General features: G+C 60.8%; 51 protein-coding genes, 1 tRNA gene and 2 pseudogenes (1 of these 54 running past the window's edge). 38 read left to right on the forward strand and 16 right to left on the reverse strand.

Annotated features, from left to right (window positions below; all coding sequences use genetic code 11):
• Positions 1 to 108 precede the first annotated feature (108 nt).
• The 3 genes and pseudogenes from ASD95_RS28795 to ASD95_RS18525 form a co-directional block, all read right to left on the reverse strand.
• Positions 109 to 627: pseudogene (locus tag ASD95_RS28795) on the reverse strand (RHS repeat-associated core domain-containing protein); the annotation flags it as partial.
• Between the two features lie 171 nt (positions 628 to 798).
• Positions 799 to 1,128 (reverse strand): hypothetical protein, encoded by a 330-nt coding sequence (locus ASD95_RS18520; RefSeq protein ID WP_056721284.1) that lies wholly within the window; start codon positions 1,126 to 1,128, stop codon positions 799 to 801.
• 171 nt (positions 1,129 to 1,299) lie between these two features.
• A tRNA-Leu gene (locus tag ASD95_RS18525) sits at positions 1,300 to 1,384 on the reverse strand.
• Between the two features lie 108 nt (positions 1,385 to 1,492).
• Here ASD95_RS18525 and queA point away from each other — a divergent pair.
• From queA to ASD95_RS18555, 6 genes are all read left to right on the forward strand, one after another.
• Positions 1,493 to 2,557 (forward strand): tRNA preQ1(34) S-adenosylmethionine ribosyltransferase-isomerase QueA, encoded by a 1,065-nt coding sequence (queA, locus tag ASD95_RS18530; protein ID WP_056721282.1) that lies wholly within the window; start codon positions 1,493 to 1,495, stop codon positions 2,555 to 2,557.
• Between the two features lie 14 nt (positions 2,558 to 2,571).
• The gene (tgt, locus tag ASD95_RS18535; RefSeq protein ID WP_162130301.1) at positions 2,572 to 3,687 is read left to right on the forward strand and encodes a tRNA guanosine(34) transglycosylase Tgt; all 1,116 of its coding nucleotides are present in this window, start codon (positions 2,572 to 2,574) and stop codon (positions 3,685 to 3,687) included.
• Positions 3,688 to 3,730: 43 nt separating this feature from the next.
• Positions 3,731 to 4,069 (forward strand): preprotein translocase subunit YajC, encoded by a 339-nt coding sequence (gene yajC / locus ASD95_RS18540; protein ID WP_007916913.1) that lies wholly within the window; start codon positions 3,731 to 3,733, stop codon positions 4,067 to 4,069.
• 64 nt (positions 4,070 to 4,133) lie between these two features.
• Positions 4,134 to 6,002 (forward strand): protein translocase subunit SecD, encoded by a 1,869-nt coding sequence (gene secD, locus ASD95_RS18545; protein ID WP_056721279.1) that lies wholly within the window; start codon positions 4,134 to 4,136, stop codon positions 6,000 to 6,002.
• Between the two features lie 9 nt (positions 6,003 to 6,011).
• On the forward strand, positions 6,012 to 6,926 hold the full coding sequence (gene secF, locus ASD95_RS18550) for a protein translocase subunit SecF (RefSeq protein WP_056721278.1): 915 nt from the start codon (positions 6,012 to 6,014) through the stop codon (positions 6,924 to 6,926).
• A gap of 121 nt (positions 6,927 to 7,047) precedes the next feature.
• A complete protein-coding gene (locus ASD95_RS18555; RefSeq protein ID WP_056721275.1) occupies positions 7,048 to 7,599 on the forward strand; it encodes a glycine zipper 2TM domain-containing protein in 552 nt (183 codons plus the stop codon).
• A 251-nt stretch (positions 7,600 to 7,850) separates the two neighbouring features.
• Here ASD95_RS18555 and suhB read toward each other — a convergent pair whose 3' ends face one another.
• Complete coding sequence (suhB, locus tag ASD95_RS18560; protein ID WP_008057724.1) at positions 7,851 to 8,669, reverse strand: type III secretion system regulator SuhB; 819 nt, start codon at positions 8,667 to 8,669, stop codon at positions 7,851 to 7,853.
• A 146-nt stretch (positions 8,670 to 8,815) separates the two neighbouring features.
• Between suhB and trmJ the strand changes: the two genes are divergently transcribed.
• The 21 genes from trmJ to ASD95_RS18665 all read left to right on the forward strand — a co-directional run bounded on the left by trmJ (position 8,816) and on the right by ASD95_RS18665 (position 27,715).
• Positions 8,816 to 9,586, forward strand: coding sequence for a tRNA (cytosine(32)/uridine(32)-2'-O)-methyltransferase TrmJ (gene trmJ, locus ASD95_RS18565; protein WP_056721272.1), 771 nt, complete (start codon positions 8,816 to 8,818; stop codon positions 9,584 to 9,586).
• Between the two features lie 2 nt (positions 9,587 to 9,588).
• The gene (gene cysE / locus ASD95_RS18570; RefSeq protein ID WP_056721270.1) at positions 9,589 to 10,362 is read left to right on the forward strand and encodes a serine O-acetyltransferase; all 774 of its coding nucleotides are present in this window, start codon (positions 9,589 to 9,591) and stop codon (positions 10,360 to 10,362) included.
• A gap of 263 nt (positions 10,363 to 10,625) precedes the next feature.
• Positions 10,626 to 11,117, forward strand: a complete 492-nt coding sequence (gene iscR / locus ASD95_RS18575) for a Fe-S cluster assembly transcriptional regulator IscR (protein ID WP_003227911.1) — start codon at positions 10,626 to 10,628, stop codon at positions 11,115 to 11,117.
• 50 nt (positions 11,118 to 11,167) lie between these two features.
• Positions 11,168 to 12,382, forward strand: a complete 1,215-nt coding sequence (locus ASD95_RS18580) for an IscS subfamily cysteine desulfurase (RefSeq protein ID WP_056721268.1) — start codon at positions 11,168 to 11,170, stop codon at positions 12,380 to 12,382.
• Positions 12,383 to 12,464: 82 nt separating this feature from the next.
• On the forward strand, positions 12,465 to 12,851 hold the full coding sequence (gene iscU, locus ASD95_RS18585) for a Fe-S cluster assembly scaffold IscU (protein WP_056721266.1): 387 nt from the start codon (positions 12,465 to 12,467) through the stop codon (positions 12,849 to 12,851).
• Between the two features lie 34 nt (positions 12,852 to 12,885).
• Positions 12,886 to 13,209: an iron-sulfur cluster assembly protein IscA gene (iscA, locus tag ASD95_RS18590; RefSeq protein WP_003227904.1), complete on the forward strand. Its 324-nt coding sequence runs from the start codon at positions 12,886 to 12,888 to the stop codon at positions 13,207 to 13,209.
• Between the two features lie 8 nt (positions 13,210 to 13,217).
• Positions 13,218 to 13,739 (forward strand): co-chaperone HscB, encoded by a 522-nt coding sequence (gene hscB / locus ASD95_RS18595; protein ID WP_046040913.1) that lies wholly within the window; start codon positions 13,218 to 13,220, stop codon positions 13,737 to 13,739.
• Positions 13,740 to 13,790: 51 nt separating this feature from the next.
• Positions 13,791 to 15,653: a Fe-S protein assembly chaperone HscA gene (hscA, locus tag ASD95_RS18600; RefSeq protein ID WP_056721263.1), complete on the forward strand. Its 1,863-nt coding sequence runs from the start codon at positions 13,791 to 13,793 to the stop codon at positions 15,651 to 15,653.
• Between the two features lie 2 nt (positions 15,654 to 15,655).
• Entirely contained in the window at positions 15,656 to 15,997 is a 342-nt protein-coding gene (fdx, locus tag ASD95_RS18605; protein WP_007998670.1) for an ISC system 2Fe-2S type ferredoxin, read from the forward strand.
• Between the two features lie 14 nt (positions 15,998 to 16,011).
• Entirely contained in the window at positions 16,012 to 16,212 is a 201-nt protein-coding gene (gene iscX, locus ASD95_RS18610; protein WP_056721260.1) for a Fe-S cluster assembly protein IscX, read from the forward strand.
• 201 nt (positions 16,213 to 16,413) lie between these two features.
• Complete coding sequence (gene ndk, locus ASD95_RS18615) at positions 16,414 to 16,839, forward strand: nucleoside-diphosphate kinase (protein ID WP_007903599.1); 426 nt, start codon at positions 16,414 to 16,416, stop codon at positions 16,837 to 16,839.
• A 28-nt stretch (positions 16,840 to 16,867) separates the two neighbouring features.
• On the forward strand, positions 16,868 to 18,010 hold the full coding sequence (gene rlmN, locus ASD95_RS18620) for a 23S rRNA (adenine(2503)-C(2))-methyltransferase RlmN (RefSeq protein ID WP_056721259.1): 1,143 nt from the start codon (positions 16,868 to 16,870) through the stop codon (positions 18,008 to 18,010).
• A 16-nt stretch (positions 18,011 to 18,026) separates the two neighbouring features.
• Positions 18,027 to 18,785: a type IV pilus biogenesis/stability protein PilW gene (gene pilW, locus ASD95_RS18625; protein ID WP_056721257.1), complete on the forward strand. Its 759-nt coding sequence runs from the start codon at positions 18,027 to 18,029 to the stop codon at positions 18,783 to 18,785.
• A complete protein-coding gene (locus tag ASD95_RS18630; RefSeq protein ID WP_056721255.1) occupies positions 18,785 to 19,792 on the forward strand; it encodes a RodZ domain-containing protein in 1,008 nt (335 codons plus the stop codon). The genes pilW and ASD95_RS18630 overlap by 1 nt, the downstream gene beginning before the upstream one ends.
• A 3-nt stretch (positions 19,793 to 19,795) precedes the next feature.
• Positions 19,796 to 20,905: a flavodoxin-dependent (E)-4-hydroxy-3-methylbut-2-enyl-diphosphate synthase gene (gene ispG / locus ASD95_RS18635; protein ID WP_003185136.1), complete on the forward strand. Its 1,110-nt coding sequence runs from the start codon at positions 19,796 to 19,798 to the stop codon at positions 20,903 to 20,905.
• A 37-nt stretch (positions 20,906 to 20,942) separates the two neighbouring features.
• Entirely contained in the window at positions 20,943 to 22,232 is a 1,290-nt protein-coding gene (hisS, locus tag ASD95_RS18640) for a histidine--tRNA ligase (RefSeq protein WP_008053247.1), read from the forward strand.
• A 41-nt stretch (positions 22,233 to 22,273) separates the two neighbouring features.
• Entirely contained in the window at positions 22,274 to 22,915 is a 642-nt protein-coding gene (locus ASD95_RS18645; protein WP_008053246.1) for a tetratricopeptide repeat protein, read from the forward strand.
• Complete coding sequence (bamB, locus tag ASD95_RS18650) at positions 22,908 to 24,059, forward strand: outer membrane protein assembly factor BamB (RefSeq protein WP_056721253.1); 1,152 nt, start codon at positions 22,908 to 22,910, stop codon at positions 24,057 to 24,059. The genes ASD95_RS18645 and bamB overlap by 8 nt, the downstream gene beginning before the upstream one ends.
• A 136-nt stretch (positions 24,060 to 24,195) precedes the next feature.
• Positions 24,196 to 25,665 (forward strand): ribosome biogenesis GTPase Der, encoded by a 1,470-nt coding sequence (gene der, locus ASD95_RS18655; protein ID WP_046040936.1) that lies wholly within the window; start codon positions 24,196 to 24,198, stop codon positions 25,663 to 25,665.
• 122 nt (positions 25,666 to 25,787) lie between these two features.
• Positions 25,788 to 26,936 carry a pyridoxal phosphate-dependent aminotransferase gene (locus ASD95_RS18660; RefSeq protein WP_056721252.1) on the forward strand — a complete coding sequence of 383 codons (1,149 nt, stop codon included), beginning with the start codon at positions 25,788 to 25,790 and terminating at the stop codon, positions 26,934 to 26,936.
• Positions 26,924 to 27,715 carry an amidohydrolase gene (locus ASD95_RS18665; RefSeq protein WP_056721250.1) on the forward strand — a complete coding sequence of 264 codons (792 nt, stop codon included), beginning with the start codon at positions 26,924 to 26,926 and terminating at the stop codon, positions 27,713 to 27,715. The genes ASD95_RS18660 and ASD95_RS18665 overlap by 13 nt, the downstream gene beginning before the upstream one ends.
• Positions 27,716 to 27,879: 164 nt before the next feature.
• Here the strand turns inward: ASD95_RS18665 and leuA are convergent, their stop codons facing one another.
• The 3 genes from leuA to xseA all read right to left on the reverse strand — a co-directional run bounded on the left by leuA (position 27,880) and on the right by xseA (position 32,216).
• Positions 27,880 to 29,559 (reverse strand): 2-isopropylmalate synthase, encoded by a 1,680-nt coding sequence (gene leuA / locus ASD95_RS18670; protein ID WP_056721248.1) that lies wholly within the window; start codon positions 29,557 to 29,559, stop codon positions 27,880 to 27,882.
• Between the two features lie 452 nt (positions 29,560 to 30,011).
• Positions 30,012 to 30,833: a M23 family metallopeptidase gene (locus ASD95_RS18675; protein WP_056721246.1), complete on the reverse strand. Its 822-nt coding sequence runs from the start codon at positions 30,831 to 30,833 to the stop codon at positions 30,012 to 30,014.
• 3 nt (positions 30,834 to 30,836) lie between these two features.
• Entirely contained in the window at positions 30,837 to 32,216 is a 1,380-nt protein-coding gene (gene xseA, locus ASD95_RS18680; RefSeq protein WP_056721244.1) for an exodeoxyribonuclease VII large subunit, read from the reverse strand.
• Positions 32,217 to 32,401: 185 nt separating this feature from the next.
• On the opposite strand from xseA, the gene ASD95_RS18685 reads away from it, so the two are divergent.
• Positions 32,402 to 33,169, forward strand: coding sequence for a sulfite exporter TauE/SafE family protein (locus ASD95_RS18685; protein ID WP_056721242.1), 768 nt, complete (start codon positions 32,402 to 32,404; stop codon positions 33,167 to 33,169).
• A gap of 42 nt (positions 33,170 to 33,211) precedes the next feature.
• Here the strand turns inward: ASD95_RS18685 and ASD95_RS18690 are convergent, their stop codons facing one another.
• Genes ASD95_RS18690 through ASD95_RS18700 form a run of 3 tightly spaced genes read right to left on the reverse strand, consistent with a single transcriptional unit; the run spans position 33,212 to position 35,607 of the window.
• Positions 33,212 to 33,619, reverse strand: a complete 408-nt coding sequence (locus tag ASD95_RS18690) for a hypothetical protein (RefSeq protein WP_056721240.1) — start codon at positions 33,617 to 33,619, stop codon at positions 33,212 to 33,214.
• Between the two features lie 8 nt (positions 33,620 to 33,627).
• On the reverse strand, positions 33,628 to 34,056 hold the full coding sequence (locus ASD95_RS18695; RefSeq protein ID WP_056721239.1) for a DNA polymerase III subunit chi: 429 nt from the start codon (positions 34,054 to 34,056) through the stop codon (positions 33,628 to 33,630).
• Between the two features lie 60 nt (positions 34,057 to 34,116).
• Positions 34,117 to 35,607, reverse strand: coding sequence for a leucyl aminopeptidase (locus tag ASD95_RS18700; protein WP_056722283.1), 1,491 nt, complete (start codon positions 35,605 to 35,607; stop codon positions 34,117 to 34,119).
• Between the two features lie 308 nt (positions 35,608 to 35,915).
• On the opposite strand from ASD95_RS18700, the gene lptF reads away from it, so the two are divergent.
• The 8 genes from lptF to pdxJ all read left to right on the forward strand — a co-directional run bounded on the left by lptF (position 35,916) and on the right by pdxJ (position 44,340).
• Positions 35,916 to 37,034 (forward strand): LPS export ABC transporter permease LptF, encoded by a 1,119-nt coding sequence (lptF, locus tag ASD95_RS18705; RefSeq protein ID WP_056721237.1) that lies wholly within the window; start codon positions 35,916 to 35,918, stop codon positions 37,032 to 37,034.
• Positions 37,027 to 38,088 carry an LPS export ABC transporter permease LptG gene (lptG, locus tag ASD95_RS18710; protein WP_056721235.1) on the forward strand — a complete coding sequence of 354 codons (1,062 nt, stop codon included), beginning with the start codon at positions 37,027 to 37,029 and terminating at the stop codon, positions 38,086 to 38,088. Before lptF ends, lptG begins: the two co-directional genes overlap by 8 nt.
• A gap of 171 nt (positions 38,089 to 38,259) precedes the next feature.
• Positions 38,260 to 40,059, forward strand: coding sequence for a translation elongation factor 4 (gene lepA, locus ASD95_RS18715; protein WP_008053223.1), 1,800 nt, complete (start codon positions 38,260 to 38,262; stop codon positions 40,057 to 40,059).
• Positions 40,060 to 40,064: 5 nt separating this feature from the next.
• Entirely contained in the window at positions 40,065 to 40,919 is an 855-nt protein-coding gene (lepB, locus tag ASD95_RS18720; RefSeq protein ID WP_056721233.1) for a signal peptidase I, read from the forward strand.
• 183 nt (positions 40,920 to 41,102) lie between these two features.
• Positions 41,103 to 41,792: a ribonuclease III gene (rnc, locus tag ASD95_RS18725; protein ID WP_008053221.1), complete on the forward strand. Its 690-nt coding sequence runs from the start codon at positions 41,103 to 41,105 to the stop codon at positions 41,790 to 41,792.
• Positions 41,785 to 42,687, forward strand: a complete 903-nt coding sequence (gene era, locus ASD95_RS18730) for a GTPase Era (RefSeq protein WP_007973959.1) — start codon at positions 41,785 to 41,787, stop codon at positions 42,685 to 42,687. The genes rnc and era overlap by 8 nt, the downstream gene beginning before the upstream one ends.
• A 172-nt stretch (positions 42,688 to 42,859) precedes the next feature.
• The gene (recO, locus tag ASD95_RS18735) at positions 42,860 to 43,543 is read left to right on the forward strand and encodes a DNA repair protein RecO (RefSeq protein WP_056721231.1); all 684 of its coding nucleotides are present in this window, start codon (positions 42,860 to 42,862) and stop codon (positions 43,541 to 43,543) included.
• 50 nt (positions 43,544 to 43,593) lie between these two features.
• The gene (gene pdxJ, locus ASD95_RS18740) at positions 43,594 to 44,340 is read left to right on the forward strand and encodes a pyridoxine 5'-phosphate synthase (protein WP_056721229.1); all 747 of its coding nucleotides are present in this window, start codon (positions 43,594 to 43,596) and stop codon (positions 44,338 to 44,340) included.
• 85 nt (positions 44,341 to 44,425) lie between these two features.
• Here the strand turns inward: pdxJ and mltF are convergent.
• Positions 44,426 to 45,886, reverse strand: a pseudogene (mltF, locus tag ASD95_RS18745) (membrane-bound lytic murein transglycosylase MltF).
• A gap of 285 nt (positions 45,887 to 46,171) precedes the next feature.
• Here mltF and purL point away from each other — a divergent pair.
• On the forward strand, positions 46,172 to 50,068 hold the full coding sequence (gene purL, locus ASD95_RS18750) for a phosphoribosylformylglycinamidine synthase (RefSeq protein WP_056721224.1): 3,897 nt from the start codon (positions 46,172 to 46,174) through the stop codon (positions 50,066 to 50,068).
• Positions 50,069 to 50,088: 20 nt separating this feature from the next.
• Positions 50,089 to 50,400 carry a Nif3-like dinuclear metal center hexameric protein gene (locus tag ASD95_RS18755; protein ID WP_056721222.1) on the forward strand — a complete coding sequence of 104 codons (312 nt, stop codon included), beginning with the start codon at positions 50,089 to 50,091 and terminating at the stop codon, positions 50,398 to 50,400.
• 95 nt (positions 50,401 to 50,495) lie between these two features.
• On the opposite strand, the gene nagE is transcribed toward ASD95_RS18755, so the two are convergent.
• The 5 genes from nagE to ASD95_RS18780 form a co-directional block, all read right to left on the reverse strand.
• Entirely contained in the window at positions 50,496 to 52,211 is a 1,716-nt protein-coding gene (gene nagE, locus ASD95_RS18760; RefSeq protein WP_056721220.1) for an N-acetylglucosamine-specific PTS transporter subunit IIBC, read from the reverse strand.
• 41 nt (positions 52,212 to 52,252) lie between these two features.
• A complete protein-coding gene (ptsP, locus tag ASD95_RS18765; RefSeq protein WP_056721218.1) occupies positions 52,253 to 54,769 on the reverse strand; it encodes a phosphoenolpyruvate--protein phosphotransferase in 2,517 nt (838 codons plus the stop codon).
• Between the two features lie 145 nt (positions 54,770 to 54,914).
• Positions 54,915 to 55,937: an SIS domain-containing protein gene (locus ASD95_RS18770; RefSeq protein WP_156385694.1), complete on the reverse strand. Its 1,023-nt coding sequence runs from the start codon at positions 55,935 to 55,937 to the stop codon at positions 54,915 to 54,917.
• Entirely contained in the window at positions 55,918 to 57,024 is a 1,107-nt protein-coding gene (gene nagA / locus ASD95_RS18775; protein WP_056721211.1) for an N-acetylglucosamine-6-phosphate deacetylase, read from the reverse strand. The genes ASD95_RS18770 and nagA overlap by 20 nt, the downstream gene beginning before the upstream one ends.
• Positions 57,025 to 57,073: 49 nt before the next feature.
• On the reverse strand, positions 57,074 to 57,671 hold the 3' portion of the coding sequence (locus ASD95_RS18780) for a GntR family transcriptional regulator (protein ID WP_056721209.1). Its footprint extends 134 nt past the window's final position; 598 of the gene's 732 nt are visible here — the last part of the coding sequence; its start codon lies beyond the right edge, outside the window; the stop codon is at positions 57,074 to 57,076.

Consider the following 57,671-nt stretch of genomic DNA (forward strand, 5'->3'; position numbering starts at 1 on the left):
GCGGTTGCCGACGCAGCGGGCGAGCGAGATCGAGCAACTGCTGCCCCATCAGTGGATGCCTGCCTGATCTGTGCAAGGTGTGTTCGCTGGCCGCTTACACTGCATCAGCAGTGGCTTATGGCCTGTTGGGTCTCTGCTATTGATTGGGTCACCCAATACATAAGCGTAAGAATTCAAACCGCCTCTGCCAAATGGACTAAAACTATCCGGGCTGTTAAAGCGCATCAACACTGGATTAAACGCTCGATATCCGTTCCCCAACAAATAATGCCCAGTCAGCGGATCCGGTCGCTCGCCATTAAAGCCAAGCAGGCTGAGTAGCCCACTTGTAGAGGGGCTGTGACCGTAGGGCGAATAGGCGATAGATTGTGGGTGATGATTGGTCTTGGTTGTCTGCAATATCGAGCGCTGTTGATCGTTGGCCAGAAGTGTGGTGTGGTGCACATCACCGTCAGTTTGCTGTTGCGCCAACAACTGGTCGCCGTGTTGGACGATGGAATAGCTTATCTTCCCCTGTATCTCTGTGCTCAGGCGGTTTTTGCAGTAGAAACGCTGGTGCTCTTGCTCGCCTGGCATCATGTTACCGACCAGCCGGTCGAGAGCATCATAATGATAATGGCACAGCAGAGTTCCTTATTGGGCTGTCATGGGATGAACACCTCGGAAATCCTAAGTGAAGGAGTTCAGTATTGAATGACTAGCGAGATTGGGGTACTAGCAGAACTGATAGATCTACTGCGCAAGTAGCAGGTTAGGCAACTGCAATTCGAGATGTCTCGACAGCGGATGATGGTCATCTCATTGGATATCTTTCAGATAATCCTTGAGCGCAACGAGCGGGGCATCAAGCAGTTCAATCGTCTGGCTACTGGAAAATTCAGCTGCGAGTCTCTGCAACTCCCGCCCCAACGGCTTATCCACACCCCCAATGGCCTCCAGCGCTAACCCCACACACTCATCCACCTTCAACTGAATCGTCTCAACATCCCCCCGCCGCACCAGCAGCTCAAACACATCCCGCTGATAGTCACCCATGACCAGATCGTCACGCAAAATCGGGCTTGAATCTTCCGATTCATAAGCCAGTTTGAGGGAGAAAAGGGCGACGGTTTCAAGGTGCAATTCCATGGGGGGAATCCTTGTGAAATGTTCTTCCGGCGAGGAGGGCAGAAGAGAAGCGAGATCAAAAGATCGCAGCCTTCGGCAGCTCCTACAGGTCGGCGCGTTTGTCGGTGGGGTGTCAGGTGCTTTTCTGCAGGCGAAAAAAAAGGCCTTGCAAAGCAAGACCTTTCTTAATTTTGGTGCCCCGAGGGAGACTCGAACTCCCACTCCTTTCGAAAACGGATTTTGAATCCGCCGCGTCTACCAATTCCGCCATCAGGGCTCAATGGCGGCGAAGTATAGAGATGAGATAACCGCTGGTCAATCAGGTACATGGAGAATTTTTGATATTTCCGCTAGACTTCCCGGCCCTGCTAGACGACACCCCATCATGCGCGTTGCTGACTTTACTTTCGAGCTCCCTGATTCGCTGATCGCCCGCCATCCGCTGGCCGAGCGGCGCAATAGTCGCCTGTTGACCCTGGATGGGGTCAGCGGCGCCCTGGCACACCGTCAATTCACTGATTTGCTGGAGCATTTGCGCCCCGGCGATTTGATGGTGTTCAACAATACCCGGGTGATTCCGGCGCGGCTGTTTGGCCAGAAGGCTTCCGGCGGCAAGCTGGAAATCCTGGTGGAGCGGGTGCTCGACAGTCATCGTGTGCTGGCCCATGTGCGTTCCAGCAAGTCGCCCAAGCCGGGGTCGAAGATCCTCATCGACGGCGGTGGCGAGGCCGAGATGTTGGCGCGTCATGACGCGTTGTTCGAGTTGGGCTTTGCCGAAGAGGTGTTGCCGCTGCTCGACCGTGTGGGGCATATGCCGCTGCCTCCTTATATAGACCGCCCGGATGAAGGCGCCGACCGTGAGCGTTACCAGACCGTCTACGCCGAGCGTTTGGGCGCGGTGGCGGCGCCGACGGCGGGGCTGCATTTCGATCAGGTGCTGATGGAGGCGATTGCCGCCAAGGGCGTCGAGACTGCGTTCGTGACCTTGCACGTCGGCGCTGGCACGTTCCAGCCGGTGCGCGTGGAGAAGCTCGAAGATCACCACATGCACAGCGAATGGCTGGAAGTCGGCCAGGACGTGGTCGATGCCGTTGCCGCCTGCCGCGCTCGCGGTGGTCGTGTGGTGGCGGTGGGGACCACCAGTGTGCGCTCCCTGGAAAGCGCCGCCCGCGATGGCGTGCTCAAGCCGTTCAGCGGCGATACAGACATTTTCATTTACCCTGGCCGGCCGTTTCATGTGGTCGATGCCTTGGTCACCAATTTCCATTTGCCCGAATCCACGTTGTTGATGCTGGTTTCGGCGTTCGCCGGTTATCCCGAAACCATGGCTGCCTACAAGGCCGCCGTGGACAACGGTTACCGCTTTTTCAGCTACGGTGATGCGATGTTCATCACGCGTAATCCTGCGCCGACTGCCCCTAAAGAATCGGGCCCAGAGGAAACAGTATGAGTCGCACCTGTCGTATGTCTTTCGAGCTGCTGGCCACTGATGGCAAGGCTCGTCGCGGTCGTTTGACCTTCCCGCGCGGTACCGTCGAGACCCCGGCCTTCATGCCGGTGGGCACCTACGGCACGGTCAAGGGCATGCTGCCACGGGATATCGAGGCGACTGGCGCTGAAATCATTCTGGGCAACACCTTCCACCTGTGGCTGCGCCCGGGCACGGAAGTGATCAAGAAGCACGGCGACCTGCACGATTTCATGCAGTGGAAAGGCCCGATCCTGACTGACTCCGGCGGTTTCCAGGTGTTCAGCCTGGGCGCCATGCGCAAGATCAAGGAGGAGGGCGTGACCTTCGCTTCCCCGGTCGACGGCGCCAAGGTGTTCATGGGCCCGGAAGAGTCGATGCAGGTCCAGCGTGACCTGGGCTCCGACATCGTGATGATTTTCGACGAATGCACGCCGTACCCGGCGGACGAAGACGTCGCCCGTATCTCCATGGAATTGTCCCTGCGTTGGGCCAAGCGTTCCAAAGAAGCCCATGGCGACAACACGGCGGCGCTGTTCGGCATCGTGCAGGGCGGCATGCACCAGGACCTGCGCATGCGCTCCCTGGAAGGCCTCGACAAGATCGGCTTCGACGGCCTGGCCATTGGCGGCCTGTCGGTGGGCGAGCCGAAGCACGAGATGATCAAGGTGCTGGATTACCTGCCGGGCATGATGCCGGCTGACAAACCTCGTTACCTTATGGGCGTTGGCAAACCGGAAGACTTGGTTGAGGGTGTGCGCCGCGGTGTGGACATGTTCGATTGCGTGATGCCAACCCGTAATGCCCGCAATGGGCATCTGTTCATTGATACCGGCGTGCTGAAGATCCGTAACGCGTTCCATCGCCATGATGATTCGCCGCTCGATCCGACCTGCGATTGCTATACCTGCCAGAACTTCTCCCGCGCTTATCTGCATCACCTGGACAAGTGCGGCGAAATGCTGGGAAGCATGCTCAATACCATCCATAACTTGCGTCATTATCAAGTGCTTATGGCTGGTTTGCGCGAGGCTATTCAACAGGGTACATTGGCCGCCTTTGTCGATGCCTTCTACGCCAAACGCGGGTTACCTGTTCCGCCTTTGGACTGAGTTTTCTGACCCCAAGATTCAACATTTGCAACTGGAGTGCTAAATGAGCTTTTTTATCTCTAATGCCATGGCTGACGCCGCTGCACCTGCTGCTGCCGGCCCAATGGGCGGCGGTTTCGAGTGGATTTTCCTGGTCGGTTTCCTGGTCATCTTCTACCTGATGATCTGGCGTCCACAGGCCAAGCGCGCCAAAGAGCAGAAGAATCTGCTGAGCAGCCTGCAGAAAGGCGACGAAGTTGTGACCACCGGCGGCATCGCCGGCAAGATCACTAAAGTTGCAGACGATTTCGTTGTTCTGGAAGTTTCCGACACCGTCGAAATGAAATTCCAGAAAGGCGCCATCGCTGCCACGCTGCCAAAAGGCACGCTCAAAGCGATCTAAGTTTCAACTTCATATTCAATCGACGGGGCGCGCAAGGCGCCCCGCGTCATAAACGGGCGGCGTGATGCTGAACAAATATCCTCTGTGGAAATACATTCTGATCCTGGCGGTGCTGGCGGTCGGTCTGATTTATTCCGCTCCCAATCTTTATCCTGATGACCCGGCCATTCAGGTCAGCGGTGCAAGCACTGCACTGCAAGTCAATCAGGCTGATCTGGATCGTGTGAGCGCTGCGCTCAAGGAATCCGGGATCAACGTCAAGGCTGCCACCCTGGCTGCCAACGGCAAGGGCGGCCTGATTCGCCTGACCAAGGCTGAAGACCAACTGCCGGCCAAGGACGTTGTCCGCAAGGCGTTGGGTGATGACTACGTCGTTGCATTGAACCTGGCACAAACCACACCGCAATGGCTGCGCAGCCTCGCCGCGCACCCGATGAAGCTGGGTCTGGACTTGTCCGGTGGTGTGCACTTCCTGCTGGAAGTGGACATGGACAAAGCCCTCGACGCACGCCTGAAAGTCTACGAAGGCGACGTCAAGAGCCTGCTGCGCAAAGAAAAACTGCGTTATCGCAGCCTGCCGCAACTCGATGGTGCCATTCAGCTGGGCTTCTCTGATGAAGCGACCCGCGAACAGGCCCGTTCGATCATTCGCAAGAACTTCAACGATTTCGACATTGTTCCGGCCGACCTCAATGGCCAACCGGTGCTGCGTCTGGCGATGACCCCGGCCAAGCTGGCGGAAATCCGCGAATACTCCATCAAGCAGAACTTGACCACGGTACGTAACCGCGTCAACGAGCTGGGTGTTGCCGAGCCGATCGTCCAGCGTCAGGGCGCCAACCGCATCGTGGTTGAGCTGCCAGGCGTGCAGGACACCGCCGAAGCCAAGCGTATCCTCGGCAAGACGGCCAACCTCGAGTTCCGCCTGGCCGCTGAGCCTGGCGCTTCGAAAGCCACTTCCGAATCCTTCGAGTTCCGCGAGGGCAACCGTCCTCCTGCGCTGATCGAGCGTGGCCTGATCATCACCGGTGACCAGGTCACCGACGCCAAGGCTGGCTTCGGCGAGCACGGCACCCCGGAAGTGAACATTCGTCTGGACGGTCACGGCGGCGAGCTGATGAGCCGTGCGACCCGTTCGAACGTCGGTCGCAGCATGGCGGTGATCTTCATCGAGCAGCGTCCGGTTACCACCTACACCAAGCAGATGGTCAACGGCGTCGAGAAAGACGTGGCGGTCCAGAGCTTCAAGGAAGAGAAGAAGATCATCAGCCTGGCGACCATCCAGTCGCCGCTGGGTGCTCAGTTCCGCATCACTGGCCTGAACGGCCAGGGCGAGTCGTCCGAACTGGCGCTGCTGCTGCGTGCCGGTGGTCTGGCTGCTCCGATGTACTTCGCTGAAGAACGCACCATCGGCCCGAGCCTGGGTGCCGACAACATCACCAAGGGTATCGATGCATCGCTGTGGGGCATGCTGTTCGTCTCGCTGTTCATCATGGCCATCTACCGCTTCTTCGGCCTCATCGCCACCGTCGCACTGGCGGTGAACATGGTGATGCTGCTGGCCCTGATGTCGCTGCTGGGTGCAACGCTGACCCTGCCGGGTATTGCCGGTATCGTGTTGACCATGGGTATGGCGGTCGACGCCAACGTGCTGATCTTCTCGCGGATCCGTGAAGAGATCGCCGCCGGCATGACCGTGCAGCGCGCAATCAACGAAGGCTTCGGCCGGGCATTCACCGCGATTCTCGACGCCAACCTGACAACACTGTTGGTCGGCGGCATCCTCTTTGCCATGGGCACAGGTCCCGTCAAGGGCTTCGCAGTGACCATGTCCCTCGGGATCTTTACCTCGATGTTCACGGCCATCATGGTGACCCGCGCGATGGTCAACCTGATCTTCGGCGGTCGTGACTTCAAGAAGTTGTGGATTTAAGGGGCTGCCATGTTACGTACAATCAACTTCATGGGCGTTCGCAACTTTGCGTTCGGCGTCACATTGTTCCTTACCGCACTGGCGTTGTTCAGTGTTGCCACCAAGGGCATGAACTGGGGCCTGGACTTCACCGGCGGTACGCTCATCGAGCTGACCTACGAGCGTCCGGCTGACGTCACCCAGGTGCGTGAGCAGCTGGTGAAATCGGGTTATCACGAAGCCATCGTGCAGAACTTCGGTGCAACCACCGACCTGCTGGTGCGCATGCCTGGCGAAGACCCGCAACTGGGTCACCAGGTAGCCGAGGCCTTGCAGAAGGTCGGTGGCGAGAACCCGGCGACGGTCAAGCGCGTCGAGTTCGTCGGCCCGCAGGTGGGTGAAGAGCTGCGCGACCAGGGCGGCCTCGGCATGCTGATGGCGCTGGGCGGCATCCTGATCTACCTGGCTTTCCGCTTTCAGTGGAAGTTTGCGGTCGGTGCGATCGTTTCCCTGATCCACGACGTGATCGTGACCATCGGTATCCTGTCGTTCTTCCAGATCACCTTCGACCTGACGGTGCTGGCGGCGGTACTGGCGATCATCGGTTACTCGCTCAACGACACCATCGTGGTATTCGACCGGGTTCGCGAGAACTTCCGTGTACTGCGCAAGGCCAGCCTGATCGAGAACATCAACATCTCGACCACGCAAACCCTGCTGCGGACCATGGCGACTTCGATCTCCACCCTGCTGGCGATCGCGGCCCTGCTGTTCTTTGGTGGCGACAACCTGTTCGGCTTCTCCATCGCCCTGTTCATCGGTGTTCTGGCGGGTACTTACTCGTCGATCTACATCGCCAACGTGGTGCTGATCTGGCTGAACCTGAGCACGGAAGACCTGATTCCTCCGGCCAATACCGAGAAGGAAGTCGACGACCGTCCTTGAAGGCAAAGTCTTTAAGCGATGTAGTCCAAAAAAGGCGCGAGTTGAACTCGCGCCTTTTTTTGTGCTCCAAGGCTGGGAGAAGCGCGGACACGTTCCGCATGTGATGGTCCAGGAGGTTCATGTGAACAAGTCGATGCTGGTTGGTGCTGTACTGGGTGCTGTCGGTGTAACTGCCGGGGGTGCTGTGGCCACCTACAGCCTGGTTAAACAAAGCGGTCCTGAGTTTGCTCAGGTTCTAGCCGTTGAACCGGTCAAGACACAAATCAAGACTCCACGTGAAGTGTGCAAGGATGTAGCGGTCACCCGGCAGGCGCCGGTGAAAGATCAACACCAGATCGCCGGTACGGTGGTCGGTGCATTGGCAGGTGGTTTGCTGGGTAACCAGATCGGTGGCGGCAGCGGTAAGAAGATCGCCACGGTCGCGGGTGCTGTCGGTGGTGGTTACGCCGGCAACAAGGTGCAGGAAGGCATGCAAGAGCGTGACACCTACACCACGACCCAGACCCGTTGTAATACGGTGAATGACATCAGCGACAAGGTCGTGGGTTACGACGTGCGCTATTCGCTGGACGGCAAGGAAGGCAAGGTGCGCATGGATCGTGATCCAGGCAACCAGATTCCGGTGGATAAGGAAGGCAAGTTGATCCTGTCTGAGAATCAGGCGGCTCAGTGATCTGCTGATGCCGGATTAAAAAAGAAGCACCCTGCGGGGTGCTTTTTTTGTGCCCACGATTTATGCATCACCGCCAACCCTCTGTGGGAGCGAGCTTGCTCGCGATGACGGTGTCACATTCAGCATATGAGGTGACTGATACCCCGCTATCGCGAGCAAGCTCGCTCCCACAGGGGGTTGTAGTGTTTTGAAGGGCGATTTTCAGGCATAAAAAAAGCACCCCGAAGGGTGCTTTCTCTGTCGCTGGAAGCTTAGCGCTTCAGCGAGGCCGGCAGGTGCGGCTGGATCGCCGTCAGCACTGCCTTGAAGCACTTGGTGTTACCGGCAACGACGTGGCCTTTCTCAAGGAAGTCGTGACCGCCGGTGAAGTCGCTCACCAAACCGCCAGCTTCCTGGATCAGCAGGGCGCCTGCAGCCATGTCCCATTCGGACAGGCCCGATTCCCAGAAGGCGTCGAAACGGCCGGCAGCCACGTAGGCCAGGTCCAGGCTCGCGGAACCGGCGCGGCGGATGCCGGCGGTCTGGCCAACCAGGGCGCGGAACATGCCCAGGTAGTTGTCGAGGTTGTCCATCTGGTCGTCACGGAACGGGAAGCCGGTACCCAGCAGGGCGCCGTCCAGGCTGGTGCGACCGCTGACGCGCAGGCGACGACCGTTCAGTTGGGCGCCGCGACCACGGCTGGCGGTGAATTCTTCCTGGCGAACCGGGTCCAGGACAACAGCGTGTTCCAGGCGACCGCGGTATTTGCAGGCGATGCTGACAGCGAAGTGAGGGATGCCGCGCAGGAAGTTGGTGGTGCCGTCCAGTGGGTCGATGATCCACAGGTACTCTTCGCCTTCGATGCCGGAGCCGGCGTGCATACCGGTCTCTTCACCCAGGATCGAGTGATTAGGGTAGGCCTTGCGCAGGGCGTCGATGATTTTCTGTTCGGCGGCGCGATCCACCTCGGATACGTAATCCTTGGCGTCTTTTTCGTCGACCTTGATGGTATCCAGGCGCTCGATGGAGCGGAAGATCAATTCACTGGCGCTGCGGGCGGCGCGCAGCGCGATATTCAGCATGGGCTGCATGGATGTGTCACCTAAGGTTGTTAAAGAAAGCCGGGCATTCTATCAGAAAGTTTCTACAGGAGAAGGACGACGTTCGCTTTCATGGCTTAACGGTAGCTACAGCTGTAAGATTCCGCTCCCGATTATCGTGTTCGAGAGCGCCTCCCTTGCTGCAAAACATTCGTGTCGTCCTGGTCAATACCAGCCATCCGGGCAATATCGGCGGGGCTGCGCGTGCCATGAAGAACATGGGGCTGTCGCGGCTGGTGCTGGTCGAGCCTCGTCAGTTCCCGCATCACGAGGCTGATGCTCGTGCTTCCGGTGCCGGGGACATCCTTGAAAGCGCGCAAGTCGTCGCCACCTTGGAAGATGCCTTGGTCGGCTGCAATCTGGTGCTTGGCACCAGTGCCCGCGACCGGCGTATTCCCTGGCCGTTGCTCGATCCCCGCGAATGCGGCACGAAAGTGGTCGAGGAAGCCGGGCAGGGCGCCCAAATCGCCTTGGTGTTCGGTCGTGAAGATTCCGGCCTGACCAACGAAGAGCTGCAGCGATGTCATTATCACGTGCACATTCCATCAGACCCTGAGTTCAGTTCGCTGAACCTTGGGGCGGCGGTGCAGGTGTTGGGTTATGAAGTGCGCATGTCCTGGCTGGCGGCCCAAGGTCAGCCGAGCAAGGTCGAGAAGGAAGAAGTGGCTTCGGTCAAAAGCGCGGAGCTTGCGACCATGGACGAGCTGGAACGATTCTATGAGCACCTGGAGCAGACCCTGGTGGCCATCGAATTCCTCGATCCGGAAAAGCCACGGCACTTGATGGCGCGCCTGCGCCGGTTGTACGGACGCAGCTCGGTCAGCCGGGCGGAAATGAATATTTTGCGTGGCATCCTCACGGAAACCCAGAAAGCGGCCCGTGGTGAGCTCCTTAAGCGGAAGGATTAATGATGTTCGAGCGTTTGCGTGAAGATATCCAGAGCGTATTCCACCGAGACCCGGCGGCGCGTAACGCTTTTGAAGTCCTGACTTGCTACCCCGGCATGCATGCCATCTGGATTCACCGTTTGTCGGCGATGCTGTGGCGCGCTGACCTGAAATGGCTGGCGCGGCTGGTGTCGAACTTCGGTCGCTGGTTGACCGGGATCGAGATCCATCCGGGTGCCAAGGTCGGTCGTCGCTTCTTCATTGACCATGGCATGGGCATCGTCATCGGTGAAACCGCCGAGATCGGCGATGACGTGACTATTTACCAGGGCGTGACCCTGGGCGGCACCAGCTGGAACAAGGGCAAGCGTCACCCGACCCTGGGTGATGGCGTCGTGGTCGGGGCGGGCGCGAAGGTGCTCGGTCCGTTCACTGTCGGTGCCGGGGCCAAGGTCGGTTCCAATGCGGTCGTGACCAAGGAAGTACCGCCGGGTGCCACTGTAGTGGGGATTCCGGGGCGGATCATCGTCAAGCCCGACGAAGAGCAGGACGCCAAGCGCAAGGCCATGGCCGAGAAAATCGGCTTCGATGCCTACGGCGTGACTGAAGACATGCCCGACCCGGTGGCTCGCGCCATCAACCAGTTGCTCGATCACTTGCAGGCGGTCGATGGGCGCCTGGAGGGGATGTGCGGGGCGTTGAAGGATCTGGGCAGCAATTACTGTGCGAAAGATCTGCCTGAACTGCGTGAGGAAGACTTTGCCTGTGTGAAGGACAAGGGTCAGCAGACTGGCTGATGCCTTTGTGTAGGAGCTGCCGAAGGCTGCGATCTTTTGATCTTAGAGGGCAAGATCAAAAGATCGCAGCCTTCGGCAGCTCCTACGCAGGTCGCATTTAGACAATGGCAGAGCGCCGACCGGTGTGCCATTACGCCACAGACCCTGCTATGATGCGCCCGCTCTTTTGCGGGTAATCCCGACTAAAGTACTAGGTCTAATAGTTGACTTAAATACTCGGGAATTGCATACTCGCCTCATTCCGAACTCCGTGGTAATTGTCCATGCGACTGACTACAAAAGGCCGATACGCCGTGACCGCCATGCTTGACCTGGCGTTACACGCGCAGCACGGGCCCGTGTCCCTGGCCGATATCTCCGAGCGCCAAGGCATCTCCCTGTCCTACCTCGAACAGCTTTTCGCCAAGCTGCGCCGCAGCAACCTGGTGTCCAGCGTTCGCGGTCCGGGCGGTGGCTACCAATTGTCCCGCGACATGCAGGGCATCCAGGTCGCCCAGGTGATCGATGCGGTGAACGAATCGGTCGATGCAACCAAATGCCAGGGCCAGGGTGATTGCCACTCCGGTGACACTTGCCTGACTCACCACTTGTGGTGTGACCTGAGCCTGCAGATCCACGAATTTCTGAGCGGTATCAGCTTGGCTGACCTTGTGACTCGCCGTGAGGTGCAAGAAGTAGCCCAGCGCCAGGACCAACGCCGTTGCAATAGCAAGGCGCCACGCCTGGACAAGATTGAAGCGTCCGCCGTCGAATGACTGCCAGAGAGCTAGCGGCACGCCAGCCAGCCTGATTTAGGAGATAGTCCATGAAATTGCCGATTTACCTTGATTACTCTGCGACTACCCCGGTTGATCCGCGTGTCGCGCAAAAGATGAGTGAATGCCTGCTGGTCGACGGAAACTTCGGTAACCCGGCGTCCCGTTCCCATGTGTTCGGCTGGAAAGCCGAAGAGTCCGTCGAAAACGCCCGTCGTCAGGTGGCCGATCTGGTCAACGCCGACCCGCGTGAAATCGTCTGGACCTCCGGTGCTACCGAGTCCGACAACCTGGCAATCAAGGGTGCGGCACATTTCTATGCCACCAAAGGCAAGCACCTGATCACCACCAAGATTGAGCACAAGGCTGTCCTGGACACCATGCGCCAACTGGAGCGTGAAGGTTTTGAAGTGACCTACATCGAGCCTCGTACCGACGGCTTGGTAACTCCTGAGATGATCGAAGCCGAACTGCGCGACGACACCATCCTGGTTTCGGTCATGCACGTGAACAACGAAATCGGCACCATCAACGACATCGCAGCGATCGGCGAACTGCTCCGCTCCAAGGGCATCCTGTTCCACGTCGACGCCGCCCAGTCCACCGGCAAGGTCGAGATCGATCTTTCGAAGCTGAAAGTCGACATGATGTCGTTCTCCGCCCACAAGACCTACGGTCCTAAAGGCATCGGCGCCCTGTACGTAAGCCGCAAGCCGCGCGTACGTATTGAAGCGACCATGCACGGTGGCGGCCACGAACGCGGCATGCGTTCCGGCACCCTGGCGACCCACCAGATCGTCGGCATGGGTGAAGCTTTCCGCGTGGCCAAGGAAGACATGGCTGCCGAGAACGCACGCATCAAGGCGTTGAGCGACCGCTTCTACAAGCAGGTCGAGCACCTGGAAGAGCTGTACGTCAACGGCAGCCTGACCGCCCGCGTTCCGCACAACCTGAACCTGAGCTTCAACTACGTTGAAGGCGAGTCGCTGATCATGGCGCTCAAGGATCTGGCGGTTTCGTCCGGTTCGGCCTGCACCTCGGCGTCCCTGGAGCCTTCGTACGTACTGCGCGCCCTGGGCCGCAACGACGAACTGGCACACAGCTCGATCCGCTTCACCTTCGGCCGTTTCACCACCGAAGAAGAAATCGACTACGCCGCGCAGAAAGTCTGCGAGGCCGTTACCAAGCTGCGCGCTCTGTCGCCGCTGTGGGACATGTACAAAGACGGTGTCGACATTTCGAAAATCGAGTGGGCGGCACACTGATTTCAAGTCGCCGCAATCAGCCCTGTAAACTCAGGTTTCAGGGCTTCAAGAGCGACTCTCTGATGAGTGAGGATTAAGAATCATGGCTTACAGCGAAAAGGTCATCGACCACTACGAAAACCCGCGCAACGTCGGCAAGATGGATGCGCAAGATCCTGATGTCGGCACCGGCATGGTCGGCGCTCCGGCGTGCGGCGACGTGATGCGCCTGCAGATCAAGGTCAACGACGCCGGTATCATCGAAGATGCCAAGTTCAAGACCTACGGCTGCGGTTCGGCTATCGCTTCCAGCTCCCTCGCCACCGAGTGGATGAAGGGCAAGACCCTGGACGAAGCGGAAACCATCAAGAACACCCAGCTGGCTGAAGAACTGGCCCTGCCGCCAGTGAAAATCCACTGCTCGGTACTCGCTGAAGACGCCATCAAGGCGGCCGTTCGCGATTACAAGCAGAAGAAAGGCTTGATCTGATTTTCGAGTTTTGGCGACGAGTAAGGAGTCACCGATGGCTATCAGCATGACAGAAGCGGCTGCTCGACACGTGCGGCGCTCCCTCGACGGGCGCGGCAAAGGTGAAGGGATTCGTCTGGGTGTTCGCACCACGGGCTGTTCCGGCCTTGCCTACGTGCTGGAGTTTGTCGACGAGGTGGTTGCAGAGGACCAGGTGTTCGAAAGTCACGGCGAAAAAGTGATCATCGACCCGAAAAGCCTCGCTTACCTGGACGGCACCGAGCTCGATTTCGTCAAGGAAGGGTTGAACGAAGGCTTCAAGTTCAACAACCCCAACGTACGCGGTGAATGTGGCTGCGGCGAAAGCTTCAACATCTGAGGCTTGTCGTGGGTACTCCTTGTCATTTCGCTTTATTTGAGCTGCAACCGAGTTTCGATCTGGACCTCGATCAGCTGGCTACGCGCTACCGTGAGTTGGCGCGCAGTGTTCATCCGGACCGCTTTGCCGACGCTTCCGAGCGTGAGCAGCGGTTGGCGCTGGAGCAATCCGCGAGCCTCAACGAGGCCTACCAGACGCTCAAGAGTCCACCCAAGCGCGCGCGTTACCTGCTCGCCTTGAATGGTGGCGAGCTGCCGCTGGAGGTCACGGTGCATGATCCGGAGTTCCTTCTGCAGCAGATGGAGCTGCGTGAAGAGCTCGAAGACCTGCAGGACAGCGCCGACCTCAATGGCGTTGCCGTCTTCAAGCGTCGCCTGAAGGCTGCCCAGGATGAACTGAACCAAAGCTTCGCAGCTTGCTGGAACGATGCCGCGCACCGTGAACAGGCCGAACGCCTGATGCGGCGCATGCAGTTCCTCGACAAGCTCACCTACGAAGTGCGCCAGCTGGAAGAGCGCCTCGACGATTAACCCAGTGCCGCTCCGGTCGCACGCCTGATATACAGATAAGTCCTGATAACGATGGCCCTACTGCAGATCGCCGAACCCGGCCAAAGTCCTCAACCGCACCAGCGTCGTCTGGCTGTGGGGATCGACTTGGGCACTACCAATTCGCTGGTCGCTGCATTGCGCAGTGGTCTTTCCGAGCCGCTTGCCGACGCAGAAGGGCAGGTCATCCTGCCGTCTGCCGTGCGCTACCACGCCGATCGCGTCGAGGTGGGCGAATCCGCCAAGCTGGCTGCCGCTACCGATCCCTTGAACACTGTGCTGTCGGTCAAGCGCTTGATGGGTCGTGGTCTGTCCGACGTCAAGCAGCTTGGTGATCAGTTGCCGTACCGCTTTGTCGGTGGCGAGTCGCACATGCCGTTCATCGACACGATCCAGGGCCCGAAAAGCCCGGTGGAAGTCTCCGCCGACATCCTCAAGGTCCTGCGCCAACGCGCTGAAGCGACCCTGGGTGGTGAGCTGGTGGGCGCGGTGATCACCGTTCCGGCCTATTTCGACGACGCCCAGCGTCAAGCCACCAAGGACGCGGCCAAGCTGGCCGGTCTGAACGTGCTGCGTTTGCTCAATGAGCCGACCGCTGCGGCCGTGGCTTATGGTCTGGACCAGCACGCTGAAGGCCTGGTCGCGATCTACGACCTGGGCGGCGGTACCTTCGATATTTCGATTCTGCGCCTGACCGGCGGTGTCTTCGAAGTTTTGGCCACCGGTGGCGACAGCGCCCTGGGTGGCGATGACTTCGACCACGCGATCGCTGGCTGGATCATCGAGAGCGCCGGTCTGTCCGCCGACCTCGATCCGGGTGCGCAACGCAATTTGCTGCAAACCGCCTGTGCGGCCAAGGAAGCCCTGACCAATGCTGCGGCCGTTGAGGTTGCCCATGGCGACTGGAAAGCCGAGCTGACCCGCGAAGCCTTCAATGCGCTGATCGAGCCAATGGTTGCTCGCAGCCTGAAAGCCTGCCGCCGCGCTGTTCGTGATTCCGGTATCGAACTGGAAGACGTGCACGCCGTAGTCATGGTCGGTGGTTCGACTCGCGTGCCTCGCGTTCGCGAAGCCGTCGCCGAAGCCTTCGGTCGCCAGCCGCTGACTGAAATCGACCCGGATCAAGTGGTAGCCATCGGTGCTGCGATCCAGGCCGATACCCTGGCGGGCAACAAGCGCGATGGCGGCGAACTGTTGCTGCTGGACGTGATTCCGTTGTCCCTGGGGCTGGAAACCATGGGCGGCCTGATGGAGAAGGTGATTCCGCGCAACACCACCATCCCCGTCGCCCGCGCCCAGGACTTCACCACTTATAAAGACGGCCAGTCGGCCATGGCCATCCACGTATTGCAGGGCGAGCGCGAGCTGATCAGCGACTGCCGCTCCCTGGCGCGCTTCGAGCTGCGCGGCATTCCGGCGATGGTGGCTGGCGCGGCGAAGATCCGCGTGACCTTCCAGGTCGACGCCGACGGTCTGCTCAGCGTTTCCGCCCGTGAGCTGGGTTCGGGAGTTGAGGCCAGCATCCAGGTCAAGCCGTCCTACGGTCTGACCGACGGCGAAATCGCCAGGATGCTCAAGGATTCGTTCCAGCACGCCAATGACGACAAGGTTGCCCGCGTACTGCGCGAGCAGCAGGTCGACGCCCAGCGCCTGATCGAGGCGGTACAGGCTGCCCTGGAGGCCGATGGCGAGCGCTTGCTCGATGCCGAAGAGCGCCTGGTCATCGACATGCAGGTGCAGGAACTGACCGAACTGATGAAAGGTACCGATGGTTACGCCATCGAGCAGCAGACCAAGCGTCTGTCGCAAGTGACCGACGCCTTTGCTGCCCGCCGCCTGGACTCGACGGTGAAAGCCGCGCTGGCGGGGCGCAACCTGAATGAGATTGAGGAATAACGATGCCGCAGGTCATTTTTCTGCCACACGAGAAGTTTTGCCCCGAAGGTATGGTTGTTGAGGCTGAAACAGGTATTTCCATCCTCGAGCTGGCCCATGAGCACCACATCGAGATGGAAAGCGCTTGCGGCGGCGTCTGCGCCTGCACCACCTGCCACTGCATCATCCGCGAGGGTTTCGACTCGCTGGAAGAGGCTGACGAGCTGGAAGAGGACTACCTTGATAAGGCTTGGGGTCTTGAGCGCGAGTCCCGTCTGGGGTGCCAGGCCAAGGTCGGTACCGAAGACCTGACCGTCGAGATTCCGAAGTACTCGCTCAACCACGCAGCCGAAGCACCGCACTGATTCAAGGAATTGTCATGAAACTCAAGTGGACTGATGTGCTGGAGATCGCGATCCAGCTGGCTGAAAGCAAGCCCGACGTGGACCCTATGTCGGTCAACTTCGTCGATCTGCGTAAATGGGTGATGGAACTGCCCGATTTCGACGACATGCCTGAGCATTGTGGCGAAAAGATCCTGGAGGCCATTCAGGCCCACTGGATCGAAGAACGCGAGTAGGAGCTGACTCGCGAAGCGAGGCTGCGATCTTTTCCATCCGCTTGAGTTTCAAGCACGGGATCGGGATCAAAGGATCGCAGCCTTCGGCAACTCCTACAGAAGGTAGGCGTCGCGACCGTCACTCAGTTAGGCAATACCCGAGAACCCGCGTATAATTCGCGGGTTTAATTTTTCGTAAATTACCGTTTCTGGAGTTACACCATGGCTGTTCAACGTACTTTCTCCATCATCAAGCCTGACGCCGTTGCTAAAAACGTGATCGGCGAGATCACCACTCGTTTCGAAAAAGCTGGCCTGCGCGTTGTAGCTTCGAAACTGAAGCAACTGTCCAAAGCTGAAGCCGAAGGCTTCTACGCTGAGCACAGCGCTCGTGGTTTCTTCAACGACCTGGTTGCTTTCATGATCTCCGGTCCGGTTGTCGTTCAGGTTCTGGAAGGCGAAAACGCTATCGCTCTGAACCGTGAGCTGATGGGCGCTACCAACCCTAAAGAAGCTGCTGCCGGCACCATCCGTGCTGACTTCGCTGACTCCATCGACGCCAACGCTGTACACGGTTCGGACTCCGAAGCCGCTGCCGCTCGCGAAATCTCGTACTTCTTCGCAGCTACTGAAGTAACCACTCGCTAAGCATTGGCTTAAGAGTGAAGGTGAATCCATGACTACATCGACTGTAAAAACTAACCTGCTGGGTCTGACTCAGCTGGAAATGGAAAAATTCTTCGACTCAATCGGGGAGAAGCGTTTCCGTGCCGGTCAGGTAATGAAATGGATTCACCACTTTGGTGTCGATGATTTCGATGCCATGACGAACGTCAGCAAGGCCTTGCGCGAAAAGCTCAAGACTGTTGCCGAGGTCCGTGGTCCGGAAGTGGTCAGCGAGGACATCTCCAGCGACGGCACCCGCAAGTGGGTGGTGCGCGTGGCGTCCGGCAGCTGCGTCGAGACCGTATACATTCCCCAGGGCAAGCGCGGTACCTTGTGCGTTTCGTCCCAGGCAGGCTGTGCCCTGGATTGCAGTTTCTGCTCCACCGGCAAGCAAGGCTTCAACAGCAACCTCACCGCCGCCGAAGTCATCGGCCAGGTGTGGATTGCCAACAAATCCTTTGGTAGCGTCCCGGCAACCGTCGACCGTGCCATCACCAACGTGGTGATGATGGGCATGGGTGAGCCGCTGCTGAACTTCGACAACGTCGTCGCGGCCATGCATCTGATGATGGACGACCTGGGCTACGGCATTTCCAAGCGCCGTGTGACCCTGTCGACCTCCGGCGTGGTGCCGATGATCGATGAGCTGTCCAAGCACATCGACGTCTCCCTGGCGTTGTCCCTGCACGCACCGAATGACGCATTGCGTAACCAATTGGTGCCGATCAACAAGAAGTATCCGCTTAAGATGCTGCTCGAGTCGTGCCAGCGCTACATGTCGAACCTCGGCGAAAAGCGCGTGCTGACCATCGAATACACCTTGCTCAAGGACATCAATGACAAGGTCGAGCACGCCGTGGAGATGATCGAGCTGCTCAAGAACATCCCGTGCAAGATCAACCTGATCCCGTTCAACCCGTTCCCGCACTCCGGTTACGAGCGCCCGAGCAACAACGCCATCCGGCGTTTCCAGGATCAGCTGCATCATGCCGGCTTCAACGTCACCGTCCGCACCACCCGTGGTGAAGACATCGACGCGGCCTGTGGTCAATTGGTAGGGCAGGTGCTGGATCGCACCCGTCGCAGCGAACGTTATATCGCCGTGCGTGAACTCAACGCCGAGAACGATGTAGCGCAAGACGCCGCGAAATAACCGAGAGAGGATCTCTATGTCCCTGCGCTTTGCGCTGCTTTTGCTGTTGGCCAGCCTGTGTGCTGGCTGCGTGCTTTCGGGCGACTACAACCCGATGAAGACCAGCAAGGGCCGTGATGAGGCGCGTGAGGCGTACGTGCAACTTGGTATCGGGTATTTGCAACAAGGCATGACCGAGCGCGCCAAGGTTCCACTGAAGAAAGCGCTGGAGCTCGATGGCTCCGACCCTGATGCCAACGCGGCGCTGGGGCTGGTGTTCCAGGCCGAGATGGAACCGGAACTTGCCGACGAGCATTTTCGCAAGGCGCTGGCTTCCCGTCCCGCCGATGCACGAATCCTCAATAACTACGGCAGTTTTCTGTTCGAGCAGAAACGTTACAACGAAGCCTACGAGCGCTTCGAGCAAGCCGCTGCCGATACCCTGTATCCTGAGCGTTCGCGGGTGTTCGAGAACCTGGGCATGACCGCTGCAATGCTCGGTCAGCGCGATCTGGCCCAACAGCAACTGGAAAAAGCCCTGCGCCTGAACCACCAACAACCACGTGCATTGCTGGAAATGGCTGAGTTGTCTTACGAAGACAGGCATTATGTGCCCGCGCGTGACTATTACGACCGTTTTAGCCAGCTCTCCGAACAAAATGCACGTAGTCTATTGCTCGGCGTTCGGCTGGCAAAAGTGTTCGAAGACCGCGACAAGGCCGCAAGCAAAGGCCTGCAACTAAAAAGACTCTATCCCGGTACGCCGGAATATCAGCAATACCTGTCGGAGCAATGATGAAAGCGGCGCATCCCGAAGTTGTAGCAGCGAATCGCGTAAACCCCGGTGAGACTTTACGCCAGGCCCGCGAAAGCAATGGCTGGTCGCTGGCCGAAGTGGCCCTCAAGCTCAACCTCACCACCACTTCCCTGAGCAATCTGGAAGCCGGCGCCTTCGACAAGCTGCCCGGGCATACGTTTGCTCGCGGTTACATTCGCGCCTATGCCAAATTGCTCGGCATGGACCAGGCCGTTCTGGTCCAGCAATTCGATCAATCCACCGGTACCGACTCCCAGGGCAGCAATGTTCACAGCCTGGGTCGTATTGAAGAGCCTGTGCGGGTTTCCCACACCATTTTGCGAATCGTCAGCCTGCTGTTGCTGGTCGCGGTGATCGGTGGCGGGTTCGTCTGGTGGCAGGATCAGACCTCGATGCGCACCAAGGACCTGATCGGTCTGGCGCCAGAACACGTTGAAGTCGAAGGCGCCGACGGTACGACACAGATTCATCCGCTGGACGAGCCGGAAGACCAGGCCGTCGCGGAAGGTCAATCCGACGGCGGAACCGCCCTCGCGCTGCCACAGGCCGACGCTGCGGCCGAAGCACCAGAACAGGCTCAAGTGACTGCGCCAGCCGCCCCGGCAGCGCCGACCGCGCCAGCCGCACCTGCCCATACCACCGCGCCTGTTGTCGCAGCACCGGTGATCCCGGCAGCTCCAGTCGTTCCGGCCCCGGTGGCGACTGCACCGGTAACCGCTCCTGCTCAAGCCGCGCCAGTGGCCGGTGAAGGCCAGGTCCAGGTGCAGTTCACCTCCGATTGCTGGACACAAGTGACCGACGGTAGCGGCAAGGTGCTGTTCAGCGGTCTCAAACGCAAAGGCGACAGCCTGGCAGTCAATGGCAAGCCTCCGTTTGCCGTGCGTCTGGGCTTTGCCCGCGGCGCTCAGGTCAGCTACAACGGCCAGCCGGTCGATGTCGCTCCGTTCACCAGTGGCGAGACTGCTCGCCTGAAGTTGGGTCAATAAGTCATGCACGGCGAATCTCCAATCAAACGTCGCGAATCCCGCAAGATCTGGGTCGGTAACGTGCCTGTTGGCGGCGATGCGCCTATCGCTGTGCAGAGCATGACCAACAGCGACACCAACGATGTCGCGGCCACGGTCGCGCAAATCAATCGTCTGGAAGCGGCCGGCGTCGATATCGTGCGGGTCTCCGTACCGGACATGGACGCCGCCGAAGCCTTCGGCAAGATCAAGCAGCTGGTCAAGGTGCCTCTGGTTGCCGACATTCACTTCGACTACCGGATCGCTCTGCGCGTCGCCGAACTGGGTGTCGATTGCCTGCGGATCAACCCGGGCAACATCGGGCGCGAAGACCGCGTGCGTGCAGTGGTGGACGCCGCCCGTGACCGCGGGATCCCGATCCGTATCGGCGTGAACGCCGGTTCCCTGGAAAAAGACCTGCAAAAGAAATACGGCGAGCCGACCCCGGCGGCGCTGGTCGAGTCGGCCTTGCGCCACGTCGAGCACCTTGAACGCCTGAACTTCCAGGACTTCAAGGTCAGCGTGAAAGCCTCCGACGTGTTCATGGCCGTCGAAGCCTACCGCTTGTTGGCCAAGGAAATCGTCCAGCCGCTGCACCTGGGCATCACCGAAGCCGGTGGTTTGCGTTCCGGCACGGTGAAATCTGCCGTGGGCCTCGGTATGCTGCTCGCCGAAGGGATTGGCGATACTATCCGCATCTCGTTGGCGGCCGACCCGGTCGAGGAAGTGAAAGTCGGCTACGACATTCTCAAGTCCCTGCACCTGCGTTCCCGTGGCATCAACTTCATCGCCTGCCCGAGCTGCTCGCGGCAGAACTTCGATGTGGTCAAGACCATGAACGAGCTGGAAGGGCGTCTCGAAGATTTGCTGGTGCCGCTGGATGTCGCGGTGATCGGTTGCGTGGTCAACGGCCCTGGCGAAGCCAAGGAAGCCCATATCGGCTTGACCGGCGGCACGCCGAACCTGATTTACATCGACGGCAAACCGTCGCAGAAACTGACGAATGACAATCTGGTGGATGAGCTTGAACGCTTGATCCGCCAGAAAGCGGCCGAAAAGGTCGAAGCTGACGCTGCCGTTATTGCGCGCGGCTGAACCTGACTGAAGAGCCGAACGAATTTAAGGATTTAAAGTGAGCAAGTCATTGCAAGCCATTCGTGGCATGAACGACATCCTGCCCGAACAGACCCCCCTGTGGCGTCATTTCGAAGGCACCGTTTCGCGCCTGCTGGATAACTACGGTTACAAGCAGATCCGCATGCCGATCGTCGAGTTCACCGAGCTGTTCAAGCGTTCCATCGGTGAAGTGACCGACATCGTCGAAAAAGAGATGTACACCTTCGACGACCGCAACGGCGACTCCCTGACCCTGCGCCCTGAAGGCACGGCGGCCTGTGTGCGCGCGGTGCTGGAACACGGCATCACCGGCGGCGGCCAGGTTCAGAAACTCTGGTACATCGGCCCGATGTTCCGCCACGAGCGTCCACAGAAAGGCCGTTATCGCCAGTTCCACCAGATCGGTGTGGAGGTGTTCAACCTCGACGGTCCGGACATCGACGCCGAGCTGATCGTGCTGACGTGGCGCCTGTGGGGCGAACTGGGCATCCGCGATGCGGTCAAGCTCGAGCTCAACAGCCTGGGCACCAGCGAATCCCGTGGTCGTTATCGCGAGGCACTGGTGGAGTTCCTGTCCCGGCACCTGGACAAGCTGGACGAAGACAGCCAGCGCCGCCTGAAGACCAACCCGTTGCGCGTCCTGGACACCAAGAATGCGGAGACACAGGCGATTCTGGTCGATGCGCCGAAAATGGCCGACTACCTCGACGAAGAATCCCGCGTGCACTTCGAGGGCCTCAAGGCTCGCCTGGACGCCGCCGGCATTCCTTACGTGATCAACCCGAAGCTGGTTCGCGGGCTGGATTACTACAGCAAGACCGTTTTCGAATGGGTCACCGACAAACTCGGCGCCCAGGGCACCGTGTGTGCTGGTGGTCGTTACGACGGCCTGGTCGAGCAGATGGGCGGCAAGCCGACCGCCGGCGTTGGCTTTGCGATGGGCATCGAACGCCTGGTGCTGTTGCTCGAAACCCTGGAGCAGATCCCGCAAGAGATCTCCCGTCAGGTCGACGTCTACCTCTGCGCTTTCGGTGAAGCCGCCGAACTGGCTGGCCTGACCCTGGCGGAGCGGGTTCGTGACCAGTTGCCCAACCTGCGCCTGCAAGTGAATGCCGGCGCCGGCAGTTTCAAAAGCCAGTTCAAGAAGGCCGACAAGAGCGGTGCGCTGTACGCGCTGATCCTCGGTGACGACGAAATGGCCCAGCAAGTGGTAGGTTTCAAACCCCTGCGTGGCCAGGGCGAACAACAAAGCATTGCCTGGGATGCGCTTGCAGCGCACCTGGCCACCTGCGTCGTGCAGGGTTGAAGCTGTCTAAACAGCCGAATTAGCGATTAAGGAGTATTGGGGTGTCGAGTACCGAAGACGAACATTTGATGGAATTGAAGGAATGGTGGTCACGCAACGGTAAGCCCCTGGTCACTGGTGGCCTGTTGGCGCTGGTCATCGTGTTCGGCTGGCAGGCGTTCCACAAGTATCAGAGCAATCAGTCGCAAGGCGCCTCGATTCTCTATCAGCAATTGCTCGAAACCACGCTGACGCCTGACGGCAAGCCTGACGCGGCCCGTGTTTCGGACCTGGCCGGCAAGCTCAACAGCGAGTTTGGCGGCAGCGCCTACGCGCAGTACGGCAGCCTGTTCGTTGCCAAGGTAGCGGTCGACAGCGGCAAGCTGGACGACGCGGCCAGCGAGCTCAAAGCCATTGTCGCCAAGCCGGCCAACCCGGCGCTGGGCGAAATCGCCCGTCAGCGTCTGGCCCAGGTACTCGGCGCGCAGAACAAGGCCGACGAAGCACTGAAGCTGCTCGAAGGCGATGCCGACAAGGCATTCCTGGCCACTCGCGAAGAACTCAAGGGTGACCTGCTGGTGCAGCTGGGTCGTACCGACGAGGCTAGCGCGGCGTATCAAAAAGCCAAGGCGGCACTGTCGGATGAAGCGGCGGTCGGTGGCCTGCAAATCAAGCTGGACGACCTGGCCAAAGGGGATGCGTGACGTGATTCGTTGGAAACATGCAGCATTGCTGGCCCTGGCCATTTTGGCCGCGGGTTGCAGCAGCAACAGCAAAAAAGAACTGCCTCCGGCCGAGCTGGTCGACTTCAAGGAAGAAGTGGTTCTGCACAAGCAGTGGAGTCGTTCAATCGGTGACGGTCAGGGCGAAACCTACAACATGCTGGTTCCGGCCATCGATGGCGATACCATCTATGCCGCCGACGTCACTGGCGTGTTGATGGCGATGGACCGCAACACCGGCGACGTCAAATGGAAGAAAGACCTCGAACTGCCTGTCTCCGGCGCCGTGGGTGTTGGTTACGGACTGGTCACCATTGGTACGATCAAGGGTGAAATCGTTGCCCTGGACGCGATCAACGGTGAAGAAAAGTGGCGCGCTCGCGTGTCCAGCGAAGTACTGGCGCCGCCAGCCAACAACGGCGACGTCGTGGTGGTTCAGACCCAGGACGATCGTCTGATCGGTCTGGACGCCTCCACCGGTGACCGTCGCTGGATCTATGACAGTACGCCTGCGGTACTGACCCTGCGCGGTACCAGTGCGCCGATCGTGACCAACCGCCTCGCGGTGGCTGGCCTGTCGACCGGTAAAGTGGTTGCCGTGGACATCACCAACGGCGTACCAGTGTGGGAACAGCGCGTAGCGATCCCGCAAGGCCGTTCGGAACTGGAGCGCGTGGTCGACATCGACGGTGGCTTGCTGCTGTCGGGCGAGACGCTGTATGTCGCCAGCTATCAGGGGCGCGTTGCCGCTCTGGACCTGCAAAGCGGCCGTCAGCTCTGGCAGCGTGATGCTTCCAGCTATGCCGGTGTCGCCCAGGGTTTCGGTACAGTTTATGTGAGCCTGTCTTCGGGCACCGTTGAAGGCGTCGATGAGCGTTCCACCACAGCCTTGTGGAGCAACGACTCGCTGGCCCGCCGTCAACTGTCGGCTCCGGAAGTGTTCTCCAGCTACGTTGCAGTCGGTGACCTGGAAGGTTACCTGCACCTGCTGAGTCAGGTGGACGGTCGTTTCGTCGGCCGCGAGCGCATCGACAGCGACGGCCTGCGTGCCCGTCCGCTGGTGGTGGGTGACACGATTTATGTGTATGGCAACAGCGGCAAACTGGAAGCCCTGACCATCAAGTAACGACTATGCTTGGGGTTTAACCCCCAAGCGGCCCCGGTTTACCGGGGTTTGCAGCGCTTTCAAGCGTTGCCCCGAGCACCAGCCGCTGCCTCGCAGCGGCTTTTGTATTTTCTGAAATAACGAAGTGGAGAGCCGCATGGTTCCCGTAATCGCCCTGGTGGGCCGACCGAACGTCGGCAAGTCCACCTTGTTCAACCGCCTGACCAGGACTCGTGACGCCATCGTCGGCGACTTGTCCGGTCTGACCCGTGATCGCCAGTACGGTGAGGCCAAGTGGCAAGGGCGTTCCTACATTCTGATCGACACCGGCGGTATCTCCGGTGACGAACACGGTATGGACGAAAAGATGGCCGAGCAGTCGCTGCTGGCCATCGAAGAAGCGGATGTCGTTCTGTTCCTGGTAGATGCCAAGGCCGGTTTCACCGCCGCCGACCAGATGATCGCCGAGCATTTGCGCAAACGTAACAAGCGTTCCTACGTGGTTGCCAACAAGGTCGACAACATCGACCCGGAAATGGCCCGCGCCGAATTCGCTCCATTGGGCATGGGCCACGCGATTCCAATCGCTGGTGCTCACGGTCGTGGCATCACCCAGATGCTGGAAATCGCCTTGAGTGACTTCCCGAAAGACGATGACGAGCTGGAAGAAGGCGAGGAAGAAGACGTCGCCGAAGGCGAGGAAGCCAAGCGCATTCCTGGCCCGAGCGAAAAAGACGGGATCAAGATCGCCATCATCGGCCGTCCGAACGTCGGCAAGTCGACCCTGGTCAACCGCATGCTCGGCGAAGACCGGGTAATCGTCTACGACCAACCCGGCACCACCCGCGACAGTATCTACATCCCGTTCGAGCGTAACGACGAGAAGTACACGCTGATCGACACCGCCGGTGTGCGCAAGCGCGGCAAGATCCACGAAGAAGTCGAAAAGTTCTCCGTGGTCAAAACCCTGCAAGCGATCAAAGACGCCAACGTGGTGATCTTCGTGATGGACGCCCGCGAAGGCGTGGTGGACCACGACCTCAACCTGCTGGGCTTTGCCCTCGAGGCCGGTCGTGCGTTGGTCATCGCGATCAACAAGTGGGACGGCATGACGCCGAGCGAGCGCGACTTCGTCAAGATCGAGTTGCAGCGTCGCCTGTTCTTCGTCGAGTTTGCCGATATTCACTTTATCTCGGCACTGCACGGCACCGGCGTGGGCAACCTCTACGCCTCGGTACAGAACTCGTTCAAGTCCGCGGTTACCCGCTGGCCGACCAGCCGCCTGACCCAGATTCTGGAAGACGCGGTCAGCGAGCACCAGCCGCCGATGGTCAACAGCCGCCGGATCAAGCTGCGTTATGCCCACCTGGGTGGCGCGAACCCGCCGATCATCGTGATTCACGGTAACCAGATCGAGAAGGTGCCGAAGTCCTACGTGCGTTACCTGGAAAACACGTATCGCCGTGTGCTGAAGCTGGTCGGTACGCCGATCCGCATCGAGTTCAAGGGTGGCGAGAACCCGTACGAAGGCAACAAGAACACGCTCACCGACCGTCAGGTCAACAAGAAGCGTCGCTTGATGTCGCACCACAAGAAGGCCGACAAGAAGCGTCGCGACAAGCGCTGATCGAGGTTTTTCCCGTGGGATGGAAAGGGCGCCAATGGCGCCCTTTTTCATGCCTGCCGTTTGGGCTATCCTCGGACTCCCCCGCGCCGCCGTAGAGCCGGGTGTAGAGCAGGGAACCACCGATGATCACCAGCAAGCTGCCGAATGTCGGCATCACTATCTTCACTCAGATGTCTCAGCTCGCGGCACAGACCGGCGCGCTCAATCTGTCCCAGGGCTTTCCCGATTTCGCGGCCCCGCAGGCCCTGTGCGATGCGGTCGGCCGGCATATCGCCAGCGGCCATAATCAATATTCGCCAATGACCGGGCTGCCGGTGTTGCGTCAGCAGATCGCGGCGAAGATCGCCCGCAGTTATGGCGCACAGGTGGATGTAGATACTGAAGTGACGGTTACCCCCGGTGCGACCGAGGCGATTTTCTGTGCCATTCAGGCGGTTATCCACAGCGGTGACGAAGTCATCGTGTTTGATCCGGCATACGACAGCTACGAGCCTTCGGTGGAGTTGGCCGGCGGTCGTTGCGTGCATGTGCAACTGGGCCTGAACGACTTCAGTATCGACTTCGAGACGCTTGCCCTGGCACTCAGCCCGCGTACGCGAATGATCATCCTCAACACCCCGCACAACCCCAGTGGCGCATTGATCAGCCGTGCCGAACTCGACCAGTTGGCAGACTTGATCCGCGATCGCGACATCTACGTGATCAGCGACGAAGTCTATGAACACCTGGTGTATGACGGTGTGCCCCACGTCAGCGTGCTGAATCATGAAGAGCTGTATCAGCGTGCCTTCGTGGTCAGCTCGTTCGGCAAGACCTACCACGTCACAGGCTGGAAAACCGGCTATGTGGTTGCACCACCGGCCCTGACGGCGGAATTGCGCAAGGTGCACCAGTACGTGAATTTTTGTGGGGTGACGCCGCTGCAATATGCATTGGCCGATTACATGGCCGAACATCCCGAACACGTCGAGGAGTTGCCGGGTTTCTATCAGGCCAAGCGTGATTTGTTCTGCGATCTGCTGCTACCGTCGCGTTTCAGCTTCACCCGGGTGACCGGCACCTATTTCCAGTTGGTCGATTACTCGCAGATCCGCCCGGATCTCAATGATGTCGAGATGGCCCTGTGGATGACCCGCGAGCACGGCGTGGCCAGTATCCCGATCTCGGTGTTCTACCAGACGCCACCGGTCGGCCAGCGCCTGGTGCGGCTGTGCTTTGCCAAGCGTGAGGAGACCCTGCGTGAAGCAGCGGAAAAACTATGCGTGATCTGAGTGCATTGCCCAAGCTGACCGTTGCGCTGATTCAGACGTCCCTGGCCTGGCACGACCGCCAGGCCAACCTCGAGCATTTCGAGCCACTGCTGGAGCAGGCTCGCGGCGCCGACCTGATCATTCTGCCGGAGATGTTCACCACCGGGTTCTCCATGGAATCCGAGGCCCTCGCCGAAGCGGAAAACGGCCCCACCAGCAAATGGCTGCGGGTCCAGGCGGCAAAGCTTGATGCGGTGATCACCGGCAGCGTCATCGTCCAGGCCGTCGACGGCAGCCATCGCAATCGCCTGCTGTGGGCGCGCCCGGATGGCGAGGTGTTGCACTACGACAAGCGTCACCTGTTCCGCATGGCCGGTGAGCATAACCACTACACCCCCGGCGAACGCCAGGTGCAGTTCGAGCTCAAGGGCTGGCGAGTGCGGCCGTTGATCTGCTACGACCTGCGCTTCCCGGTGTGGAGCCGTGACGCCCAGGACACCGACCTGCTGCTGTACACCGCCAACTGGCCAGGTGCGCGGCGCCAGCACTGGAACCGCTTGCTGCCGGCGCGGGCGATCGAGAACCTGTGCTATGTCGCGGCGGTCAATCGCATCGGGACTGATGGCAAGGGCTTTGCCTATACGGGTGACAGTCAGGTGCTGGATTTTCAGGGCGAGACGCTGCTCAGTGCCGGAGAGGCAGACGGGGTGTTCACGGTGGTGCTGGATGCGGCAGAGCTGGCGGCGTATCGCACGCGGTTTCCGGCGAATCTGGATGCCGATACCTTTGAGTTCATCTGATATTCCGGTGTACTCCAAAAGATCGCAGCCTTCGGCAGCTCCTACAGGGGGTCGCGTTCCAACGTAGGAGCTGCCGAAGGCTGCGATCTTTTGATCTTAAAGCCGCACAAACGAAAAGGCCCCGAGGTTCACACCCCCGGGGCCTTTTGCATTTCAGCGATGGCTTACGCCGCTTTCGCTTCCGGCTGGCTCAGCGAGCGGTTCAGCGCACTGAACAGGGCCTTGAAGCTGGCGGTGGTGATGTTTTCGTCGATGCCGACGCCATGCACCGCACGTTCGCCATTCACTCGCAGTTCAATGTAGGCCGCGGCCTTGGCATTGGTGCCCGCGCCGATGGCGTGCTCGTTGTAGTCCATGATTTCCACCGGTACCGGCAGGCCGGCCACCAGCGCTTCCAGGGCACCGTTGCCCTTGCCGCGCCAGTGCAGGTTGGTCTCGCCCTGGCCTTGGCTGGCCACTTCCACTTCAACGGCGCTGTGACCGTTTTCTTCCTGCAGGCGATGGCTGACCAGCGCGTACGGGGTGTTGGCCTGCAAGTACTCGCTGTGCAGCAGTGCGTGGATCTGCTGGGCGGTCATTTCCAGGCCGAGGCGGTCGGTTTCACGCTGCACGACCTGGCTGAACTCGATCTGCATGCGACGCGGCAGGCTGATGCCGTACTCCTGCTCCAGGAGGTAGGCGATGCCGCCCTTGCCCGACTGGCTGTTGACGCGGATGACCGCCTCGTAGCTGCGGCCGATGTCGGCCGGGTCGATCGGCAGGTACGGTACTTCCCACAGTGCATCGGATTTCTGCTGGGCGAAGCCCTTGCGGATCGCATCCTGGTGCGAGCCGGAGAATGCGGTATGCACCAGGTCGCCGACGTACGGGTGACGCGGGTGCACCTGGATCTGGTTGCACTCTTCAACGACTTTGCGCACGCCGTCGATGTCGGAGAAGTCCAGCTCAGGGTTCACGCCCTGGGTGTAGAGGTTCAGGGCCACGGTCACGAGGTCGACGTTACCGGTACGCTCGCCGTTGCCGAACAGGCAGCCTTCGACACGGTCGGCACCAGCCATCAGGCCCAGTTCGGTGGCGGCAACGCCAGTGCCACGGTCGTTGTGGGTGTGCAGGCTGATGATCACGCTGTCACGACGGTTGATGTGGCGGCCGAACCATTCGATCTGGTCGGCATAGATGTTCGGGGTCGCGCATTCCACCGTGGCCGGCAGGTTGAGGATCATCTTGTGCTCGGGCGTCGGGTTCCAGACCTCGATCACCGCGTCGCAGACTTCCTTGGCGAACTCCATTTCGGTGGCACTGAAGGTTTCTGGCGAGTATTCGAAGGTCCACTCGGTGTCCGGCTGCATGGCCGCGTATTTGACGAACAGCTTGGCGGCGTTCACGGCGATGGCCTTGACCCCGTCCTTGTCCTGGTTGAAGACAATGCGGCGGAAGGAAGGGGAGGTCGCGTTGTACAGGTGAACGATGGCTTTCTTCGCGCCGCGCAGGGATTCGAAGGTGCGCTCGATCAGGTCTTCACGGCCCTGGGTCAGCACCTGGATGGTGGTGTCGTCCGGGATGTGGTTGCCTTCGATCAGGGTGCGGACGAAGTCGAAGTCGGTTTGCGAGGCGGCCGGGAACGACGCTTCGATTTCCTTTACGCCGACCTGCACCAGGGTTTTCCAGAAGCGCAGCTTCTTGACGGCGTCCATCGGCTCGATCAGCGACTGGTTGCCGTCACGCAGGTCGGAACTGCACCAGATCGGCGCGGCGGTGATGGTTTTCGACGGCCAGGTGCGGTCCGGAATGTCGATGGTCGGGAACGCGCGGTATTTCGAAGACGGGTCTTTGAGCATGCTCATCGGGAAATCCTTATTGTGTTGGCCGAAAAAAGGCGGCCTGCCGGTGGATCAAAAGTTCTTGGAGTACAGCCTGGGACGAGACACCACGATTCAGCCCGGCAGTCGTGCACTGACGAGGCACAGGCTGCGGTGCTGGCGGAGCTGAATGAGGGTGTGAGAGGTTTTCATGCCTTCAACCCTAACCTTGGGGGGGAAGGTTGGCAAGCAGTCGAAAAAAATTGAGAGGAATACTCGTGAACGGGTATTTATCGAGATTTTATTGCTGTGATTGGCGGTGATTGTTTTGTTGTTTGCGCGAGGTTTGAGTGGTGCGCAATTGATGAGGTGACACTGCCGGACTGCTTTCGGTGTCTGTGATATTGCCATCGCGAGCAAGCTCGCTCCCACAGGTACAGCGCAATCCCTGTGGGAGCGAGCTTGCTCGCGATGAGGCCAGAGGCCTTATTTTGGAATCAGGGCTGAAACGCACCAATGAAGATTGCCGGATCGACCCGCGCATCGTTCAGGCTGATGTTCCAGTGCATGTGCGGTCCGGTCGCGCGGCCGGTCGCACCGACTTTGCCGACCACGTCACCACGGGCCAGTGGCTGTCCCACCTTCACGTCGATTTTCGACATGTGGCAGAACATGCTGATGAAGCCCTGGCCATGGTCGACGAACACCGTGTTGCCATTGAAGAAGTAGTTGCCGATCAGGATCACCTTGCCGGCAGCCGGGGTTTTGATCGGTGTGCCGGCGCCCACGGCGAAGTCCAGGCCAGAGTGGGGGTTGCGCTCTTCACCGTTGAAAAAACGGCGCACGCCGAACTTGCTCGACAGCGGCCCGTTCACCGGTTTGTCCAGCAGCAGGTTGCTCGGGGTGTTGGGGCTGAACGTGCGGTAAGCGGCAATCTGTTCGGCCAGTTCACGCTCGATGCGCTTGAGGTTCTCCGGGTCCGGATTGACCTGCTGGGTGTTCTTCAGGGTGATGCGCTGTTCCGGGTATTTTTTGTTGCCAACCGTAAAATTCAGGTTACGACCGCCGCTGCTGACCGATTGAGCCCCCGGCTTGACCGTCAGTGGCACGCCGACAATGGCCAGCCAGTTGTTCTGTTCCTTGACTACCAACACCGGTTTGCCTTGATAGGTGGCTTTTGGCGCCTGGGCGGACGTGCCCAGGTCCACCACCGCCACGCCGCCCGGCACCGGTTTGTTCAACTGGCGGGTGATGTAGCTGTCGGCGTGGGCGTTGAAGGTCAGGAGCAGTAACAACAATGGAGCAAAGAAGCGCGGCATGGATCAATCCAGTAAAGAAAGGGTGACGGGCGTCAGGTGATTGTCTTCGACCCGCACTTGCAGTTCGCCTTCGCCCAGTTTGGCCTTCAGGCGCTGGCCGGTATGGGTTTGCGCGGCGTTGCGGATCGCGTTGCCGCGCTCGTCCAGCAAGATGCTGTAGCCACGGCCAAGGGTCGCCAACGGGCTGACCACATGCAGTGTCTGCATCTGGCTGTGCAGTTGCAGGCGACGGTTCTTCAGCCCTTCGCGGATAGCGCGCGGCAGGCGTTCGGCCAGGCTGTCGAGGCGCTGGCGCAGCATTGCCAGTTGCCGGCCCGGATGTTGTGCGGCCAGACGGGTTTCCAGGCGGATCAAGCGTTCGCGACGGGTGTTGAGGCTGCGCTCGAACGCGCGGCGCATGCGCATGTCCAGGTCATCCAGGCGTTGCGCTTGTTGGCGCAGGCGCTCGCCGGGATGGCGCAGGCGTCGGGAAATGCCTTCCAGGCGCAAGCGATCGCGCATCAAACGGTCACGCATGCGCATCACCAGCCGTCGGTGCAGGCTTTCGACCCGACGCACCAGATCGCTGGAGTCCGGTGCCAGCAATTCGGCGGCAGCGGAAGGGGTGGGCGCGCGTACGTCAGCCACGAAGTCACTGATCGACACGTCGGTTTCGTGGCCGACCGCGCTGACAATCGGTGTCACGCAAGCATCCACGGCGCGGGCCACGGCTTCTTCGTTGAAGCACCAGAGGTCTTCCAGGGAACCGCCACCCCGGGCCAGGATCAGTGCGTCGAAACCGCGGGCATCCGCCAGTTTCAGGGCGCGGACAATCTGCGCGGTGGCTTCGCGGCCCTGCACGGCGGTAGGGATCAGCGTCAGTTGTATTTGCGGTGCACGGCGGCGGAACACGCTGATGATGTCGCGGATCACCGCCCCGGTGGGCGAACTGATGATGCCGATGCGTTGCGGATGCGCCGGCAACGGCACCTTGCGTTCGGCACTGAACAGGCCTTCGGCGCTGAGCTTTTCCTTGAGTGCATCGAAGGCCAGGCGCAAGGCGCCGTCGCCGGCCGGCTCCACGGTGTCGAGGATCAGCTGATAATCACCGCGCCCCTCGAACAGAGAGACCTTGCCGCGCACCTTGACCGCCAGACCGTCCTTCAAGGCCTGGCGAACCCGTGCCGCGTTCTGCCGGAACAGCGCGCAACGCACCTGGGCGCCGCTGTCCTTGAGGGTGAAATACACGTGGCCGGACGCCGGGCGGGCGAGGTTGGAGATTTCGCCTTCGACCCAGATGTTGCTGAACACGTCTTCGAGCAACACCCGGGCGCGGCCGTTGAGCTGGCTGACGGTCAGGACTTCGCGGTCCAGGCCGAGTCTTGCAAAGGGATCTTTAATCATGGGGCGCAGTTTAAAGGCATTCGGTGACCAATCTCCATGATCCTGCACAATTCCCTTGTGGGAGCGAGCTTGCTCGCGATGGGGCCAGCAAATTCAGCATTGATGTGCCAGACAGATCGCCATCGCGAGCAAGCTCGCTCCCACAGGGGGTAAAGTCGTGGCGCAAATTTATGGAAGACAGGGAAATGGATGTGATTGAGTTATTAAACCAATGGCCCTTCGGCCCGCTGGACTGGCTGGTGATCGGTGCAGGCGTCGCCCTGGCCTACATCGTGTTCGGCATCGCCGGTTTTGGCACCGCACTGGTGGCGGGGCCGATTCTGATTCTGTTCATGCCGCTGTCCAAGATCGTGCCCTTGCTGGTGTTGCTCGACTTTGTCGCGGCATTCGGCAATCTGTTGCCTTCGCGGCGTGATGTGGCGAAACCGGAACTGCTGCGGTTGCTGCCGTGCATGGCGGTGGGCTGCACCCTCGGCGTGATATTCCTGCTGAACCTTAAGTCCGACCTGTTGCTGCTATTGATGGGGCTGTTTATCAGTGCCTATGCGATTTACAGCCTGTGGATAAAGGTCCGTCCGGCGCAGTTGTCCGCCGCGTGGGCGCTGCCGATGGGGACGGTGGGCGGGATGTTCGGCGCGTTGTTTGGCAGCGGCGGCTTTCTCTATGCGATCTATTTGAACAGCCGATTGCCCAAGGAGGCGGCGCGGGCGACCCAGATTGCGCTGATCAGTTGCAGTACGGTGGTGCGTCTGAGCCTGTTTGCCATCGCCGGTGTGTATGCCGATTTGCCGTTGCTGGTGCTTGCGGTTTGTCTGTTGCCGGCGATGGTGCTGGGGCTTTGGGTTGGCCGGAAGTTGACCATGCGCCTGTCCCGCGAGGCGTTCGTGCGGCTGGTGACGTGGCTGGTGCTGGCCAGCGGAATTGCGTTGATCGGGCGTTACTTGAGCACCTGAAGATTCAACCTGTGGAGAGGGAGCAAGCTCCCTCTCTACTATTCAGTCGTTGTACTGGCTCAACAACCGCTCCAGTCGTGCACTGAGGCGACGTTTGATTTCGGTCTCGATGTGCGGGGCGAAGTCGTCGATCACGTCTTGCATGATCAACTGCGCGGCGGCGCGCAATTCGCTGTCCAGGTGCAGCAGGTCATCCGGGTTCTTGCTGGCGGCAGGCGCCGGCGTTGCCATGGTGACGGGTTCAACGATGGGGGCAGGGGTTGTCGGTACGACAGGGGGCGAAGGCTCGCTCACGGCGTCGAACAACATGGGAATCTGTTCCTGGTCACCTTCCTCGACCGTGTCGGTCAGCAGGGGCGGTTGCAGGTTGTCATCGCCGAGCAATTGGCGGATCGACTCAAGGTCGTCCAGCAGGTGCGCGGACTGTTGCAGCGGTTTTGGAGTGTCCATTGGAAGGCTCAGAGTCGCTGTAAACGGTGATCTTGCAGAGGATAGCCCTGTTCGCGGTAGAAACGGAAACTCTCCCGCGCGGCCGCTCTGATCGTCGGATCCTCCACCACCACTTCCGCCACCCGGGCGAACTTGTTGGCGAAGGCCGGGACCTTCAGGTCGAGATTGACCAGCAAATCCTGATGCTGACCACAGTCATCGCCCAACCCCAGGACAATAAAACCTTCAGGTTCGCTGTCGGCAGGGCCGTGGGGCACGAAGCTTTCACCCTTGAACGCCCACAGCCGCGCATCGAGATCGTCACGCTGGGCCGCGTCGCTGCAATGCAGGTAGATGCGGTGGCCCATGCGCCAGGCTTTCTCGGTGAGCTTGCAGGCAAAGTCCAGGCGTGCCGAAGGATCGGCGCTGGGCAGGATATAGAAGTCGACTTTGGTCATTGCGGTTCCAGAGCGGCAAGCGGCGTCACCGCAGAGTGACGCCGCCGCCCATCAACGGTTTCAGGCTTTGGCGCGGTCCAGCAGGTATTGGGTCAGCAGGGGAACCGGACGGCCAGTGGCGCCCTTATCCTTGCCGCCGCTGGTCCAGGCCGTGCCGGCGATGTCCAGGTGCGCCCAGTTCAGGTTCTTGGTGAAGCGCGACAGGAAGCAGGCCGCGGTGATGGTGCCGGCTTTCGGGCCGCCAATGTTGGCGATGTCGGCGAACGGGCTGTCAAGCTGTTCCTGGTACTCATCGAACAGCGGCAGTTGCCAGGCGCGGTCGTCGGCAGCTTTGCCGGCGCTCAGCAGTTGGCCGATCAGTTCGTCATTGTTGCCCAGCAGGCCCGAGGTGTGGGAACCCAGGGCAACCACGCAGGCGCCGGTCAGGGTCGCGATGTCGATGACCGCTTGCGGCTTGAAGCGCTCCGAGTAGGTCAGGGCGTCGCACAGCACCAGGCGGCCTTCGGCGTCGGTGTTGAGGATTTCCACGGTCTGGCCGCTCATGGTGGTGACGATGTCGCCCGGGCGCGAAGCGTTGCCGCTCGGCATGTTCTCGGCGCAGGCCAGGATGCACACCAGGTTGATCGGCAGCTTCAGTTCGAGCACGGCACGCAGGGTACCGAACACGCTGGCGGCGCCGCCCATGTCGTACTTCATTTCATCCATGCCGGCACCTGGCTTGAGGCTGATGCCGCCGGTGTCGAAGGTGATGCCCTTGCCGACCAGCGCGTACGGCTTCTCGGATTTCTTGCCGCCGTTGTACTGCATGACGATCAGGCGCGGAGGCTGGGCGCTGCCCTGGCCGACGGCGTAGAACGAGCCCATGCCCAGGGCCTTGATCTTCTTCTCGTCGAGGACTTCGACTTTCAGGTCCTTGAATTCCTTGCCCAGGTCTTTGGCCTGCTCGCCGAGGAAGGTCGGGTGGCAGATGTTCGGCGGCAGGTTGCCCAGGTTGCGGGTGAAGGCCATGCCGTTGGCGATGGCGGTGGCGTGGGCCACGGCGCGTTGCACTTCGGCCTGGGCAGCCTTGATGGTCAGCAGGGTGATTTTCTTCAGGGCGCGGGCTTCGGCTTTCTGGCTCTTGAACTGGTCGAAGCTGTACTCGCCGTCCACCAGGGTTTCGGCCAGCAGGCGGGTCTTGCCATAGCTGTCGCGGCCTTTGACCACGACTTCGTCGAGGGCCAGCACCGCGTCGCTGCCGCCCAGGCCTTTGAGGGTGTTGAGGATGCCGGCGATGATCTTGCGGAACGGGCGGTCACCCAGCTCGTCGTCCTTGCCCACACCCACCAGCAGTACGCGCTCGGCCTTGAGGTTCGGCAGGCTGTGCAGCAACAGGCTCTGGCCAACCTTGCCGGCCAGGTCGCCGCGCTTGAGCACAGCGCTGATCGCGCCGCCGCTCAGTTCGTCGAGTTGTCGGGCAACAGCGCCGAGCTTGCGGCCTTCGCCAACGGAGACCACGAGAGTGGCGGTCTTCAACGTTTCGGGGTTGACGCTTTTTACAACCAGTTCCATGTCCGGGTCCCTGAATTGATGGTTATCACGCATGCGCCCGACACCTTATGTGCGTCGATTGCTTATAAACAGAAAGGCGCCAGGATCGACCGGCGACAAAGGCCGCAGTTTGAACCTCGCTACCGGCGGCTGACAACCCTCGGTTGTACGATCTTCAACGCTTTGACAGGCTGCTTGAGCTTGTGCAGTGACAGGCGCACCCAATCACAGGATAATGCGCCATCTTTTTTCGGCGGCTCTGCCTTGCGGGCCGGCCGATACGTTTGCTTGTTTGGCCGCCTTAGCCTGACAACCCTGGAGTGTCTGGTTTGATCGTCTTCCGTTATCTATCCCGCGAAGTCCTGTTGACCTTGAGCGCCGTCAGTGCCGTGCTGCTGGTCATCATCATGAGCGGTCGCTTCATCAAATACCTCGCCCAGGCGGCTTCAGGCCTGCTGGATCCGGGTTCGTTGTTCCTGATCATGGGCTATCGCCTGCCGGGGTTCCTCCAGCTGATCCTGCCGCTTGGGCTGTTTCTCGGGATCCTGCTGTCCTACGGGCGCCTGTACCTCGAAAGCGAAATGACCGTGCTCTCGGCCACCGGCATGAGCCAGCAGCGGCTGTTTTGCATGACGCTGTTCCCGGCCACTCTGGTTGCGCTCCTCGTGGCGTGGCTGAGCCTGAGCCTGGCGCCACAGGGGGCCAATCAGTTTCAGTTGCTGCTGAACAAGCAGGATGCCCTGACTGAATTCGATACCCTGGAGCCTGGGCGCTTCCAGGCTTTGCGTGACGGCACCCGGGTCACCTACACCGAGAGCATGTCCGATGACCGCGTCAATCTGGGGGGTGTGTTCATCTCGCAAAAAAACATCAGTTCCAATAACAAGGATCGCGGGATTTCTGTGCTGGTGGCGGAAAAGGGTCGCCAGGAAATTCGTCCGGACGGCAACCGCTACCTGATCCTTGATAACGGCTATCGCTATGACGGTAGTCCGGGGCAGGCTGACTACCGGGCGATCAAGTACGACGAGTACGGTGTGTTGCTGCCAAAGCCGGAAGTCAGTGACGAAGTCACCGACCGTGACGCGATGCCGACCCGTACCTTGATCGGCAGTGAAGACATTCGCATGCGCGCCGAACTGCAATGGCGTATGTCTCTGCCGTTGCTGGTGTTCATCGTGACCCTGATGGCGGTGCCACTGTCGCGGGTCAATCCGCGCCAGGGCCGATTCCTCAAATTATTGCCGGCGATTCTTCTCTATATGGCTTACCTGACCATTCTGATCGCCGCCCGCGGTGCCCTCGACAAGGGCAAGATCCCCGCGATGTTTGGCTTGTGGTGGGTGCACGGGATTTTCCTGTCCATCGGCCTGGGCTTGCTCTATTGGGAACCCTTGCGCTTGAAGAGGGCGAGTCGCCGCAGCGCGCTGGAGGTGGCCCGTGGTTAAGCTGGATCGCTACATTGGTAGCAGTGTGTTCATGGCGATCCTGGCGGTGCTCGGGATCATTCTTGGTCTGGCGACACTGTTTGCCTTCATCGACGAGATGGGTGAAGTCAGCGATACCTACACCTTGGTCGATGTGCTGAGTTATGTGGTGTTGACCGCTCCGCGCCGGATGTACGAAATGCTGCCGATGGCTGCGCTGATCGGCTGCCTGATCGGTCTTGGCAGCCTGGCCAGCAACAGTGAGCTGACCATCATGCGCGCCGCCGGTGTGTCGATCGGCCGGATCGTCTGGGCGGTCATGAAGCCGATGCTGGTATTGATGCTGGCCGGTGTGCTGGTCGGTGAGTACGTCGCTCCGCCTGCCGAAACCATGGCGCAGGCCAATCGCTCACTGGCACAGGGCAGCGGTGATGCACAAAGCGCCAAGCACGGCTTGTGGCACCGCCAGGGCGATGAGTTCATTCACGTCAACTCGGTGCAACCCAACGGCATCCTGTACGGCGTGACCCGCTATCGTTTCGACAACGAGCGGCACATGCTGTCGGCGAGCTTCGCCAAGCGTGCCGAGTTCGACACCGATCACTGGCAGTTGACGGATGTCACGACCACGCTGTTCCACGAGCGCAGCACCGAAGTGGTTGCGACCCCGCAAGAGCGCTGGGAAGTTGCGTTGAGCCCGCAGTTGCTCAATACCGTAGTCATGGTGCCGGAGTCGCTGTCGATCAGCGGCCTGTGGGGTTACATCCACTATCTGGCGGACCAGGGGCTGAACAATGGCCGCTACTGGCTGGCATTTTGGGTCAAGGTGTTGCAGCCGCTGGTGACTGCCGCCCTGGTGTTGATGGCGATTTCCTTCATCTTTGGTCCGCTGCGTTCGGTGACCCTGGGTCAACGGGTGTTCACCGGCGTGCTGGTGGGTTTCACCTTCCGCATCGTTCAGGATCTGCTGGGGCCTTCGAGCCAGGTATTCGGCTTCCCGCCGTTGCTTTCGGTGCTGGTGCCGGCGGGTATTTGTGCCGTTGCGGGGCTCTGGCTGTTGCGTCGAGCCGGCTGATGGCGGGCATTTTCCGACCGCTTTGACGTTAAAAAACGCCCTTGTCGCAAGACCGGGGCGTTTTTGTAGGCACCGTCTGACCTGCGAACGTGACGCTCGCGCCGTGGATCAGGTACAATTCCCGGCTATTTTTCGGCGGGCTATGCCTGCAGCCTTTTTGAGTGTTGATCCGTGAGTGATTTGAGTCATATCCGCAATTTCTCCATCATCGCCCACATTGACCATGGCAAGTCGACGCTGGCCGATCGCTTCATCCAGATGTGTGGCGGCCTCGCCGAGCGCGAAATGGAAGCCCAGGTCCTGGACTCCATGGACCTTGAGCGTGAACGCGGGATCACCATCAAGGCGCACAGCGTCACCCTGTATTACAAGGCTCGCGACGGTATCAACTACCAGTTGAACTTCATTGATACCCCCGGCCACGTTGACTTCACCTATGAGGTGAGCCGTTCGCTGGCCGCCTGTGAAGGCGCGCTGCTGGTGGTCGATGCCGGTCAAGGCGTTGAAGCGCAGTCGGTTGCCAACTGCTACACCGCGATCGAGCAGGGCCTGGAAGTGATGCCGGTGCTGAACAAGATCGACCTGCCACAGGCCGATCCGGACCGTGTCAAAGAAGAAATCGAAAAAATCATCGGCATCGATGCCACCGATGCGGTCGAGTGCTCGGCCAAGACCGGCCTGGGCGTCGACGAAGTGCTCGAGCGCCTGGTCGCCACCATTCCAGCGCCGACCGGCAACTACGAAGATCCGCTGCAAGCGTTGATCATCGACTCCTGGTTCGACAACTACCTGGGCGTTGTTTCCCTGGTACGCGTGCGCCACGGTCGTGTGAAGAAGGGCGACAAGATCCTGGTCAAGTCCACCGGCAAGATCCACCTGGTGGACAGCGTCGGTGTATTCAACCCGAAGCATACCCCTACCGCTGACCTGAAGGCCGGTGAAGTGGGCTTCATCATCGCCAGCATCAAGGACATTCACGGTGCGCCAGTGGGCGACACCCTGACCTTGAGCTCGACGCCGGACGTTGACGTACTGCCAGGCTTCAAACGTATTCAGCCGCAGGTTTACGCCGGTCTGTTCCCGGTCAGCTCCGACGACTTCGAAGATTTCCGCGAGGCGCTGCAAAAGCTCACGCTCAATGACTCGTCCCTGCAGTACACCCCGGAAAGTTCCGATGCCCTGGGCTTTGGTTTCCGTTGCGGGTTCCTCGGCATGCTGCACATGGAAATCATCCAGGAGCGCCTGGAGCGCGAGTACAACCTGGACCTGATCACCACGGCGCCGACGGTAATCTTCGAGCTGCTGCTCAAGACCGGCGAGACGATCTACGTCGATAACCCGTCGAAGCTCCCGGACCTGTCCTCGATCGAAGACATGCGTGAGCCGATCGTGCGGGCCAATATTCTTGTGCCGCAGGAGCACCTGGGCAACGTCATTACCCTGTGCATCGAAAAACGTGGTGTGCAGGTTGACATGCTGTTCCTCGGCTCCCAGGTACAAGTGACCTACGACCTGCCGATGAACGAAGTGGTGCTGGACTTCTTCGACCGTCTGAAGTCCACCAGTCGCGGCTATGCTTCGCTGGACTACCATTTCGATCGTTATCAATCGGCCAGCCTGGTGAAACTGGACGTGCTGATCAACGGTGACAAGGTCGATGCCCTGGCGCTGATCGTGCACCGTGACAACTCGCACTACAAAGGTCGCCAGCTGACCGAGAAGATGAAAGAACTGATTCCGCGGCAGATGTTCGACGTAGCAATCCAGGCCGCCATTGGCGGGCAGATTGTGGCGCGGACAACCGTCAAGGCGCTCAGAAAGAACGTATTGGCCAAATGCTACGGTGGTGACGTCAGCCGTAAGAAGAAACTGCTGGAGAAGCAAAAGGCCGGTAAGAAACGCATGAAGCAGGTCGGCAACGTGGAAATTCCACAGGAAGCCTTCCTTGCCGTGCTCAGGTTGGATAGTTAGGTCCTATGTCGCTAAATTTCCCGCTGTTGCTGGTCATTGCCGTGTTTGTCTGCGGCCTGTTGGCGTTGCTCGATCTGTTGATCCTGGCCCCGCGTCGGCGTGCCGCCATCGCTTCCTATCAGGGCAGCGTCAGCCAGCCTGACATGGTCGTGGTCGAGAAGCTGAACAAAGAGCCGCTGCTGGTTGAATACGGCAAGTCGTTCTTCCCGGTGTTGTTCATCGTGCTGGTGCTGCGTTCGTTCCTGGTGGAACCGTTCCAGATTCCTTCCGGTTCGATGAAGCCAACCCTGGATGTCGGCGACTTCATCCTGGTGAGCAAGTTTTCCTACGGGATCCGCTTGCCGGTGATCGACAAGAAAGTCATCGAAGTCGGTGATCCGCAGCGCGGTGATGTCATGGTGTTCCGCTACCCGAGCGATCCGAACGTCAACTACATCAAGCGTGTGGTTGGTTTGCCGGGCGACACGGTTCGCTACACCGCCGACAAGCGCCTGTTCGTCAACGGTCAATCGATCGCCGAGCAACTGGTCGGCTCCGAGCCGGGCACGTTGGGCAGCGCCGAGCTCTACAAGGAAAAGCTCGGTGCGGCCGAGCACATGATCCGCAAGGAAATGAGCCGCTACCGCGCCATGCCGGACCGTTCGTGGACCGTGCCGGCCGGGCACTACTTCATGATGGGCGACAACCGCGACAACTCGAATGACAGTCGCTACTGGGATGATCCGAACATTCCCAAGGATCTGCTGGGCATGGTTCCCGACAAGAATATCGTCGGCAAGGCCTTTGCAGTCTGGATGAGCTGGCCGGAACCCAAACTCAGCCACCTGCCGAATTTCTCGCGGGTTGGCCTGATCAAGTAATCAGACACGGCGCTGTGAACACAGCGCCGAATGCATTTCTGGAACCGGCACAATGGGCGCCAGAGGCATGCAAACAATGATATTCAGGACGTTATTTTTGAACACAGCTTTAATTGTCCCAAGCCTGCGCCGCCTTACGGCGATGGCGGTGGAATCCAGCCACGAACTCAGCGTGGGTAAACCGTGAGCGTCTCCTTAAGCCGTCTAGAGCGTCAGCTCGGCTACACCTTCAAGGATCAGGAACTGATGGTCCTGGCCCTGACTCACCGCAGTTTTGCCGGGCGTAACAACGAACGCCTGGAATTCCTCGGTGACGCCATTCTCAACTTCGTCGCCGGCGAGGCGCTGTTCGAGCGCTTTCCGCTGGCTCGCGAAGGCCAGTTGTCGCGTTTGCGCGCGCGCCTGGTCAAAGGCGAGACCCTGGCCGTACTGGCCCGTGGTTTCGATCTGGGCGAATACCTGCGCCTGGGCTCGGGCGAGCTGAAAAGCGGCGGTTTCCGTCGCGAGTCGATCCTGGCCGATGCCCTCGAAGCGCTGATCGGTGCGATCTACCTCGATGCCGGCATGGAAATGGCCCGCGAGCGTGTGCTCGCCTGGCTTGCTGGCGAGTTCGAAGGCCTGACGCTGGTCGACACCAATAAAGATCCAAAGACCCGCCTGCAGGAGTTCCTGCAGTCCCGTGGTTGTGAGCTGCCGCGTTACGAAGTGGTGGATATCCAGGGTGAGCCGCATTGCCGGACGTTCTTCGTCGAATGCGAAATCATCTTACTGAATGAAAAAAGCCGAGGTCAGGGTGTGAGTCGTCGTATTGCCGAACAGGTAGCGGCCGCCGCAGCACTGATTGCCCTGGGTGTGGAGAATGGCAATGACTGATACAAACGCAACTCGCTGTGGCTATGTTGCCATCGTCGGCCGTCCGAACGTGGGCAAGTCCACGCTGCTGAACCACATCCTGGGTCAGAAGCTGGCAATCACCTCGCGCAAACCGCAAACCACCCGTCACAACATGCTCGGTATCAAGACCGAGGGCGATGTGCAGGCGATCTACGTCGACACCCCTGGTATGCACAAGGGTGGCGAGAAGGCCCTGAACCGCTACATGAACAAGACCGCTTCGGCGGCGTTGAAAGACGTCGACGTGGTGATCTTCGTGGTCGACCGCACCAAGTGGACCGAAGAGGACCAGATGGTTCTCGAGCGCGTCCAGTACGTGACCGGCCCGCTGATCGTGGCGTTGAACAAGACCGACCGCATCGAAGACAAGGCCGAGCTGATGCCGCACCTGAGCTGGTTGCAGGAGCAGTTGCCGAATGCGCAGATCATCCCGATTTCCGCACAGCACGGGCATAACCTCGATGCTCTGGAGCGCGTGATCGCCGAGCACCTGCCGGAAAACGATCACTTCTTCCCGGAAGACCAGATCACCGACCGCAGCAGTCGTTTCCTCGCCGCCGAGCTTGTGCGCGAGAAAATCATGCGCCAGATGGGCGCCGAGCTGCCGTACCAGATCACCGTCGAAATCGAAGAGTTCAAGCAGCAGGGCAAGACCCTGCACATCCATGCCTTGATCCTCGTCGAGCGCGATGGCCAGAAGAAAATCATCATTGGCGACAAGGGCGAGCGCATCAAGCGTATCGGCACCGAAGCGCGCAAGGACATGGAGCTGCTGTTCGACTCCAAGATCATGCTCAACCTGTGGGTCAAGGTTAAGGGCGGCTGGTCCGATGACGAGCGTGCGTTGCGTTCGTTGGGTTACGGCGACTTGTAATACGTTTTCCGGATCAACAAAGATCCCCTGTGGGAGCGAGCTTGCTCGCGATAGCGGTCTGTCAGTCAACATGGATGTTGAATGTCAGGCCCTCATCGCGAGCAAGCTCGCTCCCACAATGGTTTTGGGTTGTTTGTAAAACAGCGCTCCTTCATTGAGATCTGCGATTTCCATGTCCCAACCCATCGCCCAGCCCGCCTACGTCCTGCACTCCCGCGCCTACCGTGAAAACAGCGCGCTGGTGGACTTCCTCACGCCGCAAGGCCGGTTGCGGGCGGTGTTGCGCAGTGCGCGGGGCAAGGCCGGGACGCTGGCGCGGCCATTCGTGCCACTGGAAGTCGAGTTCCGGGGCAAGGGCGAGCTGAAGAATGTCGGGCGCATGGAAAGTGCCGGGGTTTCAACCTGGCTCAATGGCGAGGCGCTGTTCAGTGGGCTTTACCTCAATGAGCTGCTGATTCGCCTGTTGCCCGCTGAAGATCCGCTCCCTTCGGTGTTCGATCACTACGCCGCCACCTTGCTGGCCCTGGCCGAAGGTCGACCACTGGAGCCCTTGCTGCGCTCCTTCGAATGGCGCTTGCTCGATGACCTCGGCTACGGGTTTTCCCTGACGACTGATATTCATGATCAGCCCATCGCGCCGGACGGCCTCTACCGTTTGCAAGTGGATGCAGGGCTTGAGCGGGTCTATCTGCTGCAACCGGGCCTGTTCAACGGCGTCGAACTGCTGGCCATGGCTGAGGCCGACTGGTCCGCCCCCGGCGCCCTGTCTGCCGCCAAGCGCTTGATGCGCCAGGCGTTGGCCGTTCACTTGGGCGGCCGTCCACTTGTCAGTCGCGAGCTGTTTCGCAAGCCCTAGTCTCCCCGTATGCTGTGCACCGAACTTTCTCTTCTTCTGGAGCGCTTTCCGTGACCACCAGCACCCGCATTCTTCTTGGCGTGAACATCGACCACGTTGCCACCCTGCGTCAGGCCCGGGGCACCCGTTACCCGGACCCGGTCAAGGCTGCACTGGACGCGGAAGAGGCGGGCGCCGACGGCATCACCGTGCACCTGCGCGAAGACCGTCGGCACATTCAGGAACGCGACGTTCTGCTGCTCAAGGACGTGCTGCAAACCCGCATGAACTTCGAAATGGGTGTCACCGAAGAAATGATGCTGTTCGCCGAGCGCATCCGCCCGGCACACATCTGCCTGGTGCCGGAAACCCGTCAAGAGTTGACCACCGAAGGTGGCCTGGACGTGGCGGGGCAGGAAGCGCGAATCAAGGCCGCGGTCGAGCGCCTGTCGAAGATCGGCTCTGAAGTGTCGCTGTTCATTGACGCCGATGAGCGCCAGATCGAAGCCTCCCGCCGAGTCGGCGCGCCGGCCATCGAACTGCACACCGGGCGTTATGCCGATGCCGAGACGCCGACTGAAGTCGCCGAAGAACTCAAGCGTGTGGCCGATGGCGTGGCTTTCGGCCTGGCCCAGGGGCTGATCGTCAATGCCGGCCATGGCCTGCACTATCACAACGTTGAAGCCGTGGCGGCGATCAAGGGCATCAACGAGCTGAACATCGGCCATGCGCTGGTGGCCCATGCGCTGTTCGTTGGCTTCAAGTCGGCTGTTGCGGAGATGAAGGCGCTGATTCTGGCGGCGGCGTTGAAGGGTTAAGAGCAAAAGATCGCAGCCTGCGGCAGCTCCTACAGGTGAACACATAACCCTGTAGGAGCTGCCGCAGGCTGCGATCTTTTGCTTTTTAGAGCGGGGCGGGCTCTTGAGCTGGCTTGGTCTTGTCGATCCCCGGAACAAGCAGCTTGCCCTCGGCGACCTGATCGCCCTCAAGCTGCGGCTGCGTGACCCAGGTCAGGATGTCGTAGTAGCGACGGATGTTCGCCACGAAATGCACCGGTTCGCCGCCACGGGCGTAGCCGTAACGGGTTTTGCTGTACCACTTCTTTTCCGACAGGCGCGGCAGGATCTTCTTCACGTCCAGTCATTTGTCCGGGTTCAACCCTTCCTTGGCGGCCAGTTTGCGGGCGTCGTCGAGGTGACCGCTGCCGACGTTGTAGGCGGCCAGGGCGAACCAGGTGCGATCCGGTTCCTGGATCGAGTCGTCCAACTGGTCCTTCATGTAGGCCAGGTACTTGGCGCCACCCATGATGCTCTGCTTCGGATCGAGGCGGTTGGACACGCCCATGGCTTGCGCGGTGTTCTGGGTCAGCATCATCAGGCCACGCACGCCAGTCTTGGACGTGACGGCCGGTTGCCACAACGACTCCTGATAGCCGATCGCAGCCAGCAGGCGCCAGTCGACTTTCTCCTTCTTGGCGTAGGCCTTGAAGTGCTGTTCGTACTTGGGCAGGCGTTGCTGCAAGTGTTGGGCAAAGGTGGTGGCGCCCATGTAGCCGAGGACATCGACATGCCCGTAGTAGCGGTCCTTGAGGCGTTGCAGGGTGCCGTTCTTCTTGACCTTGTCGAGGTAATCGTTGATTTCGTTGAGCAGGCTGTTGTCCTCGCCCGGGGCGACGGCCCAGCTCTGGTTGCTCGCGTCACCGAGGTCGAAGGCGACCCGGATGTTGGTGAAGTACACCTGGTTCATCGCCACTTCGTTGGAGTCGACCAGTGTCAGGTCGATCTGGCCTTCGTCGACCATGCGCAGGAGATCGACGACCTCGACCGCGTCGGACTCTTCGTATTCAATGCCGGGAAATTTCTGCTTCAGTTGCGCGAGTTGTTCGGCGTGGGTGCTGCCCTTGAGCACCATGATCTTCTTGCCCACCAGATCCTTCGCATCGGTCGGCCGGGACTGGCCGTTGCGGTAGATGATCTGCGGGGTGACTTCCAGATAGGAGTGGGAGAAGCGCACCTGCTTCTTGCGCTCTTCGCTGCTGACCAGGCCGGCAGCCGCCAGCACCGGTCCGTTGGGCTTGCCGACCTGGTTGAACAGGTCATCGAGGTTGTCGGCGGTCTCGATCTTCAGCTCGACCCCCAGATCGTCGGCGAAGCGCTTCACCAGCTCGTATTCGAAGCCGGTTTCACCGTTGCGATCCTGAAAGTAGGTGGCGGGGCTGTTTCGGGTAACCACCCGCAGCACACCATCCTCCTTTACGCGCTCGAGCGTGTTGGGTTTATCAACACAGCCACCGAGCATCAGGAAGAGTCCGGTTGCGATCAGCCATTTGGCGTACCGCGGACGCAAAGCCGTTGGGAAAAACATCTGCGCAGTATACGCAAAGGACCACGGGCGCCATATCTCGACAGTGAGGGGCTAGTCTGCTAGAGATCACAAAACCGGCCGAAACCCCGCAGGAATGGGCCTTTTCTGCATTTTGTTACAGTAAAAATAAGCTGTCGTCACACGCCCAATTAACCTGACTTTCGAGGCAGAAACACAGATCGGCACCCGAGTGCAACCGTGCGTAGCGTTTCGGGTGATGTCGCGGGCTGTTTAGGCTAGAATGCACGGCCTCAAAGCACACCCCTTCCCGAGGCTGTCCCGAAGATGTTGATCCTGCGCGGCGCTCCTGCCCTTTCTGCCTTTCGCCACAGCAAGCTCCTTGAGCAACTGAGCCAGAAGGTTCCGGCTGTCAGTGGCCTGTATGCTGAATTCGCTCACTTCGCCGAAGTTACCGGCGTCCTGACCGGCGACGAACAGCAGGTGCTTGCGCGCCTTCTGAAGTACGGTCCAAGCGTTCCGGTACAGGAACCGACCGGTCGTCTGTTTCTGGTACTGCCGCGTTTCGGCACCATCTCGCCGTGGTCGAGCAAGGCCAGCGACATCGCTCGCAACTGTGGCCTGGCGAAAATCCAGCGTCTGGAGCGCGGTATCGCGTTCTACGTGGCCGGCCAGTTCAGCGACGCTGAAGCCCAGCTGATCGCCGACGGTCTGCACGACCGCATGACCCAGATCGTCCTGGGCAACCTCGAACAGGCCGCCGGCCTGTTCAGCCACGCCGAGCCAAAACCCCTGACCGCGATCGACGTGTTGGGTGGTGGCCGCGCCGCGCTGGAAAAAGCCAACACCGAGCTGGGCCTGGCCCTGGCCGAAGACGAGATCGACTACCTGGTCAACGCCTTCGTCGGCTTGAAGCGCAACCCGCACGACATCGAACTGATGATGTTCGCCCAGGCGAACTCCGAGCACTGCCGCCACAAGATCTTCAACGCCAGTTGGGATATCGACGGCGAGAGCCAGGAAAAAAGCCTGTTCGGCATGATCAAGAACACCTACGTGATGCACAGCGAAGGCGTTCTGTCAGCTTATAAGGACAACGCTTCGGTGATCGTCGGCTCCGTGGCCGGTCGTTTCTTCCCGGACCCTGAGACCCGCCAGTACGGCGCGGTGCAGGAACCGGTGCACATCCTGATGAAGGTTGAAACCCACAACCACCCGACCGCGATTGCTCCGTTCCCGGGCGCATCCACCGGTTCCGGTGGCGAAATCCGCGACGAAGGCGCGACCGGCCGTGGCGCCAAGCCGAAGGCTGGCCTGACCGGTTTCACCGTGTCGAACCTGCAGATCCCGGGCTTCGAACAGCCGTGGGAAGTGCCGTACGGCAAGCCTGAGCGCATCGTTACCGCGCTGGACATCATGATCGAAGGCCCGCTGGGCGGCGCTGCGTTCAACAACGAATTCGGTCGTCCGGCGCTGACCGGCTACTTCCGTACCTTCGAACAATCGATCACCACCCCGCACGGTGACGAAGTTCGCGGTTACCACAAGCCGATCATGCTGGCTGGCGGCATGGGCAACATCCGTGAAGAACACGTCAAGAAAGGCGAGATCCTGGTCGGCTCCAAGCTGATCGTGCTCGGCGGCCCGGCGATGCTGATCGGCCTGGGCGGCGGCGCGGCTTCCTCCATGGCCACCGGTACCAGCTCGGCAGACCTGGACTTCGCTTCGGTACAGCGCGAAAACCCGGAAATGGAACGTCGCTGCCAGGAAGTCATCGACCGTTGCTGGCAGCTGGGCGACAAGAACCCGATCAGCTTCATCCACGACGTGGGTGCGGGCGGTCTGTCCAACGCCTTCCCGGAGCTGGTCAACGACGGCGACCGTGGTGGCCGTTTCGAACTGCGCAACATTCCAAACGACGAGCCGGGCATGGCCCCGCACGAAATCTGGTCCAACGAATCCCAGGAACGCTACGTTCTGGCGGTCGGTCCGGCTGACTTCGAGCGCTTCAAGGCCATCTGCGAACGCGAGCGTTGCCCGTTTGCCGTGGTCGGCGAAGCCACTGCCGAACCGCAGCTGACCGTGACCGACAGCCACTTCGGCAACAGCCCGGTGGACATGCCACTGGAAGTGTTGCTGGGCAAGGCTCCGCGCATGCACCGTTCGGTGGTTCGTGAAAGCGAGCTGGGCGACGATTTCGATCCGTCGACCCTCGACATCGCCAACTGCGTCGAGCGCGTCCTGCATCACCCGGCCGTGGCGAGCAAGAGCTTCCTGATCACCATCGGCGACCGCACCATCACCGGCCTCGTGGCCCGTGACCAGATGGTCGGCCCATGGCAGGTTCCGGTGGCCGACGTTGCCGTCACCGCCACCAGCTTCGACGTCTACACCGGTGAAGCCATGGCCATGGGCGAGCGTACTCCGCTGGCACTGCTGGACGCTCCGGCGTCGGGCCGCATGGCCATCGGCGAAACCCTGACCAACATCGCTGCTTCGCGCATCGGCAAGATCTCCGACATCAAGTTGTCGGCGAACTGGATGTCCGCAGCCGGTCACCCGGGTGAAGATGCACGCCTGTACGACACCGTGAAAGCGGTCGGCATGGAGCTGTGCCCTGAGCTGGGTATCACCATTCCTGTGGGCAAGGACTCGATGTCCATGGCCACCCGCTGGAACGATGAAGGCGTGGACAAGTCCGTCACGTCGCCGATGTCCCTGATCGTGACCGGTTTCGCGCCAGTGACTGACATCCGTCAGACCCTGACCCCGCAACTGCGCATGGACAAGGGCACCACCGACCTGATCCTGATCGACCTGGGCCGTGGCCAGAACCGCATGGGCGCCTCGATCCTGGCACAGGTTCACGGCAAGCTCGGCAAGCAGGCTCCGGACGTCGATGACGCCGAAGACCTGAAAGCTTTCTTCGCGGTGATCCAGGGCCTCAACGCCGACGGTCACCTGCTGGCCTACCACGACCGTTCCGACGGTGGTCTGCTGACCAGCGTTGTCGAGATGGCGTTCGCCGGTCACTGTGGCCTGAGCCTGAACCTCGACGGTCTGGCGGAAACCTCCGACGACATCGCCGCCATCCTGTTCAACGAAGAACTGGGCGCCGTGATCCAGGTTCGCCAGGACGCTACCCCGGACATCCTCGCGCAGTTCAGCGCCGCCGGCCTGGGCGATTGCGTGTCGGTGATCGGTCAGCCAATGAACAATGGCGAGATCAGCATCACCTTCAACGGTGACACCGTGTTCGAAGGCCAGCGTCGTCTGCTGCAACGCCAGTGGGCCGAGACCAGCTACCAGATCCAGCGTCTGCGCGATAATGCCGACTGCGCCGAGCAAGAGTTCGACGTGCTGCTGGAAGAAGACAACCCTGGCCTGAGCGTCAAGCTGAGCTACGACATCAACCAGGACATCGCCGCGCCTTACATCAAGAAAGGCATTCGCCCACAGGTTGCCGTACTGCGTGAGCAGGGCGTCAACGGTCAGGTGGAAATGGCGGCTGCATTCGACCGCGCCGGTTTCAACGCGATCGACGTGCACATGAGCGACATTCTGGCCGGCCGTGTCGACCTGAACGAGTTCAAGGGCATGGTCGCTTGCGGTGGTTTCTCTTACGGCGACGTACTGGGTGCCGGTGAAGGCTGGGCGAAATCCGCGCTGTTCAACAGCCGTGCCCGCGATGCGTTCCAGGGTTTCTTCGAACGCAACGACAGCTTCACCCTCGGCGTGTGCAACGGTTGCCAGATGATGTCCAACCTGCACGAGCTGATCCCGGGCAGCGAGTTCTGGCCGCACTTTGTGCGTAACCGTTCCGAGCAGTTCGAAGCCCGTGTTGCCATGGTGCAGATCCAGGAGTCGAACTCGATCTTCCTGCAAGGCATGGCCGGTTCGCGCATGCCGATCGCCATCGCCCACGGCGAAGGCCATGCCGAGTTCGCCAGCGAAGAAGCACTGCTGGAAGCCGATCTGTCCGGTTGCGTGGCGATGCGTTTCGTCGACAACCACGGCAAGGTCACCGAAAGCTACCCGGCCAACCCGAACGGTTCGCCGCGCGGGATCACCGGTTTGACCAGCCGCGACGGTCGCGTGACCATCATGATGCCGCACCCGGAGCGTGTGTTCCGCGCCGTGCAGAACTCGTGGCGTTCGGACGACTGGAACGAAGATGCACCGCTGATGCGTATGTTCCGTAATGCTCGGGTCTGGGTAAACTAAAAGCGGGTGAACCAAGCGCCGTGTACAAGCTCAGCTTTTTTGTTCCAACCAGTCACGTCGAAGACGTGAAGAGTGCCGTATTCGCCGCCGGTGGCGGTCGAATCGGTGCTTACGACCACTGTGCATGGCAGGTGTTGGGCCTGGGCCAGTTTCGTCCACTGGATGGCAGCCAGCCGTTCATTGGAGAGGCCGGGCAGGTCGAGCAGGTCGAGGAATGGAAGGTTGAGCTGGTGGTGGCCAATGAGTTGATTCGTTCGGTGGTGGCGGCTCTGAAACAGAGCCATCCCTACGAGACGCCGGCTTATGAAGTGTGGCGGTTGGAGGATTTCTGATCTTCCTGGCTGCTGAAATGAGAAACCCGCTGAAAGAGATTTCAGCGGGTTTTTTATTGCCTTGAGTTCCCCTCCTACAATATGTGCGTCGTAGATTAAACCTTGGCACTCACCTCACTGCGATTGACCAACGCTTCCAGCGCATCACTCAAGCTCGACGCCTTGTCGCCAATCAGCAGATGCCAGATGCCGCCTTCAAGCTGGCTGACACCCTGGCAGCCCAGCGCTTTCAAATCACACTCCGACAGCGCCTTGCCATTGGCCAGTTGCAGGCGGATGCGGGTCATGGCGACGCAATCGAGTTGCAGCACATTGTCGCCACCCCCCAGGGCATTGAGCCATTGCTGCGCCTCGGGTGTCGCCACGGCGGCAGGTGGCGCTGCTTCGGTTTCCGCCGCTGGTGACGACACCAGGGCGCGGCCCAACGCCGGCATTGCCAGGCGAATCTCATCGGCGATGACATCGGCCATTGGCCCGACCACCACCTGCAAACTCCCGCCCTTGCCGGGGCGCACCACGGCCATGGCGCCGAGCGCTTTCAAATCGGTATCCGAGGCCTTGTTGCGATCCACCATGTCCAGGCGCAAGCGGGTGGTGCAAGCGCCGACGGTGATCAGGTTTTCGGCTCCGCCCAAGGCCTTGATGTAAGCCCCGGCGCGTTCATTGTCGGCCACCGCAACCTGCGGGCTGGCAGCGCTGGTTTCGCGGCCCGGTGTCTTCAGGTCGAAGCGGCGGATACAGAAATCAAACACCACGTAATAGATCACCGCATACGCCAGGCCCACCGGGAACACCAGCCAGCCGTTGGTGGACTTGCCCCAGCCAAGGATCATGTCGATGAAGCCGCCGGAGAAGGTGAACCCCAGGTGGATGTTCAGGGCATTGGTGATGGCCATCGACAGGCCGGTCAGCAACGCATGCAGCAGAAACAGCAGCGGCGCGAGGAACATGAAGGCGAATTCGATCGGCTCGGTGACGCCGGTCAGGAACGCGGTCAATGCCATCGACAGGAAGATCCCGCCCATCACCTTGCGCCGCTCCGGCAGGGCGTTGCGGTACATCGCCAGGCAGGCGGCGGGCAGGCCGAAGATCATCATCGGGAACATGCCGGTCATGAACTGGCCACCCTTCGGGTCGCCGGCGAAGTAGCGCGACAGGTCGCCAGTCACCAGCGCGCCAGTGGTGGGGTCGGTAAAATTACCGAACACGAACCACGCCATGTTGTTGAGGATGTGGTGCAGGCCGGTGACGATCAGCAGGCGGTTGAACACACCGAAAACGAACGCGCCGAAGCTGCCGCTTTCCATCATCAGCGTGCCGAAGCTGTTGATGCCGTGCTGGATCGGCGGCCAGATGTAGCCGAACACCACGCCCAGCCCCACGGCGGCGAACCCGGTGACAATCGGCACAAAACGCCGGCCACCGAAGAACGCCAGGTACTCCGGCAGCTTGATGTCCTTGAAGCGGTTGTACAGCGCGCCAGCCATCAGGCCGCTGACGATCCCGGCGAGCATGCCCATGTTGATGCTCGGGTCGAGCACCTTGAGGGTGGAGATCATCACCAGGTAGCCGATCACCCCGGCAAGCCCCGCCGTACCGTTGTTGTCCTTGGCGAAACCGACCGCGATGCCGATGGCGAAGATCATCGCCAGGTTGGCGAAGATCACCTGGCCAGCGTCGTGGATGATGGCGATGTTCAGCAGGTCGGTATCGCCCAGGCGCAGCAGCAGGCCGGCAATCGGCAGGATCGCGATCGGCAGCATCAGCGCGCGGCCGAGGCGTTGCAGGCCTTCGATGAAAAGTTGGTACATGGCGGTTCTCCGTGGATTTTTGTTCTTCTTTTGTAAAGAGCTCAGCTCAGCGGCCAATGCTGGTGGCAGGCGTGACGCACCGCGCTGGCGCTGCCCAGCTTGAGCAGATCCTGGCTGATGCGCCGGCATTCGCTGGCGTCGAGGTGACGCACGCGGTCCTTGATTTCACCGACCTGTACCGGGCTCACCGACAACTCACTGACCCCCAGGCCGATCAACACCGGCGTGGCCAATGGATCGGACGCCAGTGCACCGCACACACCCACCCAACGGTTGTGCTGTGCCGCACCGGCGCAGGTCTGGGCGATCAGCCGCAACAGTGCCGGGTGCAGCGCATCGACACGCGCAGCGAGCCCGGCGTGGTCGCGGTCCATGGCCAGGGTGTATTGCGACAGGTCGTTGGTGCCGATGGACAGGAAGTCCGCGTGTTCGGCCAGTTGCTCGGCCAGCAGCGCGGCGGCCGGCACTTCGATCATCACCCCCAGCTCCGGACGTTGTGCCAGGCCAAGTTCACTGCACAAGGCGTCGAGGCGCTGGCGGATGTGCAGCAGTTCATCGACTTCCGTGACCATCGGCAGCAGGATCCGGCAGCGTGACAACGGGTTGAGGTGCAACAATGCGCGCAGTTGCTGGTCGAGTAGTTCTGGACGGACCTGAGCCAGGCGAATGCCGCGCAGGCCGAGCACCGGATTGGCCTCGGCGGGCAGCGGCAGGTAGTCCAGTTGCTTGTCGCCGCCGACGTCGATGGTGCGGATGATCACCGACTTGTCGCCCATGGCGTCGAGCACTGCTTGATAGGCGTGGTGCTGTTCCTGTTCGTCGGGGGCGGTGTGGCGGTCGACGAAGAGAAACTCGGTGCGCAGCAAGCCGACGCCGTCGGCGCCATTGGCCAGTGCGTCTGCCGCTTCCGTGCTGGACGCCACATTGGCAGCGACTTCGATGCGCAGGCCATCGCTGGTCAGCGCGGGTGTGTGCGCCTGGGCCTGCTGTTCGGCCCGGCGTTGTTGCTGTTGCTGTTGCAACTGGCGCACGTCGGCCAGGCGCTGTATGCCGGGTGTCAGTTCGAGGCGGCCACCGTCGGCGTCCAGCACCACCGGTTGCCCTTGTTGCTGATCGAGCAGCGTCGAGCCCAGTGCGACCAAGCATGGCAGGCCTTTGCCCCGGGCCAGAATCGCCACGTGAGAAGTCGCGCCGCCTTCGGCCATGCACAGCCCCGCGACGCCTTGCTGGCTCAGCTGCAGTAAATCCGATGGCGTCAGTTCATGGGCCGCGACGATGGCGCCGGCCGGCACATCGTAATGCCAGGTATCGCCGAGCAACGCGCGCAGCACCCGTTGCTTGAGGTCACGCAGGTCGTTGGCGCGTTCGGCCAGCAGCGTGCTGCCGGTTTGCTGGAGGACTTCGCATTGCGCGTCGATGGCCTGGCTCCATGCGTGGGTCGCGGCTGTACCCTGGGCGACGGTTTGGCTGGCGGCGTCCAGCAGGGCCGGGTCTTCGAGCAGTGCCAGGTGCGCGGCGAAAATCGCCTCTTCAGCGGTGTCCTTGTGTTTTCTCGCCAGGGCAAGTGTGTGCTCGATTTCGCTGCGCACCTGGCTCAGTGCCGCGTCCAGCACGTGCTGTTGTTGCTGCGGATCATGATGGCCGGCATCCACCGGCAGGCTGATCGCATTCAGGCGAAACAGCGGCCCGCCGACCAGCCCGGGCGCGGCGCAGACACCGTGCAATACGCCGGCTTCGGCGGGGCGATTGCGTTGGGCAATCGTGGCTGGCGCGGCGGCGTGATGGTCTTCGGCCAGGGCTGTGGATAACGCCGTCAGCAAGGCTTGCAGCGCGGCTTCGGCGTCCGGGCCCTGGCAACTGACCTGGACCTCCGCCTGTTCGCCGATGGCCAGCCCCATCAGGCCGATCAGGCTGTCGCAGGTGGCCGACTTGCCGGCGAAATGCAGCTGCGACTTGCTTTTGAAGCCTTGCGCGGTCTGACGGATCAGCGCCGCCGGCCGCGCGTGCAGGCCGCCACGGTGAGCAATGCGCACCAGACCGACAATCTCTGCGCCGGCAAACTCGGTATCCACCTGTGCGCTCGACGTCTGTCGACGAATGATGTGCAGCAGCGGCTCGCCGACCTTCACCGACTTGAGGGTGATGGGCCGTGCCTGAAAGTCCTGGCTGTTGGTGAGGATCAGCAGGCTGACCAGGCTCTTGCACTGTTGCGCGACCTTGTCCAGGTCGTAGCGCAGCAGCGGTTGGCCGTTGGCGACGCGCGCGCCTTCCTTGACCAGCATCGAGAAGCCCTGGCCCTGCAACTCGACCGTGTCGAGGCCAAGGTGCAGGAGCAATTCCGCGCCGTTGTCGGCACGCAGGGTTAGCGCGTGACCGGTGCGGGCGACATGCACCACCACGCCCGCGCAGGGGGCGTGGAGCGTGTCGTTGAGCGGATCGATGGCGATGCCGTCACCCATGGCGCCGCTGGCAAACACCGGGTCCGGGACTTTGGCGAGCGTGAGCACCGGGCCGCTGAGCGGGGCGCTTAAGGTCAGCTCTTTATTGTTGTTATGCATGGCTCGGTCTCATCAAAAAATACGGTTCGGATCAACCCACTCCCTGTAGGAGCTGCCGAAGGCTGCGATCTTTTGATCTTGTCTTTAAAAAGATCGCAGCCTCGTTTCACTCGACAGCTCCTACAGGGGAATTCGCACCCCTGGCTCAATGGGTGCGTGTCACTTTGCTCAGGTGCCGTGGCTGGTCCGGGTCCATGCCACGGGCCACGGCCAGGCCGGCGGCCATCACGTAGAAACTCTGGATCGCCAGAATCGGGTCGAGGGCCGGGTGTTCGGCACGGGTCAGGGTCAGGTCGCGTTCAAGCACGTCATCCGGTGCGGCCAGCAGGACACGGGCGCCGCGTTGGCGCATGTCGGCGGCCAGGCTCAGCAGACCGGCCTGTTCGGCACCCCGTGGGGCAAACACCAGCAGCGGGTAGTTGTCGCCGATCAAGGCCATCGGGCCGTGACGAACTTCAGCGCTGCTGAAGGCTTCGGCCTGGATCGCCGAGGTTTCCTTGAACTTGAGCGCCGCTTCCTGGGCAATGGCGAAACCGGCGCCACGGCCGATCACCATCAGCCGCTGACAATCGCGCAGGGCGTCGATGGCCGGGCTCCAGTCCTGTTGCGCGGCGTGGCGCAGGCCATCGGGCAAGGCAGAGCCGGCCTCGAGCAATTCGGCGTCTTCTTTCCAGTGGCCAATCAGCCGGGCGCTGGCGCTGAGGGTGGCGATAAAGCTCTTGGTCGCGGCGACGCTGCTTTCGGTGCCGGCACACAGTGGCAGGCTGAATTCACAGGCGGCCTCCAGTGGCGACTCTTCGGCGTTGACCAGCGAAATGCTCAGGGCACCGCGCTTGCGCAACAGGCGCAGGCTGTTGACCAGGTCCGGGCTTTGCCCCGATTGCGAAAAGGCGAATGCCACCTGGCCACTGACCTTCAATGGCGCCTGCTGCATGGTCACCACGGACATCGGCAGCGACGCCACCGGGATGCCCAGCAGTTGCATGGTCAGGTAGGCAAAGTAACTGGCGGCATGGTCGGAGCTGCCGCGCGCCACGGTCATGGCCACTTGCGGCGGCTGACGACGCAGGCGCCCGGCGATCTCAATCATCTGCGGGTCGAGTTTTTGCAACTGGGCCTGCACGGCCTCGAACGAGGACAGCGCCTCTTCAAGCATTTTTGAAGTCAATGTCTTCTCCTTCGACCATCACGGCGGTCAGTTTCAGTGAGCGATCCAGCCGCACGCAGTCGGCCCAGGCCCCTGGTTGCAGGCGCCCGCGTTCGGTGATGCCGAGGTAGTCGGCGGGGAATTGCGACAGGCGCTGCGAGGCTTCGGCGATGGGCAGGCCGATCTTCACCAGGTTGCGCAGGGCCTGATCCATGGTCAGGGTGCTGCCGGCCAGGGTGCCGTCGGGCAGGCGCACGCCGCCCAGGCATTTGGTCACGGTGTGGCTGCCGAGCTTGTACTCACCGTCGGGCATGCCGGCGGCGGCGGTCGAATCGGTGACGCAATACAGGCACGGAATAGAGCGCAGGGCCACGCGGATGGCGCCGGGGTGCACGTGCAGCAAGTCCGGGATCAGTTCGGCGTATTTGGCGTGGGCCAAGGCTGCGCCGACGATCCCGGGCTCGCGGTGATGCAGAGGGCTCATGGCGTTGTAGAGGTGGGTGAAACTGCTGGCACCGGCCTCCAGCGCGGCCACGCCTTCCTCATAACTGCCCAGGGTGTGGCCGATCTGCATGCGGATGCCGCGGCTGCTGAGGTCGCGGATCAAGGCGTCGTGACCGGCGATTTCCGGGGCAATGGTGATCACGCGGATCGGCGCGAGCGCCAGGTACGCTTCGACTTCGGCCATCAGCGCGGTGTGGGCGAAGTTGGGTTGCGCGCCGAGTTTACCGGGGTTGATGTAGGGGCCTTCGAGGTGCACGCCGAGCACCCGGGCGCAGCCTTGGGGCCGCTGCTCACAGAATTCGCCGACGGCCTGGAGCACGCTGGAGATTTCTTCGCTCGGTGCGGTCATGGTGGTGGCCAGCAGCGACGTGGTGCCGAAGCGCACGTGGGTACGGGTGATGGTTTCGAAGGCCGGCGCGCCTTCCATGATGTCTTTGCCGCCGCCGCCGTGAACGTGCAGGTCGATGAAACCCGGCAGCAGGTAGGGCAGGTCATTGTCCGCCGGATCGCAGGGCTGGCCTTCGATCGACACGACTTTGCCGTGTTCGTGCACCAGTCGGCCGCGAACCCAGCCGTGGGCGGTGAGGATGTTGTCTTCGGACATGATCGGGATCTCGGTGTTTGGCGACGCAGTTCTTTATCTTCGAAGCTCTTTATCTGCGGAGCTCTGCGACAAAGTCGTAGTAGTCGTTACGGCAATAGGTGTCGGTGACTTCGATGGGCGTGTTGTCTTCGAGGTAGCCGACCCGGGTCATCAGCAACATGGCGGTGCCGGGGGCGATGCCCACCAGTGCGGCGAACTCGTCCGAGGCATTGATCGCCTGGATGTGCTGCAGGGCGCGGACCACCGGCTTGCCGATGCCGTCGAGGAATTCGTAGAGGGAATCGCCCACCGCCTGGGGCTTGGGAATGATCGAGGCGGGCAGGGTGCTCATCTCGATGGCCATCACCGTGTCGTCGGCCTTGCGCAGGCGTTTGAGGCGCGCAACCTTGTCGTTGGGCGACAGGCCGAGGCGGATCAGCTCTTCGTGGGTCGGCAGGGTGATTTCCCGCTCCAGCCATTGCGAACCGGGCACGAAACCCTTGAGGCGGAGCATTTCGCTGAAGCCGGAAAGACGCGACAACGGTTGTTCGAGGCGCGGCGTGATGAAGGTGCCGGAGCCTTGGTTGCGGCGGATCAGGCCTTGTTCGAACAACACTTCCAGCGCCTTGCGGGCGGTGACGCGGGAGATGCCCAGCGCCTCGCTCAAA

It is taken from the genome of Pseudomonas sp. Root71, assembly GCF_001429045.1.
Taxonomy (GTDB): Bacteria; Pseudomonadota; Gammaproteobacteria; order Pseudomonadales; family Pseudomonadaceae; genus Aquipseudomonas; species Aquipseudomonas monachiensis.

Excerpts from the sequence above, each read along its gene's own strand:
- ASD95_RS18520 (WP_056721284.1), bottom strand. The coding sequence starts at position 1,128 with ATGGAATTGCACCTTGAAACCGTCGCCCTTTTCTCCCTCAAACTGGCT.
- queA (WP_056721282.1), top strand. The coding sequence starts at position 1,493 with ATGCGCGTTGCTGACTTTACTTTCGAGCTCCCTGATTCGCTGATCGCC.
- tgt (WP_162130301.1), top strand. The coding sequence starts at position 2,572 with ATGTCTTTCGAGCTGCTGGCCACTGATGGCAAGGCTCGTCGCGGTCGT.
- yajC (WP_007916913.1), top strand. The coding sequence starts at position 3,731 with ATGAGCTTTTTTATCTCTAATGCCATGGCTGACGCCGCTGCACCTGCT.
- secD (WP_056721279.1), top strand. The coding sequence starts at position 4,134 with ATGCTGAACAAATATCCTCTGTGGAAATACATTCTGATCCTGGCGGTG.
- secF (WP_056721278.1), top strand. The coding sequence starts at position 6,012 with ATGTTACGTACAATCAACTTCATGGGCGTTCGCAACTTTGCGTTCGGC.
- suhB (WP_008057724.1), bottom strand. The coding sequence starts at position 8,669 with ATGCAGCCCATGCTGAATATCGCGCTGCGCGCCGCCCGCAGCGCCAGT.
- cysE (WP_056721270.1), top strand. The coding sequence starts at position 9,589 with ATGTTCGAGCGTTTGCGTGAAGATATCCAGAGCGTATTCCACCGAGAC.
- iscR (WP_003227911.1), top strand. The coding sequence starts at position 10,626 with ATGCGACTGACTACAAAAGGCCGATACGCCGTGACCGCCATGCTTGAC.
- ASD95_RS18580 (WP_056721268.1), top strand. The coding sequence starts at position 11,168 with ATGAAATTGCCGATTTACCTTGATTACTCTGCGACTACCCCGGTTGAT.
- iscU (WP_056721266.1), top strand. The coding sequence starts at position 12,465 with ATGGCTTACAGCGAAAAGGTCATCGACCACTACGAAAACCCGCGCAAC.
- iscA (WP_003227904.1), top strand. The coding sequence starts at position 12,886 with ATGGCTATCAGCATGACAGAAGCGGCTGCTCGACACGTGCGGCGCTCC.
- hscA (WP_056721263.1), top strand. The coding sequence starts at position 13,791 with ATGGCCCTACTGCAGATCGCCGAACCCGGCCAAAGTCCTCAACCGCAC.
- fdx (WP_007998670.1), top strand. The coding sequence starts at position 15,656 with ATGCCGCAGGTCATTTTTCTGCCACACGAGAAGTTTTGCCCCGAAGGT.
- iscX (WP_056721260.1), top strand. The coding sequence starts at position 16,012 with ATGAAACTCAAGTGGACTGATGTGCTGGAGATCGCGATCCAGCTGGCT.
- ndk (WP_007903599.1), top strand. The coding sequence starts at position 16,414 with ATGGCTGTTCAACGTACTTTCTCCATCATCAAGCCTGACGCCGTTGCT.
- rlmN (WP_056721259.1), top strand. The coding sequence starts at position 16,868 with ATGACTACATCGACTGTAAAAACTAACCTGCTGGGTCTGACTCAGCTG.
- pilW (WP_056721257.1), top strand. The coding sequence starts at position 18,027 with ATGTCCCTGCGCTTTGCGCTGCTTTTGCTGTTGGCCAGCCTGTGTGCT.
- ASD95_RS18630 (WP_056721255.1), top strand. The coding sequence starts at position 18,785 with ATGAAAGCGGCGCATCCCGAAGTTGTAGCAGCGAATCGCGTAAACCCC.
- ispG (WP_003185136.1), top strand. The coding sequence starts at position 19,796 with ATGCACGGCGAATCTCCAATCAAACGTCGCGAATCCCGCAAGATCTGG.
- bamB (WP_056721253.1), top strand. The coding sequence starts at position 22,908 with ATGCGTGACGTGATTCGTTGGAAACATGCAGCATTGCTGGCCCTGGCC.
- der (WP_046040936.1), top strand. The coding sequence starts at position 24,196 with ATGGTTCCCGTAATCGCCCTGGTGGGCCGACCGAACGTCGGCAAGTCC.
- ASD95_RS18660 (WP_056721252.1), top strand. The coding sequence starts at position 25,788 with ATGATCACCAGCAAGCTGCCGAATGTCGGCATCACTATCTTCACTCAG.
- ASD95_RS18665 (WP_056721250.1), top strand. The coding sequence starts at position 26,924 with ATGCGTGATCTGAGTGCATTGCCCAAGCTGACCGTTGCGCTGATTCAG.
- leuA (WP_056721248.1), bottom strand. The coding sequence starts at position 29,559 with ATGAGCATGCTCAAAGACCCGTCTTCGAAATACCGCGCGTTCCCGACC.
- ASD95_RS18675 (WP_056721246.1), bottom strand. The coding sequence starts at position 30,833 with ATGCCGCGCTTCTTTGCTCCATTGTTGTTACTGCTCCTGACCTTCAAC.
- xseA (WP_056721244.1), bottom strand. The coding sequence starts at position 32,216 with ATGATTAAAGATCCCTTTGCAAGACTCGGCCTGGACCGCGAAGTCCTG.
- ASD95_RS18685 (WP_056721242.1), top strand. The coding sequence starts at position 32,402 with ATGGATGTGATTGAGTTATTAAACCAATGGCCCTTCGGCCCGCTGGAC.
- ASD95_RS18690 (WP_056721240.1), bottom strand. The coding sequence starts at position 33,619 with ATGGACACTCCAAAACCGCTGCAACAGTCCGCGCACCTGCTGGACGAC.
- ASD95_RS18695 (WP_056721239.1), bottom strand. The coding sequence starts at position 34,056 with ATGACCAAAGTCGACTTCTATATCCTGCCCAGCGCCGATCCTTCGGCA.
- ASD95_RS18700 (WP_056722283.1), bottom strand. The coding sequence starts at position 35,607 with ATGGAACTGGTTGTAAAAAGCGTCAACCCCGAAACGTTGAAGACCGCC.
- lepB (WP_056721233.1), top strand. The coding sequence starts at position 40,065 with ATGTCGCTAAATTTCCCGCTGTTGCTGGTCATTGCCGTGTTTGTCTGC.
- era (WP_007973959.1), top strand. The coding sequence starts at position 41,785 with ATGACTGATACAAACGCAACTCGCTGTGGCTATGTTGCCATCGTCGGC.
- recO (WP_056721231.1), top strand. The coding sequence starts at position 42,860 with ATGTCCCAACCCATCGCCCAGCCCGCCTACGTCCTGCACTCCCGCGCC.
- purL (WP_056721224.1), top strand. The coding sequence starts at position 46,172 with ATGTTGATCCTGCGCGGCGCTCCTGCCCTTTCTGCCTTTCGCCACAGC.
- nagE (WP_056721220.1), bottom strand. The coding sequence starts at position 52,211 with ATGTACCAACTTTTCATCGAAGGCCTGCAACGCCTCGGCCGCGCGCTG.
- ptsP (WP_056721218.1), bottom strand. The coding sequence starts at position 54,769 with ATGCATAACAACAATAAAGAGCTGACCTTAAGCGCCCCGCTCAGCGGC.
- nagA (WP_056721211.1), bottom strand. The coding sequence starts at position 57,024 with ATGTCCGAAGACAACATCCTCACCGCCCACGGCTGGGTTCGCGGCCGA.